The sequence below is a fragment of the Parasphingorhabdus cellanae genome (genome assembly GCF_017498565.1).
Taxonomy (GTDB): domain Bacteria; phylum Pseudomonadota; class Alphaproteobacteria; order Sphingomonadales; family Sphingomonadaceae; genus Parasphingorhabdus; species Parasphingorhabdus cellanae.
The window spans coordinates 2,252,248-2,306,860 of record NZ_CP071794.1 but is presented as its reverse complement, the minus strand read 5'-3'; the positions used below and the strand labels follow the sequence as shown (position 1 = coordinate 2,306,860).

General features: G+C 53.0%; 62 protein-coding genes (2 of these 62 running past the window's edge). 36 read left to right on the top strand and 26 right to left on the bottom strand.

Going from position 1 to position 54,613, the window contains the following annotated elements; genetic code table 11:
• Together J4G78_RS11005 and J4G78_RS11000 are read left to right on the top strand one after the other, a co-directional pair.
• Positions 1–246 carry the 3' end of a glycerophosphodiester phosphodiesterase family protein gene (locus J4G78_RS11005; RefSeq protein WP_207986617.1) on the top strand. It extends 516 nt beyond the left edge of the window, so only the last 246 of its 762 coding nucleotides appear in the window; its start codon lies beyond the left edge, outside the window; its stop codon occupies positions 244–246.
• 14 nt (positions 247–260) lie between these two features.
• Positions 261–1,427, top strand: a complete 1,167-nt coding sequence (locus J4G78_RS11000) for a GNAT family N-acetyltransferase (RefSeq protein WP_207986616.1) — start codon at positions 261–263, stop codon at positions 1,425–1,427.
• 48 nt (positions 1,428–1,475) lie between these two features.
• Here J4G78_RS11000 and J4G78_RS10995 read toward each other — a convergent pair whose 3' ends face one another.
• Both J4G78_RS10995 and panC read right to left on the bottom strand, forming a co-directional pair.
• Positions 1,476–1,772, bottom strand: a complete 297-nt coding sequence (locus J4G78_RS10995; RefSeq protein ID WP_109354674.1) for an SEL1-like repeat protein — start codon at positions 1,770–1,772, stop codon at positions 1,476–1,478.
• Positions 1,773–1,946: 174 nt separating this feature from the next.
• The gene (panC, locus tag J4G78_RS10990; RefSeq protein ID WP_207986615.1) at positions 1,947–2,786 is read right to left on the bottom strand and encodes a pantoate--beta-alanine ligase; all 840 of its coding nucleotides are present in this window, start codon (positions 2,784–2,786) and stop codon (positions 1,947–1,949) included.
• A 143-nt stretch (positions 2,787–2,929) separates the two neighbouring features.
• Here panC and J4G78_RS10985 point away from each other — a divergent pair, with 143 nt between their 5' ends.
• From J4G78_RS10985 to pgmG, 3 genes are all read left to right on the top strand, one after another.
• The gene (locus J4G78_RS10985) at positions 2,930–3,742 is read left to right on the top strand and encodes a division plane positioning ATPase MipZ (RefSeq protein ID WP_207986614.1); all 813 of its coding nucleotides are present in this window, start codon (positions 2,930–2,932) and stop codon (positions 3,740–3,742) included.
• A gap of 3 nt (positions 3,743–3,745) precedes the next feature.
• Complete coding sequence (locus J4G78_RS10980) at positions 3,746–4,180, top strand: J domain-containing protein (RefSeq protein WP_207986613.1); 435 nt, start codon at positions 3,746–3,748, stop codon at positions 4,178–4,180.
• Positions 4,181–4,302: 122 nt separating this feature from the next.
• A complete protein-coding gene (gene pgmG, locus J4G78_RS10975; protein WP_207986612.1) occupies positions 4,303–5,712 on the top strand; it encodes a phosphoglucomutase/phosphomannomutase PgmG in 1,410 nt (469 codons plus the stop codon).
• A 30-nt stretch (positions 5,713–5,742) separates the two neighbouring features.
• On the opposite strand, the gene J4G78_RS10970 is transcribed toward pgmG, so the two are convergent.
• Positions 5,743–6,465, bottom strand: coding sequence for an SDR family oxidoreductase (locus J4G78_RS10970; protein WP_207986611.1), 723 nt, complete (start codon positions 6,463–6,465; stop codon positions 5,743–5,745).
• Between the two features lie 222 nt (positions 6,466–6,687).
• Here J4G78_RS10970 and J4G78_RS10965 point away from each other — a divergent pair, with 222 nt between their 5' ends.
• Entirely contained in the window at positions 6,688–7,095 is a 408-nt protein-coding gene (locus J4G78_RS10965) for a DUF1801 domain-containing protein (protein WP_207986610.1), read from the top strand.
• Here the strand turns inward: J4G78_RS10965 and J4G78_RS10960 are convergent.
• Positions 7,064–8,179: an AI-2E family transporter gene (locus tag J4G78_RS10960; protein WP_207986609.1), complete on the bottom strand. Its 1,116-nt coding sequence runs from the start codon at positions 8,177–8,179 to the stop codon at positions 7,064–7,066. The genes J4G78_RS10965 and J4G78_RS10960 overlap by 32 nt on opposite strands.
• A gap of 215 nt (positions 8,180–8,394) precedes the next feature.
• Between J4G78_RS10960 and J4G78_RS10955 the strand changes: the two genes are divergently transcribed.
• The 5 genes from J4G78_RS10955 (at position 8,395) to J4G78_RS10935 (ending at position 14,673) form a co-directional block, all read left to right on the top strand.
• Complete coding sequence (locus J4G78_RS10955) at positions 8,395–9,342, top strand: MBL fold metallo-hydrolase (RefSeq protein ID WP_207986608.1); 948 nt, start codon at positions 8,395–8,397, stop codon at positions 9,340–9,342.
• 84 nt (positions 9,343–9,426) lie between these two features.
• Entirely contained in the window at positions 9,427–10,098 is a 672-nt protein-coding gene (locus J4G78_RS10950; RefSeq protein ID WP_207986607.1) for a crotonase/enoyl-CoA hydratase family protein, read from the top strand.
• A 58-nt stretch (positions 10,099–10,156) separates the two neighbouring features.
• Positions 10,157–12,592 carry a ligase-associated DNA damage response DEXH box helicase gene (locus J4G78_RS10945; protein WP_207986606.1) on the top strand — a complete coding sequence of 812 codons (2,436 nt, stop codon included), beginning with the start codon at positions 10,157–10,159 and terminating at the stop codon, positions 12,590–12,592.
• Positions 12,593–12,649: 57 nt separating this feature from the next.
• Entirely contained in the window at positions 12,650–13,633 is a 984-nt protein-coding gene (locus tag J4G78_RS10940; RefSeq protein ID WP_207986605.1) for an aspartyl protease family protein, read from the top strand.
• Between the two features lie 65 nt (positions 13,634–13,698).
• Positions 13,699–14,673 carry a retroviral-like aspartic protease family protein gene (locus tag J4G78_RS10935; RefSeq protein ID WP_207986604.1) on the top strand — a complete coding sequence of 325 codons (975 nt, stop codon included), beginning with the start codon at positions 13,699–13,701 and terminating at the stop codon, positions 14,671–14,673.
• Here the strand turns inward: J4G78_RS10935 and J4G78_RS10930 are convergent.
• Positions 14,663–15,316: a glutathione S-transferase gene (locus J4G78_RS10930; RefSeq protein ID WP_207986603.1), complete on the bottom strand. Its 654-nt coding sequence runs from the start codon at positions 15,314–15,316 to the stop codon at positions 14,663–14,665. The two genes, J4G78_RS10935 and J4G78_RS10930, sit on opposite strands and share 11 nt — an antisense overlap.
• Complete coding sequence (trhO, locus tag J4G78_RS10925; RefSeq protein WP_310737203.1) at positions 15,313–16,287, bottom strand: oxygen-dependent tRNA uridine(34) hydroxylase TrhO; 975 nt, start codon at positions 16,285–16,287, stop codon at positions 15,313–15,315. Before trhO ends, J4G78_RS10930 begins: the two co-directional genes overlap by 4 nt.
• Positions 16,288–16,332: 45 nt before the next feature.
• Between trhO and pdeM the strand changes: the two genes are divergently transcribed.
• The 5 genes from pdeM (at position 16,333) to J4G78_RS10900 (ending at position 22,033) form a co-directional block, all read left to right on the top strand.
• Positions 16,333–17,073: a ligase-associated DNA damage response endonuclease PdeM gene (gene pdeM / locus J4G78_RS10920; protein WP_207986602.1), complete on the top strand. Its 741-nt coding sequence runs from the start codon at positions 16,333–16,335 to the stop codon at positions 17,071–17,073.
• 17 nt (positions 17,074–17,090) lie between these two features.
• The gene (locus tag J4G78_RS10915; RefSeq protein WP_207986601.1) at positions 17,091–18,233 is read left to right on the top strand and encodes an 8-amino-7-oxononanoate synthase; all 1,143 of its coding nucleotides are present in this window, start codon (positions 17,091–17,093) and stop codon (positions 18,231–18,233) included.
• Positions 18,230–18,859, top strand: coding sequence for a dethiobiotin synthase (bioD, locus tag J4G78_RS10910; protein WP_207986600.1), 630 nt, complete (start codon positions 18,230–18,232; stop codon positions 18,857–18,859). The genes J4G78_RS10915 and bioD overlap by 4 nt, the downstream gene beginning before the upstream one ends.
• Positions 18,856–20,115, top strand: coding sequence for an adenosylmethionine--8-amino-7-oxononanoate transaminase (locus tag J4G78_RS10905; protein WP_207986599.1), 1,260 nt, complete (start codon positions 18,856–18,858; stop codon positions 20,113–20,115). Before bioD ends, J4G78_RS10905 begins: the two co-directional genes overlap by 4 nt.
• A 61-nt stretch (positions 20,116–20,176) precedes the next feature.
• Positions 20,177–22,033 (top strand): cation:proton antiporter, encoded by a 1,857-nt coding sequence (locus tag J4G78_RS10900; RefSeq protein ID WP_207986598.1) that lies wholly within the window; start codon positions 20,177–20,179, stop codon positions 22,031–22,033.
• Here J4G78_RS10900 and J4G78_RS10895 read toward each other — a convergent pair.
• Positions 22,030–22,701, bottom strand: a complete 672-nt coding sequence (locus J4G78_RS10895) for a YggS family pyridoxal phosphate-dependent enzyme (RefSeq protein ID WP_207986597.1) — start codon at positions 22,699–22,701, stop codon at positions 22,030–22,032. The genes J4G78_RS10900 and J4G78_RS10895 overlap by 4 nt on opposite strands.
• Positions 22,702–22,749: 48 nt before the next feature.
• Between J4G78_RS10895 and J4G78_RS10890 the strand changes: the two genes are divergently transcribed.
• Positions 22,750–23,304 (top strand): thiamine phosphate synthase, encoded by a 555-nt coding sequence (locus tag J4G78_RS10890; RefSeq protein ID WP_207986596.1) that lies wholly within the window; start codon positions 22,750–22,752, stop codon positions 23,302–23,304.
• Between the two features lie 43 nt (positions 23,305–23,347).
• Here J4G78_RS10890 and J4G78_RS10885 read toward each other — a convergent pair whose 3' ends face one another.
• Complete coding sequence (locus J4G78_RS10885; RefSeq protein ID WP_207986595.1) at positions 23,348–24,082, bottom strand: hypothetical protein; 735 nt, start codon at positions 24,080–24,082, stop codon at positions 23,348–23,350.
• A 409-nt stretch (positions 24,083–24,491) separates the two neighbouring features.
• On the opposite strand from J4G78_RS10885, the gene J4G78_RS10880 reads away from it, so the two are divergent.
• The 4 genes from J4G78_RS10880 to holA are packed head-to-tail and all read left to right on the top strand — an operon-like array spanning position 24,492 to position 29,125.
• The gene (locus J4G78_RS10880; RefSeq protein ID WP_243457321.1) at positions 24,492–24,926 is read left to right on the top strand and encodes a DUF3576 domain-containing protein; all 435 of its coding nucleotides are present in this window, start codon (positions 24,492–24,494) and stop codon (positions 24,924–24,926) included.
• A 47-nt stretch (positions 24,927–24,973) separates the two neighbouring features.
• Positions 24,974–27,529 carry a leucine--tRNA ligase gene (gene leuS, locus J4G78_RS10875; protein WP_207986593.1) on the top strand — a complete coding sequence of 852 codons (2,556 nt, stop codon included), beginning with the start codon at positions 24,974–24,976 and terminating at the stop codon, positions 27,527–27,529.
• A complete protein-coding gene (gene lptE / locus J4G78_RS10870; protein WP_207986592.1) occupies positions 27,526–28,041 on the top strand; it encodes an LPS assembly lipoprotein LptE in 516 nt (171 codons plus the stop codon). The genes leuS and lptE overlap by 4 nt, the downstream gene beginning before the upstream one ends.
• 37 nt (positions 28,042–28,078) lie before the next feature.
• Complete coding sequence (gene holA, locus J4G78_RS10865) at positions 28,079–29,125, top strand: DNA polymerase III subunit delta (RefSeq protein ID WP_207986591.1); 1,047 nt, start codon at positions 28,079–28,081, stop codon at positions 29,123–29,125.
• An 18-nt stretch (positions 29,126–29,143) separates the two neighbouring features.
• Here the strand turns inward: holA and J4G78_RS10860 are convergent, their stop codons facing one another.
• The gene (locus J4G78_RS10860; RefSeq protein ID WP_207986590.1) at positions 29,144–29,686 is read right to left on the bottom strand and encodes a DUF4402 domain-containing protein; all 543 of its coding nucleotides are present in this window, start codon (positions 29,684–29,686) and stop codon (positions 29,144–29,146) included.
• A gap of 316 nt (positions 29,687–30,002) precedes the next feature.
• Between J4G78_RS10860 and msrB the strand changes: the two genes are divergently transcribed.
• On the top strand, positions 30,003–30,401 hold the full coding sequence (msrB, locus tag J4G78_RS10855) for a peptide-methionine (R)-S-oxide reductase MsrB (RefSeq protein WP_207986589.1): 399 nt from the start codon (positions 30,003–30,005) through the stop codon (positions 30,399–30,401).
• A 111-nt stretch (positions 30,402–30,512) separates the two neighbouring features.
• Positions 30,513–32,633 carry a transglycosylase domain-containing protein gene (locus J4G78_RS10850; protein ID WP_207986588.1) on the top strand — a complete coding sequence of 707 codons (2,121 nt, stop codon included), beginning with the start codon at positions 30,513–30,515 and terminating at the stop codon, positions 32,631–32,633.
• 24 nt (positions 32,634–32,657) lie between these two features.
• Here J4G78_RS10850 and J4G78_RS10845 read toward each other — a convergent pair whose 3' ends face one another.
• From J4G78_RS10845 to J4G78_RS10835, 3 genes are read right to left on the bottom strand one after another with little or no spacing between them, the layout of a single operon-like run.
• Positions 32,658–33,407 carry a M48 family metallopeptidase gene (locus J4G78_RS10845; protein WP_207986587.1) on the bottom strand — a complete coding sequence of 250 codons (750 nt, stop codon included), beginning with the start codon at positions 33,405–33,407 and terminating at the stop codon, positions 32,658–32,660.
• Positions 33,394–33,831, bottom strand: coding sequence for a YcgN family cysteine cluster protein (locus J4G78_RS10840; RefSeq protein ID WP_375140367.1), 438 nt, complete (start codon positions 33,829–33,831; stop codon positions 33,394–33,396). The genes J4G78_RS10845 and J4G78_RS10840 overlap by 14 nt, the downstream gene beginning before the upstream one ends.
• The gene (locus tag J4G78_RS10835) at positions 33,828–34,430 is read right to left on the bottom strand and encodes an SCO family protein (protein ID WP_243457320.1); all 603 of its coding nucleotides are present in this window, start codon (positions 34,428–34,430) and stop codon (positions 33,828–33,830) included. Before J4G78_RS10835 ends, J4G78_RS10840 begins: the two co-directional genes overlap by 4 nt.
• Before the next feature lie 99 nt (positions 34,431–34,529).
• Between J4G78_RS10835 and J4G78_RS10830 the strand changes: the two genes are divergently transcribed.
• Positions 34,530–35,204: an ankyrin repeat domain-containing protein gene (locus tag J4G78_RS10830; protein WP_375140334.1), complete on the top strand. Its 675-nt coding sequence runs from the start codon at positions 34,530–34,532 to the stop codon at positions 35,202–35,204.
• 20 nt (positions 35,205–35,224) lie between these two features.
• Here the strand turns inward: J4G78_RS10830 and J4G78_RS10825 are convergent, their stop codons facing one another.
• The 11 genes from J4G78_RS10825 to J4G78_RS10775 all read right to left on the bottom strand — a co-directional run bounded on the left by J4G78_RS10825 (position 35,225) and on the right by J4G78_RS10775 (position 42,649).
• On the bottom strand, positions 35,225–35,836 hold the full coding sequence (locus tag J4G78_RS10825) for an MmcB family DNA repair protein (RefSeq protein WP_310737201.1): 612 nt from the start codon (positions 35,834–35,836) through the stop codon (positions 35,225–35,227).
• A 251-nt stretch (positions 35,837–36,087) separates the two neighbouring features.
• On the bottom strand, positions 36,088–36,798 hold the full coding sequence (locus tag J4G78_RS10820; protein WP_207986584.1) for a cell wall hydrolase: 711 nt from the start codon (positions 36,796–36,798) through the stop codon (positions 36,088–36,090).
• A 192-nt stretch (positions 36,799–36,990) separates the two neighbouring features.
• Positions 36,991–37,326, bottom strand: coding sequence for a DUF1491 family protein (locus J4G78_RS10815; protein WP_207986583.1), 336 nt, complete (start codon positions 37,324–37,326; stop codon positions 36,991–36,993).
• Positions 37,323–37,802, bottom strand: a complete 480-nt coding sequence (locus J4G78_RS10810) for a PaaI family thioesterase (protein ID WP_207986582.1) — start codon at positions 37,800–37,802, stop codon at positions 37,323–37,325. The genes J4G78_RS10815 and J4G78_RS10810 overlap by 4 nt, the downstream gene beginning before the upstream one ends.
• 2 nt (positions 37,803–37,804) lie before the next feature.
• Positions 37,805–38,272, bottom strand: a complete 468-nt coding sequence (locus J4G78_RS10805) for a PTS sugar transporter subunit IIA (protein ID WP_207986581.1) — start codon at positions 38,270–38,272, stop codon at positions 37,805–37,807.
• 154 nt (positions 38,273–38,426) lie between these two features.
• Positions 38,427–38,999, bottom strand: coding sequence for a ribosome hibernation-promoting factor, HPF/YfiA family (gene hpf / locus J4G78_RS10800; RefSeq protein ID WP_207986580.1), 573 nt, complete (start codon positions 38,997–38,999; stop codon positions 38,427–38,429).
• A gap of 63 nt (positions 39,000–39,062) precedes the next feature.
• Complete coding sequence (dnaQ, locus tag J4G78_RS10795) at positions 39,063–39,761, bottom strand: DNA polymerase III subunit epsilon (RefSeq protein ID WP_207986579.1); 699 nt, start codon at positions 39,759–39,761, stop codon at positions 39,063–39,065.
• Positions 39,762–39,788: 27 nt separating this feature from the next.
• Positions 39,789–40,388, bottom strand: coding sequence for a dephospho-CoA kinase (gene coaE, locus J4G78_RS10790; RefSeq protein ID WP_207986578.1), 600 nt, complete (start codon positions 40,386–40,388; stop codon positions 39,789–39,791).
• Positions 40,385–41,203: a shikimate dehydrogenase gene (gene aroE / locus J4G78_RS10785; protein WP_207986577.1), complete on the bottom strand. Its 819-nt coding sequence runs from the start codon at positions 41,201–41,203 to the stop codon at positions 40,385–40,387. Before aroE ends, coaE begins: the two co-directional genes overlap by 4 nt.
• Positions 41,200–41,793: a Maf family protein gene (locus J4G78_RS10780; protein ID WP_207990625.1), complete on the bottom strand. Its 594-nt coding sequence runs from the start codon at positions 41,791–41,793 to the stop codon at positions 41,200–41,202. Before J4G78_RS10780 ends, aroE begins: the two co-directional genes overlap by 4 nt.
• Before the next feature lie 16 nt (positions 41,794–41,809).
• Positions 41,810–42,649 (bottom strand): pyruvate, water dikinase regulatory protein, encoded by an 840-nt coding sequence (locus J4G78_RS10775; protein WP_207986576.1) that lies wholly within the window; start codon positions 42,647–42,649, stop codon positions 41,810–41,812.
• Positions 42,650–42,951: 302 nt separating this feature from the next.
• Here J4G78_RS10775 and hemE point away from each other — a divergent pair, with 302 nt between their 5' ends.
• Positions 42,952–43,986: a uroporphyrinogen decarboxylase gene (hemE, locus tag J4G78_RS10770; protein ID WP_207986575.1), complete on the top strand. Its 1,035-nt coding sequence runs from the start codon at positions 42,952–42,954 to the stop codon at positions 43,984–43,986.
• Positions 43,983–44,426: a CopD family protein gene (locus J4G78_RS10765; protein WP_207986574.1), complete on the top strand. Its 444-nt coding sequence runs from the start codon at positions 43,983–43,985 to the stop codon at positions 44,424–44,426. Before hemE ends, J4G78_RS10765 begins: the two co-directional genes overlap by 4 nt.
• A gap of 8 nt (positions 44,427–44,434) precedes the next feature.
• On the opposite strand, the gene J4G78_RS10760 is transcribed toward J4G78_RS10765, so the two are convergent.
• Positions 44,435–44,863 (bottom strand): MotA/TolQ/ExbB proton channel family protein, encoded by a 429-nt coding sequence (locus tag J4G78_RS10760; protein ID WP_207986573.1) that lies wholly within the window; start codon positions 44,861–44,863, stop codon positions 44,435–44,437.
• A gap of 172 nt (positions 44,864–45,035) precedes the next feature.
• On the opposite strand from J4G78_RS10760, the gene rho reads away from it, so the two are divergent.
• From rho to J4G78_RS10740, 4 genes are all read left to right on the top strand, one after another.
• A complete protein-coding gene (gene rho, locus J4G78_RS10755; protein WP_207986572.1) occupies positions 45,036–46,292 on the top strand; it encodes a transcription termination factor Rho in 1,257 nt (418 codons plus the stop codon).
• 53 nt (positions 46,293–46,345) lie between these two features.
• Positions 46,346–46,642: an antibiotic biosynthesis monooxygenase family protein gene (locus tag J4G78_RS10750; RefSeq protein WP_207986571.1), complete on the top strand. Its 297-nt coding sequence runs from the start codon at positions 46,346–46,348 to the stop codon at positions 46,640–46,642.
• Entirely contained in the window at positions 46,639–47,361 is a 723-nt protein-coding gene (locus J4G78_RS10745; RefSeq protein WP_207986570.1) for a TerC family protein, read from the top strand. Before J4G78_RS10750 ends, J4G78_RS10745 begins: the two co-directional genes overlap by 4 nt.
• Before the next feature lie 307 nt (positions 47,362–47,668).
• Positions 47,669–48,187, top strand: coding sequence for a MerR family transcriptional regulator (locus J4G78_RS10740; protein ID WP_207986569.1), 519 nt, complete (start codon positions 47,669–47,671; stop codon positions 48,185–48,187).
• On the opposite strand, the gene J4G78_RS10735 is transcribed toward J4G78_RS10740, so the two are convergent.
• Both J4G78_RS10735 and J4G78_RS10730 read right to left on the bottom strand, forming a co-directional pair.
• A complete protein-coding gene (locus tag J4G78_RS10735) occupies positions 48,188–48,550 on the bottom strand; it encodes a nuclear transport factor 2 family protein (RefSeq protein WP_207986568.1) in 363 nt (120 codons plus the stop codon).
• Between the two features lie 35 nt (positions 48,551–48,585).
• Positions 48,586–49,284, bottom strand: coding sequence for a dienelactone hydrolase family protein (locus J4G78_RS10730; RefSeq protein WP_207986567.1), 699 nt, complete (start codon positions 49,282–49,284; stop codon positions 48,586–48,588).
• A gap of 133 nt (positions 49,285–49,417) precedes the next feature.
• Between J4G78_RS10730 and J4G78_RS10725 the strand changes: the two genes are divergently transcribed.
• From J4G78_RS10725 to J4G78_RS10700, 6 genes are all read left to right on the top strand, one after another.
• Entirely contained in the window at positions 49,418–49,681 is a 264-nt protein-coding gene (locus tag J4G78_RS10725) for a DUF6489 family protein (protein WP_207986566.1), read from the top strand.
• Between the two features lie 18 nt (positions 49,682–49,699).
• Positions 49,700–50,995 (top strand): tRNA uridine-5-carboxymethylaminomethyl(34) synthesis GTPase MnmE, encoded by a 1,296-nt coding sequence (gene mnmE, locus J4G78_RS10720; protein WP_207986565.1) that lies wholly within the window; start codon positions 49,700–49,702, stop codon positions 50,993–50,995.
• 86 nt (positions 50,996–51,081) lie between these two features.
• On the top strand, positions 51,082–52,947 hold the full coding sequence (gene mnmG / locus J4G78_RS10715; protein WP_207986564.1) for a tRNA uridine-5-carboxymethylaminomethyl(34) synthesis enzyme MnmG: 1,866 nt from the start codon (positions 51,082–51,084) through the stop codon (positions 52,945–52,947).
• 7 nt (positions 52,948–52,954) lie between these two features.
• Positions 52,955–53,572: a 16S rRNA (guanine(527)-N(7))-methyltransferase RsmG gene (gene rsmG / locus J4G78_RS10710; protein WP_207986563.1), complete on the top strand. Its 618-nt coding sequence runs from the start codon at positions 52,955–52,957 to the stop codon at positions 53,570–53,572.
• A 42-nt stretch (positions 53,573–53,614) separates the two neighbouring features.
• Positions 53,615–54,397 carry a ParA family protein gene (locus J4G78_RS10705; protein WP_207986562.1) on the top strand — a complete coding sequence of 261 codons (783 nt, stop codon included), beginning with the start codon at positions 53,615–53,617 and terminating at the stop codon, positions 54,395–54,397.
• Positions 54,394–54,613, top strand: partial view of a ParB/RepB/Spo0J family partition protein gene (locus J4G78_RS10700; protein ID WP_375140333.1) — the start only. Its footprint extends 743 nt past the window's final position; only the first 220 of its 963 coding nucleotides appear in the window; it begins with the start codon at positions 54,394–54,396; the stop codon falls past the right edge of the window. Before J4G78_RS10705 ends, J4G78_RS10700 begins: the two co-directional genes overlap by 4 nt.

Genomic DNA, 54,613 nt, shown 5'->3' with positions numbered 1-54,613 from the left:
CGCGGACTGGTGGTGACCGAGGAAGGTAGCAAAAACCTGAAAGGGCGGATCGCGCGGCATCAAAGCCTGTGGACGGCCAAACCGGATTTTCTGGCTTATGACGTGCGGGACTTTCCGTCGTCATTTGCTGCTGCCAACCGCACGAGAGGCCTGCCCGTCGTCACCTGGACCGTCCGCACAGCGCAACAGGAGAAAACGGCAAACCTTCATGCCGACGAACCGGTTTATGAGATACCGCAGACCTGATAATATGATAGCTCATGTCTGATTCCCCTTCACCGCCAACCGGCACATCTCCCGGCATTGTTGCACGCGTAGCCGATGATATCGCCAGCCTGCCTGCAGAAGCATGGGATGCCTGCGCTGGCACGGCCAATCCTTTCATATCCCATGCTTTCCTGTCAGCGATGGAGGAATCGGGCAGCGTGGGCCCTGGAACAGGATGGAAATCACTGCCCATCGTCATCGAGGATGACGCGGGCAAGATAGCGGCCTGCCTGCCCAGCTATCTGAAATCCCACAGTCAGGGTGAATATATTTTCGACCAGCAATGGGCTCATGCCTTTGAAAATGCCGGCGGGCAATATTATCCGAAAATCCAGATTGCTTCCCCTTTCTCGCCTGTGCCGGGACCACGCCTGTTGCTGAAGGACGAAACCATGGCTGTACCGCTGTTGCGCGCTGCCGAACAGTTGGCAGCCAGTAATGGTATCTCATCGGTCCACGCGACTTTTGTAGCTGAAAACCAGCTCGATTTTTTCCGTGAAGCCGGATGGATGATCCGCGCAGACAGCCAGTTCCACTGGCGCAACGATGGTTACACCAATTTTGACGATTTTCTCGCGGCCCTGTCATCCCGCAAGCGCAAGGCAATAAAAAAGGAGCGACGAAAGGCGCAGGAAGCGGTCGAAATCATTCATGTTTCGGGTGATGCCATTACCGATGAGCATTGGGACTATTTCTGGGAATTTTATCAGGACACGGGCGCGCGCAAATGGGGAACCCCCTATCTGACCCGCGCCGCATTTGATCTTCTGCACCGGAAAATAGGTGAAAAGCTGTTGTTGATCCTGGCGCTTCAGGACGGCATCCCGATTGCAGGCGCGCTGAATGTGATTGGCGAAGAGACTCTATACGGCCGCTATTGGGGCTGTAGCCGCGATGTGCCGTTTCTGCATTTTGAAATTTGCTATTATCAGGCAATTGACGCGGCGATCACGCGGGGCCTGAAATATGTGGAAGCGGGTGCGCAGGGCAGCCATAAACTGGCACGTGGCTATCAACCCGTGCCAACCTGGTCCGCTCATTATATTGTTGATCCCGGCTTTCGGTCGGCCATAGCCGATTATCTGGACCGGGAACGGCGGGCGGTTGCCGCCGATATCGAATTTCTGGCCGAAATGGGACCGTTCAAGAAATCCGGTTAATTCCATGCCCCACGCTCAGGGTGAGCGCGGTGTTTATACTCTAGGTAATCAAGCGGCGCGGCGCGAGGTTTCCTGCAACCAGCTGCGGGCTTCGCGCTGTGCTTCGGCAATTTCGCGGGCGGTCATCTCGAGTGAAATCTCTGCGCGGCAGACTTTGCTTTCATCGTGGCCGGATAGCGATGCCAGATTGAACCATTTATGTGCTTCGATCAGATCAACGTCCACACCTTCCGAACCGGTGGAATAGATTACACCGAGATCAAAATATGCATTGCTGCTGCCCCGTGCCGCTTCTGCGAGCCGGCTTTCTATCAAAAAGGCTGCGCTTTTCATGCTATTGCCCATAGTCTTCAAGTCCCTGTTCCTGTTGCGCCTCATTTGGCGACGGATGGACTTTCACAGCAATTTCTTAAAAGAATGGTTAACAAGTCCGGCAAAAACTTGCTGTTTGGACCTCCAAAACGTCAAAAAACCGACATTTTACATGTTTTTGCAAGGTTAACGCATCCCGCACAGGCTTTAGGTTACAGCGATATTGTCGATCAATCGGGTGCTGCCGATATGCGCTGCGGCCAACAAACGGGCTGGTTGATCAAAAATAGCCATATTTTCAAGTGTTTCGGCATTTCTAAGCTCAAAATAATCGACGTTGTGGAAGCCTGATGAAAGCAATTTTACCTTCGCATCACGCAAAATGACCTCAATGTCACCATCCTTTACGATTGCTTCAGCGGCGTCACCCATGGTGGCAGGCAAAGCAACTGCCTGCGCACGCTGTTCCGGCGTCAAATAGGCGTTACGTGACGATAGCGCGAGACCATCCGCATCGCGAACCGTTGGCACGCCGATAATATCATGCGAAAAATCAAGATCACGCGCCATGCGGCGTATGACTGCTAACTGCTGATAGTCCTTTTCGCCAAAAAAGGCGGCATCCGGTCTGATCTGGTTGAACAACTTGGCCACTACCGTCGCCACTCCATCAAAATGACCAGGCCGCGATCCGCCGCATAGGCCAGCGCTGACCCCGCTCACGCTGATATTTGTGGCAAAACCATCGGGGTAGACCTGATCGACAGTTGGCACCCAGAGCAGATCCACACCGGCAGCCTCCAAAAGCGCGGCATCTGCTGATTCTTGCCGCGGGTAGGCGTCCAAGTCCTCGCCCACGCCAAATTGTGTAGGATTGACGAAGATCGAGGCTATAACGGCATCGCATTGCTTCATAGCGGTTTCAACCAGATGCATATGCCCAGCATGAAGCGCACCCATAGTCGGAATCAAACCCAGATTGGATCTGCTTTGCCGCAACTCTCGCAGAGCAATACGAAGCGGGCTGAGCTTTCTTATAATTTGCATGAAGCCTCAAACATCATTAGATTTTACGCCTGACATCTTGCGAACTATGATGCGATGGTCCAACTATCGCAACAGCAATTAGCGGGAATTGCCAGAGTCACGACAAAAGCCGAGATTTCCGTCAACTAGGGGTGCAAAAGCAAGTGACCGATAGCAAAGCGCATCATATCGTTTTCGCCAATGAAAAAGGCGGGACCGGCAAGTCCACCACTGCGGTGCATGTTGCCGTCGCGCTTGCCTATCAAGGGCATAAAGTCGCGGTGATCGACCTCGATCCGCGCCAGCGCACGCTCTACCGCTACCTCGAAAATCGCAAAGCCACGATGGACCGGCTGAGCATAGATGTTCCGCAACCCTATTTCGAAGTGTTTGAGCATGACAATCTGGCTCGCTTGGAGCAGTTAGTTGAACGGATGAGCCACGGCGTTGACTATCTGCTTTATGACACTCCAGGCCGGGACGATAAATTTGCCCGCTTTGTCGCGACCCGCGCCAATACGCTGGTCACGCCAATTAATGACAGCTTTGTCGATTTTGATCTGATCGGACAGGTAGACCCGGAAACCTTCAAAGTCCGCAAACTCAGCTTTTATGCCGAACTTATCTGGGAAGCTCGGAAGGCCCGAGCCAAAGCGGACGGTACGACGATTGATTGGGTAGTGCTTCGCAATAGAACCCAGCATGTCGAGGCGCATAATATGCAGCGGGTTATCTCTGCCTTGACCGAGTTATCACAGCGTGTCGGCTTTCGGGTGATTCCGGGACTGAGCGAGAGGGTTATCTATCGTGAACTATTCCCAGCTGGGCTGACTATGCTCGACAAAAAGCATCTCGGACGGCTTGCTACCAGCCATATCGCCGCGCGTCAGGAGTTGCGCGAGTTGATCAAACATCTTGCCCTACCGCAGCCAGAGGGCGAACGGCCAAACTTTGGCAAACCTCAGCTGGTCGCCTGAACCATGACGTTCATGCTGGTCCTCAGCGCTTTGGTCATCGCTGCACTAGTCCTGTCCGGCCGGGCAAAGACGATGAGCGCCAATGACTGGATGGCTGTGGCAATCGCGCTACTGAGTGTGAATTTGCTGCGCGGAGGCAACTGGATCATGGGCAGTGGGCTTTTAATTGCCGCCGCCGCGTGGCGCGGGTCAAAGCTCTTGGGCGGCATTTCCTTTGGCAAGCCAGAGAAACGCAAGCCTCGCAATTTCAAGCTGGTCCGCGCACGCTCCCTTTTGGGCGTTTCAGACAACGCCGATCAGGCGGCAATCAACAGCGCGTGGCGCGCATGTCTCAGCCGACATCATCCCGACCGCGGCGGCGACGAGCAGACGGCACGCCAAATTAATCGGGCCCGGGATATTTTGCTGGAGGAGTTGGAGACTATCAATCACCGCTAAACCGCCCGCCTGGTGCGACACGAAAACTATACGGGGGCTAGCTTTTGCGATGCGGCCTTTATATTATCAAGCGCTCAATACTTCCCGCCAAAATAGCAACTTTCCCAAAGGAAAAATCATTCATGACCGCACGCACATCCCACCAGTTCGATCCGTCCAGCTTGCGCGAATATGATATTCGCGGGATCATCGGTGAAACGCTGGGTTCAGATGATGCCTATGCAATCGGCCGGGGCTTCGGCACGCTGATTGCGCGGGCAGGCGGCAGCGCCGTGGCCACGGGCTATGATGGGCGAACCAGCTCTCCAATGCTCGAAGACGCTCTGATCGAGGGACTCAATGACGCAGGGGTCAATGCTGTTTCAATCGGCATGGGACCAACGCCCATGCTCTATTATGCGGAATGCGTCTTAGAACGGGTTCAAGGCGGAATCGAGATAACTGGCAGCCATAATCCCGCCAATTATAATGGCTTCAAAATGGTATTTCAGGGGCGACCCTTTTTTGGCGCGGATATCCAGAAGCTCGGCGCGATGGCGACGAGTGGCGATTGGGATACACCAACTGGTGATGCGGTAGGAAGCATCGAACGCATTGATATTATCGATGAATATGTTTCGCGCCTGACCAAGAATTTCACTGGAAGCGCGATGAAAATCGGCTGGGACGCTGGCAATGGAGCGGCTGGGCCGGTTATCGAAAAGCTCACCGCCAACTTGCCCGGCGAGCATCATCTTCTTTACACAGACGTCGATGGCAGTTTTCCCAATCATCATCCCGATCCCACGGAAGAGAAGAATCTGGTCGATCTCAAAGCGCTTGTCGCGGAGAAAAACCTCGATTTCGGCGTAGCTTTTGATGGTGACGGCGACCGCATTGGCGCGATCGATGGCGAAGGACGGGTGATCTGGGGCGATCAGCTGCTGCAGATCTATGCCGAGGACGTATTGAAATCCGAACCCGGTGCCACGATTATTGCCGATGTGAAGGCTTCACAGGCGCTATATGACCGGATCGCAGAACTCGGCGGCGAGCCGCTAATGTGGAAGACCGGACACAGCCTTATTAAATCCAAAATGAAAGAAGTTTCCTCACCACTGGCCGGCGAAATGAGCGGCCATGTCTTTTTCAAGCATGATTATTACGGCTTTGACGATGCGCCCTATGCCGCAATCCGCCTGATCCAAGCCGCGACCAATATCGGCAAGAGCATCACCCAGTTGCGTAGCGATATGGCCGAGATGATCAACACGCCGGAAATGCGGTTCCAGGTTGATGAAAGCCGCAAGTTCAGTGTGATTGACGAGATATTGGAACGGCTTGCCGCCGATGGCGCAGACGTCAACAATACAGATGGCGCGCGCGTGAACACCGAAGATGGCTGGTGGCTGCTTCGCGCATCCAATACGCAAGATGTGTTGGTGGCGCGGGCAGAAGCGAAGTCGGAAGACGGCCTTAAGCGACTAATGGCTCAGATTGACGAGCAATTGGCATTATCCGGTTTGGAGCGCGGAGAAACTGTTGGGCACTAGCAGCTTTGGTCCGCTATAGTATTTCGAAAGTCAAAACCGCAATGTGATACTCCGCGCAAGGGCAGGTGAGATCGACTCGGCTATGCGCAGAGCCTTGGTCATACCGATATTTGCTTCGTCCTGATCATCCTCGATCGCTACAATAATTTGCCGAGCACATTCTTCGGGTGACATTTTCTTTGTCGGGTTGCCATCGTTCATCTGCGTGTCAACAACAGGCGGAAGCGCCTCAATCACGCGAACCTTGGTGTCTTTGAGCTGCTCGCGCAGACCAAGCGTATAAAATCGCAGTGCCGACTTGGTTGCACAGTAAATTGGCGTTCGGGCGGCAGGTGCAATGGCTAGTCCCGAGGTAACATTGACGATTGCTGCTTGCGGCCGAGCGCGTAAACCTGGCATCAGGCCGGTAATCAGTCGGATCGGCGCGTTAAGGTTAGCATAGATGCAATCATCGGCGGCATCGGCAACCGGATTGCCTTCGCGAAAGTCATGGTCGACAAGCTGACCGGCATTGTTGAGCAGGATATCAATGTCTCTGCTCCCCCATTTGGCGAGCAATGCATCTACGCCTGCCGCGTTGGAGAGGTCGGCCTCGATAACGTCAAAGCCCTCCTCACGCATAGTTGACAACCGTTCAGGATTGCGCCCTGTCAGCGTCACCCTCGCGCCCTTCTCCCGCAACTGACGAGCCATTTCGCGTCCGATACCCGCGCTTCCGCCGGTTAGTAAGACGATTTTGTCTGAAATATCCATTATGTGCCCACCAATGCCCTTCCGGCCAATATCAAGAATCTGCTCTAACTTTTGCAGTATTTGATATTGTGAGCAACCATCGAGTCTAAAAACTATAAACAGAAAAAAGACAGGTGACACAATATAGCAATTTTAAGTTTCTGATATTGGCCAAAACCGTCATTATGCGATAACGCCAGACAGCTAACAATATTTCAGAATCGGCCAAAGCAGGATGACGCCATGATCGCCGACATACCTCCACAGACACAGCTGGTTTTCGACAACCTGCCAAAAGCAACGGCTGCGCGGCTAATAAAGCTTAGGGCCCTTATCTTTGACACTGCTGCAGATAATCCTGCGATCGGCCCGCTGGAAGAAACCCTGAAATGGGGAGAGCCAGCTTATCTCACCTCGGCAACAAAATCAGGCACGACCGTCCGTATCAACCGGCACAAGAAATCTGATGGCCAATATGCCATCTATGTGCATTGCCAGACAAATCTGGTGGAACGGTATAAGCAGCTTTATAGTGATGTTCTGACATTTGAAGGCTCGCGCGCCATCGTTTTTGATGTGGATCAGGCCATTCCAACCGAAGCCGTGAAGCACTGCCTCACTATGGCGCTAACTTATCATTTGCGCGCCTGATCGCGGCAATACGTTCGCGCTCCGCCTTGTTCATTTCGGCAAAAATGCGCCAGACCGCAATAAACAGCGCCGCCAGAAGCGGGCCGATGACGATACCGTTGAAACCGAACAATTGAAGACCGCCCAATGTGGAGATCAGCACCACATAATCCGGCATACGCGTTTCGCGGCCGACCAATATCGGGCGGACCAAATTATCGACCATACTGATAATGAATATTCCCGCGAGAATGAGCACAACGCCCTGCCAGATAGAGCCCGTGACAAGCAGATAAATCGCAACCGGAACCCATATGAAGCCTGTACCAATAGCCGGAATAAGAGATAATATCGCCATCGACACGGCCCATAACAACGCTCCACGAATATCCAGTGCCCAGAAAATCAAACCGCCGATGGTCCCCTGAAGCAATGCTACAACGAAGCTGCCTTTGATTGTCGCAATGATCACGACAAAAAACTTGTCGATGAAGATGCGGCTTTTGCTTTCGGAAAGCGGAACAACATTCTCAATCTGCGCAGCCAAAGTGCGCCCGTCCCGCAACAGGAAGAAGGTAAGATAAAGCATCACACCAAGCGCGAGTAAAAAGCGAAAAGCGCCTTGACCGACGTTGAAAGCTTGCGCGATTAAAAATTCAAGACTGCTGCCGATCGCTTCTTCAATCTGAGGCCGGATCGTTGCCGGATCACCATAGCCGAAAGCCGCCAATTGATTTTGCGCCCAAGCCGGCAAGCTATTTTCAATGGCAGACAATGCTCCCCCAAAATCAATTTCCCCGGATTGAATGCTGGCATAGGCGCTGGTCGCTTCTTCCATCAATGCCATGCCAAGCAAGATGGCGGGGACAATGACGAGTAAGATGACCAGGATCAATGTTAAAAAAGCGGCCAGATTAATCCGTGGGAACAGCCAGCCTGATATTTTCTTATATACCGGCTGAAACAAAACCGCGACCACAACGCCCCACATAATCGCGCCGAAAAAAGGTTCGATTAGCAAAGCGAAGGCCAGTGAAATAAACACCACCAATGCCAGCACAAAAAGCCGTTCTATTCCAAATTGCGGGCGGTCTGATTGTTTCATATTTTTCCAGTCGCGGTCGTAAAACAATATTGGCCCGGACACAACAAGGCGGCCGCTCAATATAAAAGCCGATACCTGCTCTGCACTTCAACGCGCGCCGGACACTTAATTTTACACCATATTGCAGTGTGCCTACCTTTACCGCCCTCTGTTCAAAAGCTTGGAAAACTGCCAAAAAGAAATAATCCAGGAAATCTACTAGAACGAGAGGTAAAATGGACATTATATCCTTCCAGAAAGGCCTGTACGAAACCGGTAACGGCATCTTCGCCTATTTACAGCCTGATGGCGGATGGGGCTGGTCCAATGCGGGACTGGTTACTGATGGTGATCAGTCGCTGCTGGTCGACACATTGTTCGATGCTAGCCTGACGCGTGACATGCTGGCTATCATGGCCGATGCGGCGGGCGTGGGCGCAGATGATATCGGCACGATCGTCAACACCCACGCCAATGGCGATCATTGTCACGGCAATGGTCTGTGCCAACATGCCGAAGTGATTGCCTCAGACGCCAGCGCGCGGGAAATGGACGAATTGCCTGCCCCCGCTTTGGCCGCGATCATGGCGCAGGCAAAGGATATGGGGCCGACAGGGCAGTATCTGGTCGACATTTTCGGCAGCTTCGATTTTACCGATGTCGCGGAGAAACATCCGACCAAGACGTTTAGCGGCGAATATAGCGTGAAGGTCGGCGACAAGCAGGTCGATCTGATCGAAGTCGGTCCCGCGCACACCGCTGGCGACGTGCTGGTCCATGTGCCCGATGACAAGACTGTTTTCACCGGCGATATCCTGTTTATCGAAGGCACACCGATCATGTGGGCCGGGCCGGTGTCCAACTGGATCGCGGCTTGCGATCATATCATTGACTTGAAACCTGAAACTATTGTTCCGGGTCATGGCCCGGTCACCGATGAGGCCGGTGTCCGGCGGGTTCAGGATTATCTGCACTATATCGATGGTGAGGCGCGCAGGCGCTATGATGCTGGATTTTCGGTACGCGATGCAGCGCATGACATTAGGCTAGGGGATTTCTCCAGCTGGGGCGATAGCGAACGGATCGCAGTCAATGTGTCTACCCTGTATCGGGAATATGCCGGTGACACGGCACCGCCCGATGTGACACAGTTATTTGGATTGATGGCGGAATTGAAACGATAGGTCGCCATGCATTGCTGCCACAAATAATAATTGCTTTCCGGCCAAATTTAATCGATTGATTAAATTTTGGATGTGGAGGCTCATATGAGCATTACGGTGAAAATAGACGGCGATATTGCCTATCTGACAATGGATGATGGCAAAGCCAATGCGATTAATCCTGATTGGATGACAGACTTTGTCGCAAAGTTTGAAGAAGCGGAAAGCGGCGCTAAAGCAATCGTCATATCTGGTCGTGAAGGCATTTTTAGCGGCGGCTTTGATCTCAAATGGCTGGCAGCAGAAGGGGCGGCGCGCTCTGGCGAACTGCTGGATCAGGCCAGCAACATGCTGCTCAAAGTCTATGGCAGCCAGGTTCCCGTTATCGCTGCATGTAATGGCCATGCCATCGCGATGGGATCGTTTCTGTTATTGGCTTGTGATACCCGCATTGGCGCAAATGGCGCGTTCCGCTTTGGGGCAAATGAGACGATTAACAATATGGACCTGCCGGTCTTTGCCATCGAGCTGCCGAAAGCGCGTCTGGATAGTCGCAAACTGACGCAAGCGCTCATCCAGTCACAGCTTTATGAACCAGCTGGAGCGTTGGACGTCGGATATATCGACATGTTGGTTGACCCCGATAGGGTTTCGAAAACCGCCACAGAACAGGCCGAATTGCTGAGCAAGCTCCCTGGACGGGCCTATGCGGCAAACAAGATGGCTGTACGCAAACATACGCTCGACCTTATTGAAGCAGCGATTGGGACATATTAGATATCTGAGCCGCACGAAAATGATTCGATAATCCGGTCGCCCTGCTTATGATGATGTGATGAGTGGCAAAGCCCTTCCCAAACCTCTCTCCGATTGGTTCGCCGCGCGCGGATGGACTGTGCGGCGGCATCAAATGGAAATGTTGCAAGCGGCCGGGGCAGGGCGGCATGCCTTGCTGACCGCTCCGACAGGTGCAGGCAAAACGTTGGCGGGGTTCTTACCGACGCTCGCTGACCTCATAGAACAGCCTGATTTTGACGGCCTCCACACGCTTTATATTTCTCCGCTCAAAGCCTTGGCGGTCGATGTGCAGCGCAACCTGCTGACGCCGATTGACGAAATGGAGCTGCCGATCAAGGTCGAAACCCGCAGCGGCGATACGCCCGCCAATCGCAAGGCGCGCCAGCGAGTTAAACCGCCGCAGATATTACTGACAACGCCAGAGTCGCTCAACCTGCTGCTCAGTCAGGAAGACAGTTTCACGCTCTTTGCCAAGCTCAAGCATGTGATCATCGACGAGGTGCATGCCTTTGCATCCGGGAAGCGTGGCGATTTGCTTTCGCTGTCTCTCGCACGGCTGCAACAAATAGCACCCGATATGCGCCGCGCCGCCTTATCCGCTACGGTCGCCGATCCTGATGATTTTCGCGCCTGGCTGGCACCCTATGGCGATATCGATACCGTAACCCATGTGCTCGGCGAAGAGGGCGCGCCCGCCGATATTGCGATCATGATCCCCGAAACCCCGGACGGCGACAAGATCCGTGTGCCCTGGGCCGGGCATGCCGGCGTCTATGCCATTCCGCAGGTGATGGAGCAGATCAAGGCCAACCGGATGACGCTGGTTTTCACCAATACGCGCTTTCTCGCGGAGTTTATCTTCCAGAAACTGTGGGAAATTAACGAGGACACTCTGCCGATCGGCGTGCATCATGGCAGCTTGTCGAAAGAGGCACGGCGCAAGGTTGAGAACGCCATGGCAACGGGCAAGATGCGCGCTTTGGTCTGCACGGCTTCGCTCGATCTTGGGGTCGATTGGGGCGACATTGATTGCGTGATCCAGATGGGTGCACCCAAAGGAAGCTCCCGGTTGCTGCAACGCATAGGCCGCGCCAATCACCGGCTCGATGTTTCGTCCAAGGCGCTGCTGGTGCCTGGCAACCGCTTTGAATATCTGGAAGCGCAGGCGGCATTGGATGCGGTTAATGAAGGCAAGCGTGACGGTGAGCCGTTTCGCCCGGGCGGGCTCGATGTGCTGGCGCAACATGTCATGACCTGCGCGTGTGCAGCCCCGTTTCAGGAAGATGATTTGCTTGATGAGCTGCAATCCTCGCTGCCCTATAGCGCGCTCGACAAAGACACGTTTGACCGTGTGCTGGGCTTCACTCGAGACGGCGGCTATGCGCTGAAAGCCTATGACAAGTTCAAACGGCTGCGGCGCGATGGCAAGGGCGTATGGCATCTTGTTCATCCGCGCTTTGCGACTCAGCATCGTCTAAATGCCGGAATTATCGTTGATGCTGCGATGATGAATGTGCGGTTCAAAAATGGCCGCAATCTCGGTAAGGTGGAGGAAAGCTTCGCCGCGATCCTCAGCCCCGGCGACACCTTTTTTTTCGCGGGCATGAGCCTGGAACTGGTCAAGCTGGACGCGTCCGATGTCATTGTCCGCGCCACCAAAAAAGCGGCGATGATCCCCAGCTATATGGGGCTACGTCTGCCTTTGACCACTCATTTGTCAGATCGGGTGCGGGGCTTCTTGACCGACCGGGCAGGGTGGGCGCGCTTCCCAGACGATGTGCGCGAATGGTTGGAAATGCAGGACCATCGCTCGCGTTTGCCAGAACCTGGCGAACTGCTGGTGGAGACATTCCCGCACAAGGGGCTGCATTACATGACGGCCTATAGCTTTGAAGGCTGGAACGCGCACCAATCACTCGGCATGTTGCTAACGCGGCGGATGGAGACGCGGGGACTGAAACCAATCGGCTTTGTCGCCAATGATTATGCGCTCGCCTGCTGGAGCATGGAGCCAGTGACTGACCCCGTGCCGCTGTTCAGTGCGGATATACTGGAGGAGGAATTTTTCGACTGGATCGAAGGGTCCTATCTGCTCAAACGCGCTTTTCGCGAAGTGGCCGTGATCAGCGGTCTCGTCGACCGGCAACACCCCGGCAAACGCAAAACCGGCAAGCAGGTGACCTTTTCAACCGATCTGATTTTCGATGTGCTGCGCAAATATGAACCGGACCATCTATTGATGCAGGCGGCTTGGGCCGATGCGCGAGCACGGATGACCGATGTCGCGCGGCTGGGCGATTTGCTTGACCGGGCAGCCGGTTCCATGGTGCATGTTGAGCTCGACCGCGTGAGCCCGCTCTCCGTTCCGGTGCTGGTGATGATCGGCCGCGAACATGTGGCTCAGGGTGCCACCGATGACGCATTGTTGATTGAGGCGGAAGGCCTGATCGAAGAGGCCATGCGCGGCGACTAGAGTTCCTGCCCTTTAGGCCATTTGTCGCCAGTCGAAAATTAGAGTAACTGTACATTCATGAGTATGTTCTTCTCCATAGGTGCCGCAGCGCCGCTACTTTTCTCGCTGCAAATCGCGGAACCGACTGTGCCTTTGCCGGAAGCATCGGCAGCTATCCCCGAAATTGTTGAGCCTGAAGCGATCTTGGCTGACCGGCTGCCGGATCAATTCATCCAACCCGATGCAGAACAAATTACCATTGCCGAAGACCGGATGGCTCGCATGACCGTGCCAGTTAGCATCGAAAACGGCGGCCCTTTTGACTTCATTATCGATACCGCGGCTCAACGCACGATATTATCCAAAGAAGTGGCTGGCAGTCTGACACTGGAACTGGAAGATGAAGTCAATATCATAGCATTGGCCGGAAGCACAGTGGTGCAGACCGTCTATGTCCCCGAGCTGACATTGGGCACCCGCAGCTATGGCGGCATCGTCGCGCCGACATTTCGGTCGACCAATATCGGAGCTGACGGCGTACTGGGTCTCGACAGCCTGCAAGGCCAACGTATCCTTTTCGATTTTATCGACAACACCATCTCTGTTGAAGACACGGCCAAAAAACGGAAAGCCCGCTCCCGCCGCGAAATTGTCGTCACCGCCAGGCGGCGTTCTGGCCAGTTGATTTTTACCAATGCTGAAATTTCCGGGATCAAAGTCAGCGTTATCATCGATACCGGCGGAGAGCTGTCAATTGGTAACAAGGCGTTGCAGCGTCGCCTGCGGATGAAACGCTCTGCGCTGCAGCAGATTAATCTTGTCGATGTCACCGGCCGCTCCATAGCCGCCGACTATGGTGTTGCCAACGAGCTGCATATCGGCCGCGCGCGCTTTGGGGTTATCCCTATTGCCTTTGCCGACATAGCACCTTTTGCTGCGCTGAAGCTGGAGAAGAAGCCTGCGATGTTCCTCGGCATGGATGCCTTGCGAAAATTTGATCGGATGGCGATCGATTTTGCTAACCGCAAAATCTATTTCCTGCTTCCCAAAGACGCGTCATAAGCTGATTTTGGTTACAGACCCGTTGGTGGTATAGTAAAACGATAAAAATATATCCGGAGAGTAAGATGCCCCTGTTTTCCACAAGCCTGATCCCCGCAATTGTGGCCTCTGCTCTGGCTTTGGCTTATCCGGTCCCCATGGGCCAATCGATCGAGCCCGGCAGCTTGACCAAGCCGGAAAATGAAATTGTCGCGATAGATGAAGACCGGGCCCGGCGGATGACCGTACCCGTCAGCATCGAGGGCCGCGGGCCGTTTTCCTTTGTGATTGATACCGGCGCAGAACGCACGGTCCTGTCGCGAAAAATCGCGACCCGCCTGGCTTTGGATGCGGAAGAACCAGCGCAACTTATGAGTATCGCCGGCAGCAGCATGGTCGATATGGTCTATGTGCCGGAACTCACTCTCGGCAAGAAAAGCTATGACAGCCTGATTGCGCCGGTCCTGCTGGCAAGGCATATTGGCGCGGACGGGATTTTAGGTCTCGACGGCTTACAAGACCAGCGCATATTGTTCGATTTTCTTGCCAATCAGATTGCGATTGAAGACACGGCCGAACCGCGGTCCATGGCATCGAGCCGTGAGATTGTCGTCACCGCCCGGCGCAAATCCGGACAGCTTATCTTTACTGAAGCCACGATTTCCGGCCTGAAAGTAAATGTGATTGTGGATACCGGGGCTCAGGTCTCCATCGCCAATCTCGTCTTGAAAAAGCGATTGATAAAACGTGCCAAAGAACTGGGTGAGGAGAACAGCCTCATTGCCGTGACCGGCCAAACGTTGGGCGTCGAGTTTGGCACGGCTCGCGATTTTCGCATTGGCCGCGCCCAATTTGATAGCTTGCCTGTGGCCTTTGCAGACGCTCCGCCTTTTGAAAGGCTGGGTATGGCCAAGAAACCAGCGCTATTATTGGGTATGGATGTTTTGCGTAAGTTTGATCAGGTCGCCATCGATTTCAAAAAACGGAAAATCCATTTCCTGCTGCCGAAAGATACAAGGCGTCAATTTGAACAGCCCAGAAATACGCGTATTAGATCCTAGTGTCCTGAGTCCCGAATAAGGGTTCCGGATCACCGGTTTTCCACTGCGGGTATTTCTTCATGGCCGTGAGGAACAGGTCCGATTGCAAATGGCCCGCCAGCCATGCCTGCAACGCTGGCAAGGCTTGTGCATCAAACCAAGCGCGATCATTATTGGCAAATTGCCGGACAAAGGGAAAAATCGCATGGTCCGCGAGGCTGGGCTTATCCCTCAGCAATTGACCCTTTTCTGACAATTGCGCATCAAGCTTCTCCAGAAATCTCAAGCCCGCGCTGCGATGAGCCATCGGGTCGACATCCTCGTATCGTGTTGGATATTTATAGCGGTCGAGATTGGTCTTGAACTCGCCATCCGTTTCGGCAATCCACTCACGGCCCGCTTCTTCCTGTTCCAGCCATCCATCCGGATCATGCCCTGCCAGCGCCCAATGCATGATCGCCAGGCTTTCATCGATGACGCTATCATCATGCAGAACCAATACCGGGACGGTCGCCTTGGGTGAGGCCGCAATCATTTCCTCTGGCTTGTCGCGCAACACCACTTCACGCAATCGGACTGGCGTCTCACTGATCAGCAGCGCCATGCGTGCTCGCATCGCATAGGGACAGCGCCGAAAACTGTAGAGGATCGGCGTGTCGCTCATATCGTTCCCAGATGCTCGCGGCCTTCTTGGGCGGCCTTTTCGACCTGCCGTTGGCGTTCGCGATAACGTTCGCGTTGTTCTTCGGTCCGAGAGTCATAGCAATGCGGACAGGCTTCTCCCGGTACATATCTTTCCGAAGCTCGCTCTTCAGCGTTTAAAGGCATCCGGCAGGCATGGCATTGATCGTAGTCGCTCTGCTTCAAACCATGGCCAACGGCGACCCGCTGATCAAACAGAAAGCAATCGCCATTCCACTGGCTGTTTTCTTCCGGCACATTTTCAAGATATTTGAGGATACCGCCTTTCAGGTGATGAACATCGTCAAAGCCCTGCGCCTTCACATAGGCAGTGGCTTTCTCACACCGTATTCCACCCGTGCAGAACATAGCAATTTTAGGCTGTTTGTCGGATTTTTCCTGCAATTGCTTGGCAAAATCATCAAACCAGGTCGGAAAATCCCGAAACGTCTCGGTATCGGGGTTAATCGCGCCTTCGAAACTGCCAATCGCCACTTCATAGGCGTTGCGCGTATCGATCACGACCGTATCGGGATCCGAAATCATGGCATTCCAGTCCAACGGGTCGACATAATCACCCTTAGCCCGTGCGGCATCAATGCCGTTGACACCCATGGTCACGATTTCCTTTTTCAGCCGCACCTTCATCCGCAAGAACGGCATGTCATTAGCGGCCGAATATTTGACCTCTAACCCAGCAAATTGGGGGAGGCTTCTTAGGAAAGAAATAACAGCGTCTATACCGCTCGATTCACCGGCGATCGTGCCGTTAATCCCCTCAGGCGCGAGTAAAATCGTACCTTTCAAACCATTGGCTTCACAGGCAGCCAGTATCTCTGGCTTTAACGCCCCAGGATCATCGACCACCGCAAAATGATAGAGTGCTGCCACTTTGTAAGAAAAATTTGATTCCGTCATGGCGCGCATATAGTCGGCCTCACGGTGAAATTCCAACCCTTCCCGCTTGCATGGACCAACAGATCATCGCATAGCAGAGCGATGGTTCCCCTTTCGTTCGCCAATCACCTATTTCATGTGGTCGCTCCCGCAGCGCTCTATTGGCCAGCGCAAAAGGCTTTGCTGGTGGCCGACCTGCATCTCGAAAAGGCGAGCTTTTATGCGCGCCAGGGACAGATGCTCCCGCCCTACGATAGCCGCGCAACGCTGGACGAACTGGCCGTGCTGATTGCCGCATCCGGCGCGGAAAAAGTCTTTTGCCTCGGTGATAACTATCATGATGATGAAGGCGAAGCCCGGTTAGAAAGTGAGGCGGCCAATCTGTTGTCGCAACTGACCCAAAACGCCCAGTGGATATGGGTCAGTGGTAATCATGACCGCGATGTCAGCGGCTTATGGGGCGGGGACGTAATGGCAGAATGGGTTGGCGACGGACTCGCGCTGCGTCATGAAGCGACGGCAGATACCACGCTTCCCGAAATTTCAGGCCATTTTCATCCCAAATTGCGGGTTCCAGTGCGCGGACGGCACGTGTCGCGGCGCTGTTTTGTCAAAGCGGAGAAACATCTCATCATGCCCGCTTTTGGTGCATTAACAGGCGGGTTAGAAGCCAATCATCCGGCTATTGAAACTGCGGTTATGGGACCTGCGGAAGCGGTCATAGCTGTCAGGGAAAAGCTGGTGCGCTTTGATCTTGGCTTCGCGCCTGCGCAGCCTCAATCACAGCAGGAACCCATGCAAAAAGCGCAACTCGCATTACCGCTGGCCATAGCCAACAACTGACTGCTAACAGCGCGGCGATGTCGCGATTCGAACCGTTTCACCAGCAACTGGACGCGCTTGATCGCGCGGGCCGCAAACGCACCCTGATCGGTCTGCCCGGCAAGGATTTTTCGTCCAACGATTATCTCGGACTCGCACGCAGCCCGTTTCTGAAAACCGCTGCCCATGCGGCGCTCGACAAAGGGATAGCGCATGGCTCTGGTGGATCGCGACTATTGGCTGGCAATCATCCCGAGCATGAGGCGCTAGAGGCCTTTGCCGCTTCCCATTATGGCGCGGAGGCGGCTTTATTTTTCAGCACCGGCTATGCGGCCAATCTCGCTCTCTTCTCTACTTTGCCGCAAACCGATGATTTGGTTCTTTATGACGATCTGATCCACGCGAGCAGCCATGACGGCATGAAACTGGGCCGCGCCGAGACGCAAAGCTTCCGGCACAATGATCTGAACGATCTGCAAAGCCAGATAGCCACCTATCGCCACTCGGGAGGGACAGGAATGGTCTGGATTGCTGTGGAGAGCTTGTACAGCATGGATGGCGATCAAGCGCCGCTTGTCGATATTGCCGATATTGCCAATGCCAATGACGCCGTGTTGATCATTGATGAAGCCCATGCGGTCGGCGTATTTGGCACAGGCGGTGTTGGCTTATCTGGCAGCCTGGAGAATCAGGATAATGCCATCGTCTTGCGTACTTGCGGCAAAGCCATGGGAGTCGAAGGTGGATTGATCACCATGCCGTCGGTCCTGCGCGACTTTTTTATCAACCGCGCCCGGGCCTTTATCTTCTCAACTGCGCCTAGCCCGCTCACCGCGCATCTGGTCCACAAGGCGATAGAATATATTGCGACAAAGCCCTCGCTACAGACGCAGCTGCACAATAATATAGCCGTCGCTGAACACCGGCTCGGCGCTCTCTGTCCAGCGTCGCGAGCAGGCAGCCAGATTTTTCCGGTCATCATAGGTGACGACAGTGCCGCCGTTCAGATAGCCGCCTCTTTGCAGCAAAGGGGCTTTGATGTCCGCGCCATACGGCCGCCGACCGTGCCCGCCGGAACCGCGCGTCTGCGGCTATCCCTCACATTAAACGTCTTGCAAGAGGATATCATCTCGTTAGCCGACGCTTTAACCGAAGCACAAAATAGGGAATATGCCGCTTGAGCCAGAAATTCGTGATTACCGGCACCGATACCGATATTGGCAAAACCGTTTTTGCCGCCGCACTGACTGCAGCGCTTAATGCCTATTATTGGAAACCGGTACAGGCCGGTCTTGATGACGAAACGGATAGCCAAGCAGTCGCAAGATTGGGCGGGATCAGCTATGATAGAATATTGTCGGAAAATTTTCGGTTGAACGCTCCGGCATCACCCCATTTTGCGGCGGCCAAGGACGGTATTAGGATAGCAGCGGATGATTTGAACATCCCGCAAATCGATGGGCCGCTGGTAATCGAAGGCGCAGGCGGCGCGCTGGTGCCGATCAACGATACTCTCCTCTATGCTGATCTATTTGCGCTTTGGGAATGCCCCATCATCATCGTCGCATCGACGAAGCTTGGTACGATCAATCACAGCCTGATGACAATCGAAGCACTGCGCAGCCGGAGCGTTCCGATACATGGCATTGCCTTTATAGGCGAAGAGATTGCCGATAGTCAGGACACCATCTGCCGCATTGGAAATGTGAAACAGCTCGGTCGTCTGCCGATTATTGAAAATCTATCCGCTCCTGTTCTTTCGGCCGTTTTTCACCAGCATTTTGACTTAACGGATTTCGCCCAATGACTGCAAAAATCTGGCATCCATTTACACAGCATGGTCTTGGACAGCCGATCCCCGAGGTCGTCAGGGCCGAAGGAGCAATACTTTACACTGACGACGGTCGCGCGATTATTGATGCCATTTCCAGCTGGTGGGTCCAGACCCACGGCCATTGTCATCCCAAAATTGTCGCCGCGATACAGCAGCAAAGCGCACAGCTCGACCAGATTATCTTCGCGGGATGGACGCATGCACCGGCCCAGCAACTGGCAAAAGGCCTATCCGATTTCCTGCCTGAAACACTCGATCATATCTTCTTTTCCGACAGCGGGTCGACTGCTGTTGAGGTCGCGCTAAAGATGGCGCTCGGTTTCTGGCACAATCAGGGTCAGGATCGGCATCGCATCCTGGTCATGGACCATAGCTATCATGGCGATACCATCGGCGCGATGTCAATCGGCGCGCGCGGCGTGTTCAACCAAGCTTATGCGCCGCTGCTCTTTGATGTGGGTTCGATCCCGTTTCCCGACCAAGGCTGTGGGCAAGCTGCGCTTGATGCATTGACCGCCTTTTGCGCCGACCAGAACAATCCACCAGCCGCGCTGATCGTCGAGCCGCTGATCCTTGGGGCAGGGGGCATGAAGATCTATTCGCCCGAGATACTCGCCGAGATGCATCGTATATGCCAGCAACATGATGTGCTGTTCATCGCCGATGAAGTCATGACAGGTTGGGGCCGCACGGGAACTGTATTTGCCTGTGAGCAAGCAGGCATAACGCCGGATATATTATGCATGGCAAAGGGCCTTACCGGTGGTGTGATACCGCTCGCCATCACGGCGGCAACCGCACCGATATATGACGCGCATTTTTCGGAAGACCGGGCCAAGATGTTTTTTCATTCAAGCAGCTTCACCGCTAACCCAATTGCGTGCGCTGCGGCCAACGCCAATTTACAGATCTGGCAAGACGAGCCGGTGCAGCAGCGGATCGATCACATCATAAAACGACACCATGATTTTGCGCGGCAGCTAGCCAAGCATCAGAATATTTCTGCCATACGGCAATGCGGCACGATTCTGGCCTTTGAGATATACGATACTAACGGCGACTATATGTCGGCGCTCGGCCCCGCTTTGCTAAGCTTTTTCGCCGAGCGCGGTGTTCTGCTGCGCCCGCTTGGCAATAGCATTTACATCATGCCACCTTATTGTATCACTGACAGGCAACTCTCTACTATTTATAGCGTTGTAGAAGAGGCTATCGACCATTTTGCGTGACATTCATTCCTGGGGAATATGATTTTTTGCATAACTCCCAAAGAAACGGCATAGATTACAAATGATTATTGTTGATTCGCTAATGGTGAAAATTGCGTTGATTGGCCTACTGGGCATTGGCGCACAATGGGTCGCTTGGCGCACAGGTCGTCCGGCTATCGCTCTCATGCTTATTGTTGGCATCATTGCTGGCCCGATATTGGGTATCATTGACCCTGAACGGGACTTTGGTGCCCTGCAGGAACCGATCATCAAGCTAGCGGTTGCGGTTATCCTGTTTGAAGGCGGATTGAGTCTCAACTTCCGAGAACTTCGCCAGGCTGGCGGCGCGGTGTTCATGATGATTTTCATTGCCGGACCCATAGCATGGGCGCTGGGCACGGGTGCAGCGCATTATGGTGCTGGATTGTCTTGGGAAATTTCGGCGCTGCTTGGCGGTATCATGATTGTCACTGGGCCAACTGTCATTGGCCCGATGTTGCGGACATTACGCGTGCCATCGCGGGTGCGCAACGTGCTGAAGTGGGAAGGTATAGTCAATGATCCGATTGGCGCACTGCTCGCGGTGGGAATCTATGCGTATATTACTTATGAAGGGCCCAATGCTAATATTGCATCGATCAGCATGGACGTGCTGGCGGCCAGTTTTCTGGCTGGTCTGATCGGCGCGGCTTTGGGCTATGCGATTACCTGGCTATTCCCGCGCGGCCATGTGCCGGAATATCTCAAAGCGCCGTTTTTGCTGATAACCGTGATTGGCGGCTTTGTCATTGCTGATCTGATCATGCATGAAACTGGCTTGATCACGGTCACGGTCATGGGTGTGGTGATGGCCAACCGGCCGATCTACTCCAGCCAGGCACTGCACCGGTTCAAGGAAGATCTGGCGGTTTTGCTGATTTCCGGCGTCTTTATCATTCTGTCCGCTACCCTCGATTGGGAAACGGTCCAACAATTCCAGCCACAGTTTATCGTTTTCCTCATCCTGTTGTTGTTCGTAGTCCGACCCTTATCGGTGTTGATCGGATTGTTATTCAGCTCACTGCCTTGGCGAGAGCGGCTATTCATTGCTTGGATCGCCCCGCGCGGTATCGTCGCGGTCGCCATTACCGGCCTATTTGCCATTCGTCTGGTCGACTATGGTTTACCGGGTGCAGAGGCGCTCGTGCCGCTCAGCTTTGCGGTCGTTATTGCGACAATCTTTGCGCACGGCTTTTCCGCTGGCTGGGTTGCGGACAAGCTCGGTATTAATGAAGGCAAGGGCGAAGGCGTGTTGATCGTCGGTGCTACCAGATGGTCTGTGGCGCTAGGAAAGATATTGAAGTCGTTGGATATCGACGTGCTCATAGCGGACACGAGCCAATTTGCGCTACGTCGCGCCAGACACGAAGATTTAAAAGTTCATCAGGGCGATATATTGGACGAGGCCCATAATGATCATGTCGAACTAGGCGAATTTCAACACATGATTGTGGCGACCGACAATGACAGTCAAAACCAGCTGATCACTGCTGATCTCGGGCCGGAAATGGGATTTGACCAGATTACCCGCTTGTCCAATGACAGCCGCGGCAAAGCGAAGAGCAAAGTCGGCCATGGGCGGATATTGTTTGAATCCGGTGCAGATTTTAACAGCTTACTCGACCGCGAACGCGATGGCTGGCGGTTCAGCAAAACCAAAATTACGGAAGTTTTTTCGGCCGAAGAATATCGCAAAAATCTGGAAACGGACGAGGAACCCCTTGCGCTGTTGAAAGAAGATCGTCGCTTGCTATTTTTCGCCACGGAAACCCGACCTGTTATTGAAGAAGGCGATGTCGTGATCAGTTTTGTAGCGCCGGACACGCCCGAGGAGCGCAAAGCCGATCGCGCCGCCAAAGAGGCCGAGAAAAACGGAGATGCCAAAAGCGACAGCTAGGTGCGAAAGCCGAATAGAGCAGTTCCAACCCGAATATGCGTCGCGCCTAGCTTGATTGCAGTTTCAAAATCACCCGACATCCCCATGCTGAGGCGAGGTAAGCCATGGTCTTTGGCGAGCTTAGCCAAAAGAGCGAAATAAGGCGCTGGGTTGACTGACGATGGCGGCACACACATCAAGCCAGGCACTTCTATTCCAGCGGCATCCGCTGATTCAACCAGATCTGGCAGATCGCTGATTGCACAACCGCCTTTTTGTGATTCCTCGCCGATATTCACCTGAATGAAACAGGGAATGCGTCGCCCCAACTTGTCCATCGCCTTTGCCAAAGCCTTGACCAGAGACGGGCGATCCAGCGAATGGATGGCATCAAAAAGCTGCACCGCATCTTCCGCCTTGTTGGATTGCAATTGACCGACCAGATGCACTTTCACATCATCATATTCATCGCGCAAAGCCGGCCATTTTGCGGCGGCCTCTTGCACCCGGTTTTCACCGAAAAACCGATGGCCAGTATCCAGCAATGGCCGTATCTCATCGGCGGAACGGGTTTTCGATATAGCGATCAAACGCACATCCTGAGCTTCACGCTGCGCCAGCTTGGCCGCTTTGGCGATTTGCTCCTGTATGGCATTCAGCCGCTCATTGGATTCGATCATTTGCGTCATACAATTTTCTCAATTGGCTATTGGCCGCCTATATGGCAGGTGATCCGCATGCACCACCCCTGCTTTTCCGATCTTTATCCGCAAGTCTGGTTGATGACCGATCAGCGTAATGATGCGGCGCTGGAAAAATCGATCGCAAATCTGCCTAGAGGTAGCGGCATTATCTTTCGCCATTATCATCTAGATAAAGATGCACGATATAAGCGGTTTCAGAGCATCAGAAACTGCGCACGGCGGGGTGATCATATCTTGAGCCTCGCGGATGCTCCGGCATTGGCACAGCAATGGGGTGCAGACGGTGTCCACGGACGGCAATGGAAGAGACACAAGACTGGTGACTTGCTTCACAGCGCGCCGGTTCATAATCCCAGAGAAATCATGACAGCAAAACATGGTGGTGCAGACTTGCTGTTTCTTTCTCCGGCTTTTGCAACTCGGTCCCATCCCGATCAAACGCCGATGGGCCACATGCAACTCAAACACCTCATTGCATTATGCGACAAACCGGTAATCTTGCTTGGCGGCATGAACATGAAGCGATTTCAACAGCGGGAACATCTCGGCGCCCACGGTTGGGCGGCAATCGATGCACTAAGTACATAAGGTTTTAGCTTTTTGGAAGTCAGCCTGTTGAAACAGCGTAATATTAGAAGCGGAATTGCGTTCCAACGTAAACAGCTTGGCTGTCCTGCCGCGAATCGGTCAATGGGGCCATGCGATCACGCTCATTTTTCAAACGAACGCCAGCGGTCACATCAAGATTGCGTGTCACCGAATAACTGCCACCCAGATCAAGCGAATAGTCTTTTTCACTCGCTCTCAGAGCACCTGGTGCAGCGCCAAGTGGCGTTTTCGCATCAATAGATAGCCGCGGATTAAACCGGCTCTTCTTACCAGAATCTTTTTCGTCGCTATCCATGCCCGCACCAATTTCAGACAGGTCTGGTAGATTGTCACCCAGCTTCTTAACCGGAATGGCAAAGCTCTTAAGCCCTTTGGCTGTGCCAAGGCTAAAAGATGTCTGTGTGATTTTGGTTGGCGTCAGCACGCCTGCGCCCGGAGCCGCTGAAGCGATATTCTCTCGAATGGAGATTGCTTTGCTGGATGCATCCTGACGAACCACAACAGTAACGGCGCGATCACCGCTTGTGTTTCCGCCAGCAGGTGTAAATTTGAATTGCGTTTTGCCGCCCAAACTATTGCGTTTGAAACTCGCGGCCAACTCAGGATCAGCGCCAGCCGTCGTAAAAGATCCGATAGTGTTTAGCGATACCGCATTGCTTTGACCGGACAATACGCGCGCCAAAGCAGGAGTCATGGCAAGACCAGAAGCCGCGAGTCCCGCGGCTAACCAACCCAAAAGATTGCCATTTTTCTTCATGACGACGGTATTTTCCCCTTTGTTGTTTCAAGGCATATCAAATTTTTACCGATAACACGAGTCAACTTGCTGATTCTGTCCGATTTTTTCGAACTAGACAGTTTCTGTTGCAGATCGGTTACGGTTTCGCATTCGATTGATCGATAATTTAATATATCAAAGCTGAACTAACGATTATCGACTCGCTCGTCCTGACCCTGTCGCGCCTCCACTCGACCAGCTTATTCAACTGCTATTCACGCAGGGCTCCACATGAGCAAAATGTTGCGCTTTGGCTTGCCCCCTGCGGCAAAGCAATTATAGAGAGCGTTGAAATAAGATTTACCGGCATGTGGCGCCCTATAAGAGGTGCGTCAGATTGCCAATGAGGAGCTTGTACATGTCCCGCCTTTCTGTATCCGCCGCGAAAATGCGTCCTTTGGCACTCGGTCTTTCGGCCGCGATATTGGTGTCTGGCCTCTCCGCCTGCGCCAGTAAAGACCGGCCGCAAGCTGATCTGGCGGCATCGCAGATCACCACCATTGGTGTGAACAGCTATTTGTGGCGCGCGACACTCGATAGCCTGTCGTTCATGCCGCTGACCCAGACTGACAGCAATGGCGGCGTGATTCTGACCGACTGGTATGTGAATCCGCAAAACCCTTCGGAGCGGATGAAGTTGAATATTTCAATCCTCGATCAGGATCTGCGCGCGGATGCCCTACGCGTCGCCGCATCCCGGCAAGTTCGCAATGGCGGCACGTGGGTCGATGCACCAGTAAAGGCCGCGACCACGCAAAAGCTGGAACAGATTATTTTGACCAAAGCGCGCGATTTGCGGCGTGGTGCCCTGACCACAAACTAATCCAATGACGAGCCCGCTCAAACGGGCCACATATTTATAGGACCAGCATGACCGATCAGCGTTTCAACCCTTTATCGGCGGACAAACGCTGGCAAGCCCGTTGGGCCGAAACCGGCACCTTCGAGGCCGATGACAATTCTCCCAAGCCGCGCAGCTTTGTGCTGGAAATGTTTCCCTATCCCTCTGGCCGCATTCATATGGGTCATGTCCGCAACTATACGATGGGCGATGTGCTCGCCCGTTTTCGGCGGATGCAAGGCTTTGAAGTGCTCCATCCGATGGGCTGGGACGCCTTTGGCATGCCGGCAGAAAATGCGGCGATAGAAAAGAAGGTCCATCCCGGCGAATGGACTCGCGCCAATATTGCGGGAATGCGCGATCAGATAAAACGGCTGGGTTTTGCACTCGACTGGAGCCGGGAACTCGCCACCTGTGAACCGGATTATTACGGGCAGGAACAGGCCCTGTTCATTGATATGTTCGAAGGCGGTCTGGTTTACCGCAAAGAATCGGCTGTAAACTGGGATCCGGTCGATATGACCGTGCTAGCCAATGAACAGGTGATTGACGGCAAAGGCTGGCGTTCCGGCGCGCCGGTGGAAAAGCGCAAGCTCAGCCAGTGGTTTTTAAAGATTACCGATTTTGCGGAAGAACTGCTCAGCGGTCTTGATGACCTGAAAGGCTGGCCGGAAAAAGTTCGGACGATGCAGGAAAACTGGATCGGCAAGTCTCAGGGCCTGCAATTTCATTTTGCGCTGGCGGAGAAACAGCAGGATATTGAAACGGTTGAAGTTTTCTCCACGCGCCCGGACACGATTTTCGGGGCGAGCTTTATCGCACTGTCGGCCGATCACCCGCTGGCCCAGCAACTGGCGCAAGATGATGAAATGCTTGCGGCCTTTTGCGAGGACTGCAAGAGAACCGGCACGACAGCAGCTGAACTCGAAACGATGGAGAAAAAGGGCTTTGATACCGGCCTGAAAGCGGTCCATCCCATGGATCCGTCCTGGGAATTGCCGGTGTTTGTCGCCAATTTCGTGTTGATGGATTATGGTACCGGCGCTGTTTTCGGTGTGCCGGCGCATGATCAGCGCGACCTCGATTTTGCCCGCAAATATGCACTCCCCGTGACTCGCGTTGTCGCTGCGGGAGGCGACGAAGACGCGCCTATCCATGACGAATCCTACACTGGCCCCGGCAAGCTGGTGAACAGCCGCGTGCTCGACGGCATGGATATCGAAACCGCGCAGCAGACCGTGATCGACAAGGCCGAATCCGAAGGTTGGGGCAAAGCCCAGACGACATGGCGGTTGCGCGACTGGGGCGTTTCGCGCCAGCGCTATTGGGGCACACCGATTCCGATCATCCACTGCGATGACTGCGGAGCGGTGCCGGTTCCGAAAGATCAATTGCCAGTCACGCTGCCCGAGGATGTCAGCTTTGACACTCCCGGCAACCCGCTGGAACGCCATGAAACGTGGAGCCGGGTCGACTGCCCCAAATGCGGCAAAGCGGCGCGGCGGGAAACCGATACGCTGGATACGTTTACCAATTCCAGCTGGTATTTCCTGCGTTTTGCCAGCCAGCCGGATGACCAGCCATTTGACGCCGATACGGTCAAACAATGGATGCCCGTCTCGCAATATATTGGCGGCATTGAACATGCGATTCTGCACTTGCTCTACGCCCGTTTTTGGACTCGCGCGCTGGCGTCGATCGGCAAGCTTGATTTTGCCGAGCCCTTTGAAAGCCTGTTCACCCAAGGCATGGTGACGCACGAAACCTATTTCGAAACGGTTCAGAACGCAGAGACCGGAGCCGATCAAATCGTCTATTACAGCCCGGACGAAATTGACCACCGCGAAGGCGGCGTGTTCAAATCATCCGGCGGAGCACCGATTCAAATCGGCCGCATTGAAAAAATGTCGAAGTCAAAGAAAAACGTCGTCGATCCCGATCCGATCATCGACCAATATGGCGCGGATGCGGTGCGTTTCTTCATGCTGTCCGACAGCCCGCCGGAACGTGACCTGCCTTGGTCGGAAGCCGGAATCGAAGGCAGCTGGCGTTTTGTTCAGCGGCTTTGGCGGCTATTTGTTGGAATCGCGGATGAGCCAGCACCCGCCGGCGAAGACAAGAAACTGAAACGCAAATTGCATCAGACGATTGCCGGTGTTGCCGAAGATGTCGAAGCCTTGTCCTTCAACAAAGCGGTCGCGAAGGTCTTTGAGCTGGTCAATATGATTGAAAAAGCTGCGCCCTCGAAGGATCGTCATGACGCCATAAAATCGCTCGCCCAGATCGTTGCACCAATGGTGCCGCATATCGCCGAAGAGGCATGGGCGCTGTTCGGGGAAAGCGACCTGATCGCCAATGCGCCATGGCCAGAGGTGGATGAAAGCCAACTCGTCGAAGATGAAGTCACCATCGCGATTCAGGTGCGCGGCAAATTGCGCGACACCATTGTCGTGGCGAAGGGCAGCCACAAATCGGCGCTGGAGGAACTTGCACTTGGCTCCGAGAAGGTGCAGCGTACCATTGATGGAGCGGACATAAAGAAGGTGATCGTGGTGCCCGACCGACTGGTCAATATCGTCATATGATGCGGATACGCCAAATTTCTGTGCTGCTGTTAGCGAGCGCGATGCTCGTATCTTGTGGTCTACAGCCGCTCTACTCCGGTGGCTCCAACGGGGTCGTGGCAACGCAGCTGGGCGATGTCGCGGTGGAACCCATTCAGGGTAAAGCGGGCTGGCTGATGCGCAATGCGTTGAATGACCAGCTTTCTACTTTCGAAGGCAGCGAAGCCAAATATCGCCTGATTGTCGAACTGGACGATAAAATTGCCGGTTTTGGTGTGCGCAGCAACGACCGCATCACCCGCGAGCGCCGTACTTTGCGCGCACGTTATCAACTGGTCCGCTTATCCGATAGCAAGGTGGTCCTGGACGCCACGGCCGGCTCTGATGCGGGTATTGATGTGGTATCCTCTGAATATGCAACCGTTGCCGCGGAGGAAACAGCACTAGAAAACCTGTCGACCCGCGTCGCAGACCAGATCGTCAAAAGGCTCTCCCTATTTGCTCGCGAACAGGCCAGCGCCGATGAGAATTGACAGCAGCAACTAATGGTAGCGGCAGGAGAATAACGCCGTGAAAGTCAAAGACAATGAAATCGTGCGCCGCTTTCATGCAGCGCCTGATGCCACAAGGCTTGCCGTCTTGTGCGGCCCCAATGCGACGCGCTGTCAGGCTTTGGCCAACGAACTAGCCGCACCGCTCGCACAATCGGCGGAACGAGTGGACCTTACCATAGCCGATCTGACCGAAAGCGCGGCGCGGCTGAATGACGAAGCCACATCGGCTTCCCTGTTCGGCGACAAAAGATTCATCATGGTGCGTCTGAACAGCGGCGAAGCCGCGCGTGCGGCCGCAGCGATTGAAAATCTGCTGGAAAGCGACACCAAAGGCGATCCGGTGTTCATTGTTGCAGCGGGTATGGCCGACAAAACCGCCTTGGCCAAAAAAATTGCAGCCGCTCCCGATGCCCTGATCGCAACTTGTTACGAAACATCGCAAGGCGACGCCGTCGCCGCGATATCGGGAATGGCGCGCGATGAAGGGGTGCAAATGTCCCGCGATATGGCGGCTGCTATTGCTGCACTAACCAGCAATGATCTGGTACTCGCGAAGCTGGAGGTAGAGAAAATCGCGCTCTACCTGGATGCAGCACCGGACAACCCACAGGCGGCCGAGCTGGATTTGCTTACTCTACTGGGCGCAGAAAATGACGAAGAAGACCTTGGCTTGCTCATCAATGCAGCCATTGGCGGTGACACCAAAAAGCTCACCTTTGAATTGGCGGCTGTTAGCACCACTGGCTTTAGCGAAGTTGGTTTGATCCGCTTGATGCTGCGGCACCTGACCAAACTTGCGGAACTGCGCAGTAAAGCGGATCAGGGATCCAATATCGGAAAATTGGTCAATCACCCCAGCGTGTTCTGGAAAGACCGCGACAATTATGCGCGGCAGCTTAACATCTGGTCTTCCAACCATATTGCGCGATTGATTGAACGAATATTGGCGCTGGAAATTGCTTTAAAGAGCAGCGGTCAGCCAGAACATGTGTTGGTAGAGCAAGAGTTGCTGACCATTGCCCGCAAGGCAGCACAAGCCAGAAAAAGTGCCGGGCTTCGTTAGGCCCTGCGCCGTGTTATCTCACTCATAATTGGCGGTGATGGCAATCCGGCCACGAAACTGGCCGCTCGCGCTACCGGTCACGCGCAGCCTGCCACCAAAAGAAAAGGTGAGCCGTCCATCCCGGTCTAACCGCGCCTGTGCCGGCAGATCGGTATCGAGTTTAACCAAGTCAGCCGTCGAACCGTTCGGAGCATTTAGCGTGATCCTTTCCGGCAATTGTACACGGACGAGTCGTCCCGGCTCACCAGTCAAACGGCCTTCGCCGTGCAGTGATAGTCCGCCAAGATCGGTAATGCCGCCGCTAAACCGGCGCTGGCCTGACTCCGGATCAAGCTCGACTTCGCCGCCAGCCCGATTAAGCAAAGCGAGCCGAGAAAAGTCGAGATTGGTGGTGATTTCGATATTAAGCGGAGTCTCGGTCTCGCCAGAAGAGGCTTTGGAAGGTACACGATCTGGCGCTGCGGCACACAGACGGCATTGTGCCGCCGCCTCGTAAGGCTGAGCCGCTATCCAGGCCAGCAGTAAGGCCGGAAGAACCAGTCCGATTTTCGCATAAATCATCACCACAGCTTCATTTTGCCGCAAAGGCCTCAAAAAATGGTTAATTTTTAATGATCAAGGTCAGAATCGGCAGGTTAGAGCTTTCCTACAAGGATTATTTCATGATAATTTATGGGTCGGCAATTTGGCCGAAGACGTCAAGCTCGCAGGATGTGATGGACTGTGATTTGTGTGAACTTTGAACCGGACATCAAAATTTTCTGCCGCGAAGGCAGTAAGCTGAAATCACGCGGCCCACAGGAAAGAACCCTGTCCACTTTGTAAACTTAACCCTGAACCGCTTGACGCCCACCCCTTTCCGCCCCATTTCAACATCATGGAAAAAATCACCTTAAGCGCCGAGGAATGGCGCGAAAAACTCTCTCCCGAGCAATATCATGTGCTGCGCGAAGCGGGTACAGAACGTGCTTTTACCGGCGAGCTCAACGCAGAAAAACGCGATGGCGAGTTTTTTTGCGCAGGATGCGGCACCAAATTATTTGATGCAGCAAAAAAATTCGATAGCGGGTGTGGGTGGCCGAGTTTTACTGAGCCCACCGAAGCCGAAGCGGTGACCGAAATTGAGGATTTGAGCCATGGCATGCGCCGTATTGAAGTCCGCTGTACCGTTTGCGACGGGCATCTAGGCCATGTTTTCCCGGATGGTCCAGCAGCAAATGGCCTGCGTTATTGCATGAACAGCGCGGCGCTGGAATTCGAACCAAAAGAGACCTGATTGGCGTTTCGCAAACTTAATCTAGCTTTTGCTGTCCACCATCGTTCAGCATGCAGTAAGACGATAACACGCTACAAGCGCACAGAGTAAGCGTATAGTGAATGGGATAATATGGCGCGGGGCAAAAAACGCAGCACACAAACAGGACCGGTTCGCAAATGGCTGGTTCGGATAGTCAAAGTCAGCTTCGTCGCCGGCTTGCTGGGATTTATCGCGCTTGCTGTCGCGGTTACCGTTATCCGGTCCTCTCTACCGGGATATGAAGATCTAAAATCGTCTCCCAACGGACAAATGATCCGCGTGCTTGATGTAAGTGGTCGTGAACTTTTCTCTATGGGCCCCAGCTATGGACAATGGCTGGAATATAAAGAAATTCCGCAGGTCATGATCGACGCTATGGTCGCGGTGGAAGACCGGCGCTATGAAAGCCATCTGGGTGTCGATCCAATCGGTATTGCACGGTCGCTGAAGGTCCGTCTTGAACGCGGCCATTGGGCGCAAGGCGGCTCAACTATTACCCAGCAACTGGCGCGCAACATCTTCCTCAACAATAGCCGCACTTTTGGCCGTAAAGGCCGCGAAATTTTGCTGGCACTGGCCATGGAACGAAAATTTTCCAAAGAACAAATTTTGGAACTCTACCTGAACAAAGTCTATTATGGCGGCGGCGCTTATGGGATTGATGCGGCCTCTCGCCGGTTTTTCGCCCATAGTGCAAGCGAATTGAGCCTTGCCGAAGCGGCAATTATTGCTGGCTTGGTCAAGGCACCATCACGCTATTCCCCAACCGCCGATGCACAGGCGGCAATCGACCGCGCAACGGTCGTATTGCGGGTTATGCAGGATGCGGGGGCGATAACCGCGGCCCAGGCAGCGGAGACAGAGCCAACCGCCGTCGAAATGGCACCCGAACCGCGGCAGAATAGTGTTCGCTATTTTACAGACTGGGCGTTGCCACAGCTGGATTTGCTGATCGATGAAACCGTCGAGCCGATTGAAGTGTGGACCACATTGGATCTTGGCATGCAGCGGGCTGCCACCAACGCTATCCAAACCGGCGTTCCTGCTGGTGCACAAGGCGCATTGGTGGCAATCGACCGTGACGGTGCTGTGCGCGCGCTGGTTGGCGGCACCGACTATGTCACGTCCAACTATAACCGCGCAACCCAGGCCGTACGCCAACCGGGTTCGGCCTGGAAAGTATTTGTCTATATGGCTGCTTTGGAGGCGGGATATACGCCCAATGACATTGTTACGGACCAACCAATCAAGATCGGCAATTGGCAGCCCCGCAATAGTGGTGGAAATTATTCTGGCGATATCTCGATGCGCAGCGCTTTCGCTTACTCCAAGAACACGGTCGCTGCGGCTATCGGCAATGATATCGGTACATCGACAATTGCGAATATGGCGCGGCGGTTCGGCATCAGTACGCCGATTGACACAAACCCGTCGATGGTGCTCGGCACTTCCGACGTTCGGCTGCTGGAAATGACCAAAGCCTTTGCGTCGATTAACGCAAAGGGCATAGCAATCACGCCTTATGCGATTACCAAAGTCAGTACGATGAAAGGCGATGTTCTGTATCAAAGCAAATTTGACGGCAGCCGCGTGCTCGTGGACCCTTGGGTTTCTGCTGGAATTACAGATCTCATGCAGACAGCGGTCAACGCCGGTACTGGCAGAGCGGCTCAGATAGGACGACCAGTGGCAGGCAAGACGGGAACGACCAGCAGCAATAAAGATGGCTGGTTTCTGGGTTTTTCAAGCGGTTTGACCACAGGTGTCTGGATGGGCCGGGATGACGCCAAAGCGGTCCGCGGGTTGCAGGGTGGCCGCGCGCCAGCCTCTGCATTCGCCTCTTTCATGAAAGTTGCTGTTGCCAAGCGGAAAGTTGAAAAATTCGACACAGAACTAGTATTGCCTGACTGGCAGTTAGAGCCCGATGAAGAAGAATTATACGGCGCACCCGAGGATGGAATCTATGTCGACGAAAACGGCATGCCGATAGAATCAGGCCAAGGTTTCGAATATGATTTAGAGGGCGGTCAGGCCGAAGATGATCCACCGCAACTGGATCAAGGATGGATAGATTCGGTTTTGGGCCGGGGCGAACCGGATGAACCTAGACAGCCTCAGCAAAGCGAAAATAGACCACCAAAAGATGACCCTCGACCGCCCGCAAGACCGGATGCGCCGGTCTCTATTCTGCCAAAACCTACGGAAGAATGAATCAACGCCCCCGCGGTTGACAGTTTATATATTGTGAGTCGGCGCGCCGATTAAATGGAGAGCAGATCCGTGCTGCTTAAGCCAACGGTCAGCAGCGCGTCGTTCGCCCTCAAATATCGTATCAAGCAACGTGTAGAATGCCGGACTATGATTCATATGACGCAAATGGGCGACTTCATGTGCAACGACCGAACGGCGCACCATGGGCGGGGCCATGACCAACCGCCAGCTTAGCCGTATAGCCTTGCGCCCGGAACAACTTCCCCAACGCCGCCGCGCATCGCCAATGGAAAGCGCTGGCAATTCAGTCGCAGCCTTATCGCAATAATAGCTGAGATCATCGGCATAAATGGATCGCGCCTGATCTTTCATCCAATCGATGACACGCCCTTCAATGCGTTCTTCTGGACCGCCAACTCTTATTTCATCGTCTATTTTCAATGGCTTTCGGCTGAAATTACTGGACCAACGAACAAAGTGGCTTTCGCCCGTAAAGGCCAGTTCGGTACCGTTAATAATCGGAACCGGAGGCGGAGCATCAGCAAAGCGCCCTGCAAGCCAATTGGATTTTGACTGAGCAAAACGCAAAGCTTGAGCAGTACTGGCATAGCGGGGCATCGTAAGACGGACTTCGCCTTTGACGATATCAGCTGAGACCGCGATCGAACGGGATTGCCGCAATTTGCGAATGCGCAGGGGATAAAATCGCCCGGCCAATTCGATTTCCAGTTCATCCTGATCTGTCGAGACAGAACGGGGGCTAGAGCGGTTCATCGAGAATATGCTGTTCAATCGGCCCAGCTTCCACCTCCGTAATAACCTTTCCGCGAATAGAATTTCCCGTCTCGTGAATGGTCTCGCGGTCACCGGAAATCAGATAATGCCATTCAGGGAGGGGGAGGTCCCGCGCACGCCGCTTATACGCACAACTGTCAGGCAACCAGGAAAATGTATCAAGCTTGCTGCGCGTCAATCGGACACAATCTGGTACATAAAAACGGCGGCGGCGATAATCACTGCACTGCGCGCTCTGCATATCCAGCATCTTGCAAGCAATATTGGTCATATAAATTTGACCATCATCCTCATCTTCCGCTTTCAGCAAACAACATTTTCCGCATCCATCGCACAAAGCCTCCCATTGCGCGCGATCCAGCTTGTCGAGCGGCTGTTCCCAAAAAGGAGCCTTGCTATCTATTTCATCCACCGCTTGATTTCATCGGCAATTTGTTGCGGCGTTCCGTCAAAAGGAAGAAGTGCAATTGGTTCACCTTCCGGTCCAAAAAGATAGCCTTGCCGACTATGGTCGACGAGATATTCGCTAAAGCCCGGGCTTTCGCGTTTATTATAAATGATCAGATATTTCTTGGCGACGGCTGCAATAGCGTCAACGCTGCCTGTCAGTCCGATTAGGCGCGGATGGAAATTATCTACATATTGCTTGAGTTGTTCAGGGCCGTCGCGTTCGGGATCGATGGTGATAAAAATCGGCTGCACCTTATCCGCGAGCGCCGGATCCGCCTTTTCGGCCAATGTGAGACCATTCATCAGGTTGGCAAGATCAACCGGACAAACATCGGGACAATAGCTATAACCGAAATATATGATGCGATACTGGCCCTTAAAATCGTCATCGGACGTTAGCCCGCCATCCTGATTGGTCAGCGTAAAGCTTCCGCCAATTTTGGCGCCAGCCAGCGGCGCTTCTGTTTTAGCATTTTCCGAAGAAGCCGGGTTGCAGCCCGTCGCCAGCGACACTAGAAGAAAGGCTGAGAAAACGGATAGAAATTTGTTCATCATGCGGCCAGACATGGTCTGCTACGGAATAATATTCAACCAATAATTGACGCAATCTATTGCCGGAAGACAATTCGAGCGTCAAATCTGGATAGGGCAATGTTTATGTTTTGGGGCAACAGTAAAATATCACCGGCAAAAGATGCCAACGTGGAAAAGAGCAGTATCAAGAACTTTTTTGTTGGTCTCATGGTCATGTGCTCCTTGGCTATTCCTCACGCGGCCACTGCACAATTTTCCAGCAGCTATAATTTCCTGAAAGCGGTTAAAGACCGTGATGGAACCGAGGCCACGAAATTTTTGAACCAACCGGGAACCGTGATTGTCAACACCAGGGATGTATCCACTGGCGAGACGGCACTACACATCGTAATGGCACGCCGTGATGCTACTTGGGCAGGCTTTTTGTTGCAAAAGGGCGCTAACCCTAATCTCCGGGACAAGCAGGGAACAACCCCGCTAATGCTGGCCACGCAATTGCGTTTCGTTGAAGGCGCAAAAATCCTTCTGGCCAAAAATGCCGATGTCAATCAGACCAACAATCAAGGCGAAACGGCTTTGATCCGCGCGGTGCAGCTACGAGATTCAGAAATGACGCGGCTGTTGCTGAAGAACGGCGCTGACCCGGATCGCCCTGACACCTTGGCCGGACTTTCTGCCCGTGACTACGCCACACGTGATCGTCGTGCTGCCTCTATATTAAACGAGATTGAAAAAGCGGATGCGGAGAAAAAACCGGAGAGCGAAGGACGGTTTTTCGGACCAGAGGGTTAGGCTGCTAACCAACTTTCCATTCAATAAAATTCCCGTGCTTGCGGATCGATCCAGCCGTTAACCGCAGAAAGCCGCTGCATTGATCGCCGCGCCAGCCTCATCGTTTCGGCCTTTCTGCGTGCTGGCGATAATGCATTGGTAGCAGCTGACCGGACCATTTCTGCGTCATAGGCATCTGCGATAATCAAACCCGCCCTTTCCGGCAGGAAATCGGGACGCTCCAGCGGTGAGGCATCCAGTTCACCAGGGACAGCCCAATAGAACCGGTCACAAAAATCGAGATATTCAGTCCATTTATCGTCACCCAACAAATCCGCTCGCGCGACTTTTATCTCCACGATCACAATCTGGCCTTTGGCATCGACGCCCATCAAGTCTGCGCGCCTTCTGTTCGGTAAACTGACCTCGGATAACACCATGATATCGTGCCTGGAAAAAAGCCTGGCGACGCCGCGAGCAACGGCAGCTGCCCCGCTTAAAACATCGGTCTTCTCCGTCATCTGTCCGGGATTAGGGGCCAAAGCAGCAGCGGGGGAAGGCGAATCATTAGGTTCCATCATCATGAAGGAAGAGTAGAACATAAAAAGAACAAAAGAAAGGCGCTTATCTTTTTCGGACAGTATCAAACCCATTGTCGCTTGATGCCTGGCAGCTTTTCAAGGTCGATATTGGCGATGTTGCCTTGGAAACACTTTAGTTTCTTCCAAAGTTCACACAAATCACAGTCCATCGCTGGCTGGAACTGAACATTTTCGGCCATGCTGAAGAGGCGCTGTCTGTAGCCCCAGTTCAAAAAAGCGCTTGTTCGATTTAGTCCGTCATTCACCACCAAAAATAAAGGCCCCCAATTGGGAGCCTTTATGAAATCTCTTTGATGACCAAATCACCGATAGAATATATGATTATCAATCGTTGCCATGCGCTTCAGCCGCCAACCAGGCGATACGTAGCGCGCATGGAAAAACAAAGCGCCTTCAACAGGGCTCTTCCAGCCGTCATTCATCGCGATTTTGGCAATCGCTACAGCATTGCGCCAATGCCGGTGGCCTTTGTTAATCCGCGGCATTTTACCGCCTCGGATGAAAGAAAATTGCTTGCGCTGATAAACAACGCCACAAAGACTATCCGGAAAGCGTGAAGATGCGGCCCGCGCCATGACCACACGTGCTACGGCAAGCTGGCCGGCGAGCGTTTCACCTTTGGATTCAAAGTACACGGTTCCAGCGAGGCACTGCATTTCTTCGCTCAGCGCGCCGTCTACAGATTGCTGTTTTACGAGCTGACGCAGCGAACTGGCGCCATCATTCGTGAAATCAACCGTCTCGACTGCAGCCCGCTCTTCGTTAGCTTCACGATCAGCGTCAATGACATCCTGCGGGATTTCGGAAACAACTTCCTGCTGTTCGCCAAAAATTACCGTTTCGAAACCGGGTGTATTCTCATCGGAATCCAGCATGTCCGGATCGATTACGATTTCCATCTCGGGTGTATCATCATTCGCTTCTAATGCGAATGATGCATCGGTTACTGCGAGAGCGGCGACCGCAGAGAATGCAAGCGAAACCACGCTCGCAGTTTTAAAAATTTTACTCATAAACCTGTTATTTTATGCGGCGAGTCCAGTGCTAGCCAAACCAGCATAAATAAGCGTAAAAACCAACCAACAGCTTATCCCTGTTCCCTCCGTCTGCGTGTTTATTCCATGTCCAGTTGGACAATCCCTTGGAACAACCTTCGCTTCAAAGTTGGTCGCGAAATAGGGTGCAGTGCAACAAAGTCAATCAAATCAGGTCATTTGAGCGATGAGTCGTTCCGCATCCGGGATGTCCAGTTCAATTAACCATAAATCGGGATCAAAACCAGTTCTGCGTTCTAAATAATCATCCAAAACTTGTTCTTTTTCAATGTCTTGCGGCCAAATCACTTGCCAAATTGCTGGACCGTCGAGACTCGGCATTTTCTCCAGAAGGCGCGGATCTTTACCCTTTTCGATGCATATTATCAGGATCGCGCCAGAAATCCGGTCGCCCTTTCGAATCACCGCCCCAAAGCCGCCTTCCTGATTCACTTTCCGGATCAAAGACTGCACAATCATCTCCGCAGACAGCCGCGGTTCGATCATATATCCCGCTTGTAACCAGGAAGAGAAGCGAGCGGAATGTGAGAACGCATAAATGTTCCAGTCCCGCGGGCAATTTCTTCGCCCTCTTCGTCAATAAGCCGCGAATCCGCGACGAAAACCCGTCTTTTTCCGCTCACCCAGCGCCCCTCGGCCGTCACGGTGCTCGACTTTAGCGGACGGGTGAACAGCACATTGAAGGCCGTAGTCAGCAGAAATCGGTCAGAAACCAAGCTGTTGGCGGCATAAAAGGCCGCATCGTCAAGCATTTTAAAATAACTCGTGCCATGCACAGCACCCGCTGCGTGATAGTGCCGCTCATCAACCGCAAAGGTGATGCGTGCAAAACCGCGATCGGTGATCTCAAGATCCGATTCAAACAATGCGTTGATGGGCGCTTCTTTGTAGAGCCGCTCCAGGGCACGAAAATGTTCGTGCGATCCGTCTGGTGCCTGCTCTGGATCAGTCTCCGAAGCCATGCTCAAGCTGCTTGCTGGTCCTGTTGTCCAGTTAGCAAGACATAGAGCGCATCTTCTGAATTGGCGCCGCGCAGCTTCGAAACGACAGACTCATTGCGTAAGAAGCGGGATATCTCGGCAAGAGCCTTGAGATGATCGGCACTGCCTTGTTCCGGCGATAATAGTCCAAAGACCAGATCAACGTCCTGGCCATCATGGGCATCAAAAGCGACAGGATGCGCAAGACGAATGAAGAGCCCAACACTATGATCGAGCTGCTTGATCCGGGCGTGGGGTATGGCGACCGAACCACCAAATCCGGTGGAGCCCAGAGACTCTCGATCATTTAACCGATCAAGCACCATCTGAGCATCAAGGTCGTAGCTACCTGCTGCTTTTTCGGCCAGGGTTGTGAAAATCTCTTGTTTGGACATGGCGGTAGAACTCGCCAATATAGCGGCGGCATCGATATGAACTGACAAATATTTCATTCTATCCTCATGGGCCGAAAGGCCCGAACTGTTACTACGCGGAACATCATGGCGGGCAAATTGCCTTCACGAGATGCAGCTAATCAAAAATATGTTCCGCCAAAAATACGCCAAGAATTTGGCTATTTGGGAGATTTAAAGGCGAAACGTGGCGCTATTTCTGCGGTTCGACCCAGCCAATAGTGCCGTCTGTTCGGCGATAAACCATATTATGCGATCCAGTTCCAGCATTTTTGAACAATAGCGCGCTGGTATTACGCAAATCCATCATCATCACGGCGTCGGAAACGCTTGCCTCTGGAATATCCGTGCTCGTTTCAGCAATGATAGCCGGTGCTTCGGAATTGGATTCCGCCTCAACCTCTTCATCCCCAACGTCGAACACGCGGTAAGCTGCCTCTTCCTGTTTGGCGGCATATTGCGCTTGCACATGATGGTCGTTGAGGCGGCGCATGTAGCGGCGCAGTTGCTTTTCAATCTTGTCTGCCGCCTGCTCAAACGCCTGATGGGCATCGCCAGCCCGCGCCTCTGATTTCAGCATCAGGCCGGTCATAATGTGGGAAACAATATCGCATTGAAAATGATTATGGGGCGCTTTGCCAAAAGTCGCATGGCTGGAAAGGGCCTTGGGAAAATATTTTGCAGCTATCGCATTCATTCGATCGTCAACATGGCTTTGGAGAGCGTCGCCGGTGTCCACCTGATGTCCTGAAACACGAATTTCCATATTTTTTCTCCATTATGGTTGCGCAATCTTATTATTATTCGGCAGGAAAAGATATTTAAACCGTCAAGTTTTGGCCCAAAGCGGGTCTTCTATCCCTTCCATGAAAGCGGCGTGATGCGCCAGCTCTTCCGCGCTGGCGCTATGTGGCCGCGGTGCAATAAATTGGCGGCGCAGCGCCGCTTCTTTTCGTGACGGTTGCCGCTTATCGGATCCAGAATCTACTTTATCGTCCGCTAGACTCAGGCCGATCTGACGGCCGCCGGTCAATTCTATATAAAGTTGGGTTAGCAATTCTGCATCAAGCAGAGCCCCGTGTTTGACGCGGTGGCTACGGTCAATACCATAGCGGCTACATAGCGCGTCAAGGGACAATTTGGCGCCGGGATGCTTCACTTTGGCAATGGCTAGTGTATCGACCATACGAAATTGCGAAATCGGATTTTTGCCGCACAAAACCAGTTCGGCATTGAGGAAGTTAAAATCAAATTGTGCATTGTGCGCGACCAGATTGGCCTCGCCGAGAAATTCCAACAATTCGTCTGCGCCAGCGGAAAATAGTTTTTTGTCAGACAGAAAAATATCGGAAAGCCCATGCACTTCCTCTGCCGCTTTCGGCATGGGACGCTGCGGATTATAATAGCAATGGAAACTGTTGCCGGTTTCGACTCGGTCGATCATTTCAATACAGCCGATCTCAACCATCCGGTCGCCGCTTTGAGGGTCAAATCCGGTGGTTTCAGTGTCGAAAATTATCTCTCGCATAAATATAATATCGGACTCAATTTCCGGTTACGCAAGGGAAGCTTTTAATTTTTCTATTGTATTTTGCACCTGCTGCCGCGTTTTATCCAACGGCTGCGATGTATTGATGATAAAATCAGCCCGCTTGCGCTTTTCTTCATCCGGCATTTGCAGGGCCTTGATTGTCTCAAACTTCTCCGCCGTCATGCCGGAACGGTTTAACACACGGTCGCGTTGATCCTCTGCCGTCGCAGACACCACAATGACATAGTCGACTGCTTTTTTACCAGTTTTTTCAAACAGAAGCGGGATATCAAAGAGAATCATCGGTGCATCCCGATTCGCTTGCATAAATTCGGACCGCATCGCGCCAACGGCCGGATGAATAATGGCTTCAAGCTTTTTCAGCGCCTCCGCATTGCCGAGCACGGCGGCACCAAGCTTTTGCCGATCCACACCCTTTTCGTTCGTGGTGCCAGGAAACAGAGCTTCAATATCCTCTACCAGCGCGCCGCCAGGTCCCTGCAAAATGTGAACCGCAGCATCGGCGTCAAAAACCGGCACGCCTTCATCGGCAAACATTTGGGCTACGGTTGATTTGCCCATGCCGATTGATCCGGTCAGGCCAATGATCATCGGTCCAGTCATGCCAGAAGCAGCTTTCTAAGTTCTTCGTCATGTTCCAGTGGTGGTGCCTGACCGAAGAAAATTTCAAAGGCCACTGCGGCTTGTCCAATCAACATGGATAATCCATCCACCGTGTCGAGACCCCGTGCTTTAGCGGCTTTGAGCAGCTTCGTTTTAATTGGTGTATAGACAAGGTCATAGACAATCGCGTCATCAGGCAGTCCGCCCAAATCGATTGTTAACTCATCCTGTCCTGTCATACCGAGTGCGCTGGAATTGATCAGCAGCCGGGCAGCGGGCAAGACAGAACCATGTTCCAAAGCCTGTCCTTTGAGCCCAAAGCGCGCTAACAAAGCCGACGCCTTCAAGACATTGCGATTAATCATCGTGACAGATCCTACATCAATGCGGGACAAGGCGAATAATACCGCTTGGGCCGCACCACCGGCACCAATGACAACCACATCCTGACCGGTCAGCGGCACCTCCGCTATCGGCGCGTAAAAACCCCCGGCATCCGTATTTGTACCAAAAAGATCGCCGCTTTCGGTCCGTGCGATAGTGTTCATTGCTCCGATAGACGCCCGAATTTCTCCCGGATCAGAAACATGATCCATCACCGCCAGTTTATGAGGGAGTGTCACATTGCAGCCCTGCCAATTGAGGTCATCACGGCGACTGGCGATATAATCCCCCAGCTCATCGGGTTTCACGTGGAACATCCGATAATCGGCATTAATAGCCAATTTCTCAAGCCAGAATTTATGGATGATTGGCGACTTGCTATGGGCAATCGGATCTCCAATTACTTCGGCATAAGGGAGTTTATTGGTCATGATGGTATCACCCCTCTGACCCTTAAATAGTCTAGTAAGTGGAGAAGCGGCAGACCCATGATCGTAAATTGACTCCCTCTAATGTCGGAAAAAAGCTGCGCCCCGCGCCCTTCAATCTCGTAGCATCCCACACAATGGCGGATATTATCCCATTCTGCATCGACATAGCTATCGATAAACGCGCCGCTCAAACTGCGCATCGTCAAGGTTGCGATATCAATATGCCGCCAGACGGGCGACCCCTGATCCGCGATCACCGCAGCGCTGAATAATTTATGCTTTTTGCCGGACAAGAGCCGCAAATGGGCTTTTGCATCATTTGGACTAGACGGCTTGTCGAGCATTGCGCCATCTTCCAAAGCGAGAACCTGATCACCGCCCAATACCAGCGCCACCCCGATACGCCGAGACAGTCGCACCGCCTTCGCTTCAGCCAAAGCGTCAGCCAGATTTCGCGCGGTTACACCATCGGCCCGCAAGCCGTCTTTCAACGCGTCTTCATCGACATTGGGTGCCAGCGCTTCGATCGTCACCCCAGCCGCTTCCAGCATGGCCCGGCGCGCTTTGCTCTGGGAGGCTAAAATCAGCATAGGGTCCGGCAAAGCGTCACTCATCAATGGCACTCTTTTCCTTCAACTCTGTATGGCGTTCATTGTAAAAATTGATGATGGCCGCAGCGGACTCCTCAATCGAGCGCCGGGTCACATCGATCGTCGGCCAGGCATTGTCAGCAAACATCCGCCGCGCATATTGGATTTCTGCCTTCACCTTTTCCTCATCGACATAGTCGGTTTCGGGTGCCTGATTAAGCGATAGTAATCGGTTACGCCGCACCTGAACTAACCGGCTTGCCCCGGCGACCAAACCGACAACCAACGGATTTTTTAACCGGTAAAGAGCCTCAGGCGGCGGTGATTCCGGAACGATTGGGATATTGGCGGTCTTGTAGCCGCGATTGGCGAGATAGATGGATGTTGGTGTTTTGGATGTTCGTGATACGCCGGCCAGGACTATATCCGCCTCCTCCCAATTCTCCCAGCCAATACCGTCATCATGGGCAATGGTGAATTGGATCGCCTCGACCCGGGCAAAATAGGCCGCATCCAATATATGTTGCCGGCCCGGACGTGCTTTCGCCTCTTGGCCGAGCATATTGGACAAAGCATCGGTAACTGTGTCGAGCGCCGGAACAACAGGAAGTCCCAAATGACGGCATTCCCGCTCCAGCCGCGCTCTGATATCACTGTTGACCAACGTAAAGATCACCAGACCGGGATTATCCGCCACCTCGACCAATATCCGGTTCAAATGCGTTTCGGAGCGCACCATCGGCCAGAAATGCTTGATGATTTCGACCCCATCAAATTGCGCCAACGCCGCTTTAGCGATATTCTCCAGCGTCTCACCAGTGGAGTCGGACAGCATGTGAAGATGTAAACGATTCATGCCCGCAACCCTGTGATTTCATTGTGGATAAAGCAAGGGATGAATGCGGGATTTTTGGGTCTGCTATTTCGATCCCCATCATCCCGATTTCTATCCACAGCCGGTCAAGTTTCACAATTTTCATCCACAGATTGTGGATAATGGGGATCAAATTTGGGAATCGGTAAATTTTTCGTTAACAGCCATCTGTCAATCTGTTTGTAATCGCGGTAGACCCGCTTTACCTCTGCTATCCACGTTCTATCATCATCAACAAGATTCTTTAAATATACTATATTATTATATTGGGTGACCCTTATCTTATGCCTGACGCGACCGACTCCCAGAAAATCCTGCTCGAAACTTTGCACGGCAGAAAAACGTCTCAGACTCCGGTCTGGCTTATGCGCCAAGCCGGGCGTTATTTACCGGAATATCGCGAATTACGCGCACAAAAAGGCGGATTTCTGGAGCTTTGCTATGATGCAAAGGCGGCGGCGGAAGTTACGATTCAACCAATTAAGCGCTTTGATTTTGACGGGGCGATCCTGTTTTCCGACATTTTGATCGTGCCCCATGGCATGGGTCAGAAACTGTGGTTTGAGGTGGGGGAAGGACCCCGGCTGTCACCAAGGTTAGTCGATGCGGCTTTGTCCTCTCTAGAGGCTGCTCCAGAGCATTTTGAAGCTATTTACAATACAGTTCGACAAGTCGCTGCGCAGCTGGATGACAAAACGACCTTCATGGGCTTTGCCGGCAGCCCCTGGACCATCGCGACCTATATGATCCATGGGCAAGGCAGCAAGGATCAGGCGGTCACGCGGCGCTATGCCTATAAGGACGAAGCGGCTTTTTCAGAATTGATCAATGCGATTATCGAAAACACCGTGACCTATCTGCTCGGTCAGATTGACGCGGGCGTGGATGCGATACAACTATTCGATAGCTGGGCGGGGACGTTATCGCCCGCGCAATTTGAAAAATGGGTAATTGCGCCCAATGCAGAAATTATAGCGCGGATAAAGGCGGTGCACCCTGATTTGCCGGTTATCGGTTTCCCCAAAGGAGCAGGTGCAAAGCTGGTCGCTTATGCCCAAGAAACAGGCGCTGATGCCATTGGTCTGGACGAGACGGTCGATCCGGTCTGGGCGCATAAAAATCTGCCAGCGGATCTCCCGCTGCAAGGCAATCTCGACCCACTCGCCCTTATCGCTGGCGGCGACGCGCTGGAAAAATCGGCGCGTCATATCTTGCAAGTGTTTGAAGATCGGCCGCATATTTTCAATCTCGGCCACGGGATTTTGCCGGACACACCCATTGAACATGTGGAAAAGCTGCTTACACTTGTCCGGCAATGAATGAATATCTTTCCATGCTCTATCTCTGGTTAAAATCCGCCCATCTTATATTCGTCATATTCTGGATGGCCGGTCTGTTCATGATGCCGCGGTTCTTCGTCTATCATCAGGAAAGCGCGGTCGGATCAGAAGAAGACGGCAAATGGATTGAGCGCGAGGGAAAATTGCGCAAGATCATTCTCAACCCTGCGATGATCATTGTCTGGGTTTTGGGTCTGTTTCTCGCTTACGATATCGGCGCGTTCAGCCAAGGCTGGTTCCATGCCAAATTGCTCGCGGTTTTGCTGCTCTCTGGCTATCATGGCTGGATGATGGGCTATGTCAAAAAGCTGGCGCGCGGTGAGCGGACGATGACCGACAAAAAATTGCGACTGGTCAATGAAGTGCCTGGCATTGCAGCGGCGATCATTGTAATTTTGGTGATCGTAAAACCGTTCTAGAAATTAAACTATTTGTTCATGGCTGCTACACCTTTCCATCGGCCGATAAATTCAAGACCATATCCAAGGAAAGCAATTGCAATTCCGATTATAAGAAAAATCAACGCTTCTCCAATAGGTCCTATTGATCCCTCAAAGTTATAAACTTCAAACATCGCCATCTTGATGAGTGTACGATAAACACCAATCAAGGAACCAATTAATCCTATCAAGAGTGAGCATATTGATGCAGTCTTTAGATAACTCGTCCAGAGAGCATATCTTTCAGGTTTCAACTTAATGCTCTTGCTGTTGGTTGTCATGTTCTTGGCAAAAATCACTAGCATTGAGACAAAAATGGCCATCAGAATAGCCAAGACAAACCAAATCATCACATCTGGTTCTGGAGGATGATCAAATGCAAATTTGTTCTCTGGGGCTATTTTAGCTGCTACCATGGTCTTTTCCGAAACGCTGTAATTTACGAAACTACATTTGACAGGGTCGTCCAGCAAGCGTAATTGACTGCTAAAGCCCGTCCGGGCTACCTTTCATGTGAAAATTTGACGGCGCATATGCTGCACACATGCAAAAACAAAATAACTTCCTAATATTTTTGGATAAACCTCCATGCATTTAAAAGAACTAAAAGAAAAATCGCCCGCTGGTCTCGTCTCCATGGCGGAAGAACTGGGCGTTGAAAGCGCATCTACCTTGCGCAAACAGGATCTGATGTTCGCGATTCTGAAAGAACTCGCGGATCAGGACGAACTGATCATGGGCCTCGGCACAATTGAAGTGCTGCCCGACGGTTTCGGCTTTTTGCGCTCGCCTGAAGCCAATTATCTCGCCGGCCCTGACGATATTTATGTCTCACCGAACCAGGTCCGTAAATTCGGCCTGCGCACCGGCGATACGGTCGAAGGCGAAATTCGGGCGCCGCGGGACGGCGAACGCTATTTCGCGTTGACGAAACTGACCGCGATCAACTTTGACGAGCCCGATGCGGTCCGTCACCGGGTTAATTTTGACAATCTCACCCCGCTTTACCCGGATGAGAAGCTGACCCTCGACAGTCTCGACCCGACGGTCAAAGACAAGTCAGCCCGCGTCATCGATATTATTTCGCCGCAAGGCAAAGGCCAGCGTGCCCTAATCGTGGCACCGCCGCGGACAGGTAAAACCGTTCTGCTGCAAAATATCGCCAAGGCGATTACCGACAACCATCCGGAAGTTTATCTGCTCGTTCTGCTGATCGATGAACGGCCGGAAGAGGTGACCGATATGCAGCGCTCAGTGAAGGGCGAAGTGATCAGTTCCACCTTTGACGAACCGGCGACACGCCACGTGCAAGTTGCTGAAATGGTTATTGAAAAAGCCAAACGCTTGGTCGAGCACAAGCATGATGTTGTCATTCTTCTCGACTCTATCACGCGTCTGGGCCGCGCCTATAATACGGTCGTGCCAAGCTCCGGCAAGGTGCTGACCGGTGGTGTGGATGCCAATGCTTTGCAACGTCCGAAACGGTTTTTCGGTGCCGCGCGTAATATTGAGGAAGGCGGTTCGCTTTCCATCATCGCAACCGCGCTGATTGATACCGGTAGCCGGATGGACGAGGTTATCTTTGAAGAATTTAAAGGCACCGGTAACTCCGAAATCGTGCTGGATCGCAAAGTTGCCGACAAACGGATCTTCCCGGCGCTGGATGTTGGCAAATCCGGTACACGTAAGGAAGAATTGCTGGTCGAGGATGACAAGCTCAAGAAAATGTGGGTGCTGCGCCGTATCCTCATGCAAATGGGTACGATCGACGCGATGGAATTCCTACTCGACAAGATGAAGGACAGCAAAGCCAACGACGATTTCTTCGACAGCATGAATCAATAGGAAGATTCAAACGGTGCGCTCCCTCTGAGCGCGGCTGGGAGCAGAGGCCAGTTATGATTATGGAACAGGCTTTGCTGCAGGTCAAAGTGGGGCAGTCCGATCAGTTTGTCGCAGCGATGCAAAAGGCAAAGCCGCTTATTGCAGCTCAGCCCGGCTTTCAGTCGATAGAAGTTCGTCCGTTGGTAGACGGTCCTAACCAATATCTGTTGTTGGTCGGATGGGATTCGGTCGAATCCCATCGCGACGGCTTTCGCAAGTCTCCGGAATATCCCCAATGGCGCGCCTTGCTTCATGACTTTTATGACCCTATGCCGACCGTAACTTATTTTGGACCTTCGATTTTTTCATGATTGATCTTCTTTTTATACTGACCGCTGCATTGCCCGACGGACTCGGTTCTCCTGCCGATATTTGGGCAGCGATTGTCCATGATTTTTCGAATATCGGATCGCCGGAAGCACTCGCGGCCTTTGGCCAGGTGGTCTTGATCGATCTGGTTTTCGCGGCCGATAATGCGATTGTGGTCGGCGCGCTGGCCGGTGGTCTGCCGCCAGATCAGCGCCGCAAGGTGATTATCATCGGTATCAGCGCAGCCTTGATCATGCGGATCATTTTTGCGCTCGCGGTAAGCATGCTGCTTTCGATCGTGGGACTGATTTTTGCTGGTGGTTTGCTGCTTTTGTGGGTGGCATGGAATTTCTGGCGTGAAATTTTCCATGAAGGGGAGTCTCCCGGTTCTCCAGAAATTGCCGGTGACGAACATAGCGGCGTGAAATCTACCAAGACATTCTGGGGAGCCGTCTGGGCGGTTACAGCAGCCGATATCTCGATGAGCCTCGACAATGTTCTCGGCGTTGCTGGGGCCGCGCGCGAGCATCCCGGCATATTGGTTGTCGGATTGCTGTTATCGGTCGCGCTAATGGGTCTCGCGGCCAATGTGATTGCCAAATATATCGAGCGGTATAAGTGGATAGCTTATATCGGTCTGGCGGTGATCGTCTGGGTCGCTGGGCGCATGATTTATGACGGTATCGTCGATCCTAAACTAGGGATGATGACGCTGTTTTAAGGCAGATGGGGAGCAGATTAAGGCCACCCTACATCGATAAATTGGAGGTGGGTTAGAGGAATCCAATTGCTCATTTGACCTATAACGGCACCGCGTTGAGGTGCCGACCAAACTTCTCCGATTTCTGTATCAGTCTCACTGTCAAATAGCTGACCGTGCCAATCGTTAAGATTTGTAAACCAAATTTTACCAACAACCATAGCTAAAACCACCTTATATAGTATTTATGCTCCTTCTTTCCGACTATATGTTGAGTTCCTATGATGTTCTACTTTTGAATTACTGAGTTTTGTGCAATACTCAGTAAATGGATAAGTATTACGCAGCAGAAATAAGTAGGATTGCTGGTTTTTCAAAACCGCATATGCTTGGATACTTGGAACGAACTGAAATTTTCATTCGAGAAAATTGGGAAGACCGACGACACGGCAAGGTCAAAAAGTATACATTCAGAGATTTGATTGTACTACGGGCAATTAAGAAAATGTTGGATATCGGAATTCGCCCTTTAAGGGTGAAAGAGGTCCTTCAGAACTTATGTAAAGAGGAAGAATTGCCTAATAACAGGGCCGCAGCGGAGTTGTTCGCGAAGACCGGCAACTCTTTATTTCTGATATCTGAAGAATCGGTCATTTTTGTCAACAATGACCAGCAGATGATAGATTTAACCAAAAGCCGCCAATTAGCTTTTTCATTTATGGTTGGTGTATCAGATCTTATTCTGGAACTAGCTCCTGTCGTCGAGATGTACGAACCGCAACGTACAGGTAATTGGACTCATGACGAAAAAATACTAGAAGAAGTATGTAATACAATTGGCATGTAGCTAGGCCTTCATCTTCTCCAGCATCTTACCCATTTCATCCCAGACCTTGTTGATCGCCTGTAATGGGCGGACCATGACCTTGAAATCCTGAATTTTGCCGTCGTCATTCCAGCTGATGATATCGACACCATTGACCTGAATATCATCCAATTGCAGCTCAAATTCCAGCATCGCCATATTGGCGCCATCGTCGATAATCTCTCGCATATACCGGAAACTATCATTCCCCAGGACATTATCCGCCGCCAGCAGATAGGCCATAACGATGGGCTTTCCGGCCTGCGGCGTATGCACGACGGGGGAGTGGAATACCGCATTGTCGGCGAGTTGCGCGCTTAGCGCGGCTTCGCTTTTGTCGGCCATGCGGGCGTGCCAGGCTTTTAAATTGTCCCGGGTGCTCACGCCAAATGCGCCTTGAAAAAGGCGGCCGTGCGTTCGTCTGCCAGATTTGCCGCCTTTTCATCGCGCCGGGTCCCAAATTCAGCGGCAAATCCGTGATCCAGCCCCTCATAATCGTGCAGCGTCACCTTCGGGTGGTCGTCCAGCCCTTCATGCATTGCTGCCTGTGCATCAGCCGGTACAAAGCCATCGGAGGTGGGGATATGCAGCATGACATCATGCGCGATCGCGTTTTTCTCGCCCAAAAGGCCATCGATACCCACGCCATAATAGCCAACAGAGGCATCAATATCCGTACGCGCCGCCGTCATAAAGGCGAGCCGCCCGCCCAGACAATAACCGACGCAGCCGACTTTTCCGCCATTGACGCTTTCACGGGCAAAATGAATCGCCGCTTCAATGTCTCTGATGCCCTGATCCTGATCAAATTTGCCCATGAGATCGAGCGCGACCTGAAATTCTTCCTGAATATCAGCATCAAGATCAGTGCCTTCGTTGATCCGCCAGAACAGATCTGGCGCAACGGCGAGATATCCGGCCTTGGCCCAATGATCGCATTTCGCCTTGATGCCCGGATTCACACCAAAAATTTCCTGAATCACGATGATTGCCGCTTTGGCCTCACCGTCTGGCTTGGCGACATAGCATGGAAATTCTGCTTCTCCGCTCAGCGTTTTAATCGGTTTCATTTCATCCATTTTCTTGCGCTCCTTTGATCATGACTTGATTATTGGTGCACATTATCCCCATATCCTGTTGTGGCAAGGTGGAACATCATCTGTTGCGGTGAGGGGGAACTTCGCTTCAACAACATTATAAGAGGAAGCCAATATGAAAGTAACCGTAGAGCTGGATTGCACACCCGAAGAAGCGCGCCGCATGATGGGTCTGCCGGATGTCGCAAAACTCAACGAAACTTATGTGAAAGAATTGTCTAAATTCCTCCAGGGCGCCAGTTCGGTAGAGCAGTTGCAGAATTTCACCAAGATTATCGCCCCCATGGGTGAGGCCGGTATAAAGATGTTCTCTTCCTTCGTGAGCGGGGCGATGGGTGCCGGTAACGGAAAATCTTCCTCGACCAAGAAAAAAGATTAGATATCAAATAGTTAAATAATGTCCGCGGCTGACACTATCTTTGCATTGTCCAGTGGGCAACCACCGGCGGCCATCGGTGTCATCCGGATTAGCGGTCCACAAGCATCGGGTGTTTTGCGCGTTCTGAGTGGCTCCGTGCCGCATGAAAGACGTGCCAGTCTGGCAAAACTGACCGACCCGGCCAGTGGCGAACTGCTTGATACGGCTCTTATATTATGGTTCCCGGGACCAGGTAGCGCGAGTGGTGAAGATCTGGCCGAAATTCATTGCCACGGCGGCCGGGCTGTCATTCGCGCGCTGGAAACCGCACTTGAAAATATGGACGGACTGCGTCGAGCGGAACCCGGGGAATTTACCCGCCGGGCTTTTACGCATGGGCGTATGGATTTAGCGGAAGCTGAGGGATTGTCCGATCTGCTTTTCGCGGAGACCGAGCTACAACGCCGTTCCGCGGTTCAGGCGGCAGGCGGAGCGCTTTCGCGAAAGGTGGAGGATTGGCAAAACACCATCTTGCGCCTTTCCGCCATGGTCGAGGCAGAGCTCGATTTTTCCGACGAAGACGATGTGACGCCCGCGCAATTGTCTGTAGTCCAATCGGCAGCCGCTAAACTGGCGACTGAAATGAAAAACATGCTGGATCGCCCGCGCGCAGAAAAGTTGCGCGAAGGGGTTCGGGTTGTTTTGGGCGGTCCGCCCAATAGCGGCAAATCAACTTTGCTCAATGCGCTTGTCGAAAGAGAAGCGGCGATCGTCTCTCCGATTGCGGGAACGACGCGCGATGTGATTGAGGTGCCGATTGCGATCAAGGGCATACCCTTTTTGTTTATCGACACCGCCGGTGTTCGCGATGAAGGGGCGGAAGAAATAGAGCGGATAGGGATTGATCGCGCGCGCCAGCAATTTGATACAGCGGATCTGATATTGTGGCTCGGTCCGGAAGGGGAGGGTCCGAAGGCACCCAATCTGGTCGAGATTGCATCGCGCCAGGATCATGCCGAATATCAACCAAAGTCTTCCGGCGTTCTTTCTGTATCTCCGGTAGCCGGTGCCGGGATGGATGCGCTGGTGACGTTGCTGGTGGATCGCGCGAAAGATATTGTCCCGCGTGGTGACGAGGTCAGCGTCAACAAACGTCAGGCCGATCATCTGGCGGAAGCGCAGGTGAGTCTCCATCAGATATCCGAAGTGCAAGACTATTTGATTATCGCCGAGCAATTGCGATTGGCCCGCGCGGCGCTCGATGTGCTGACAGGACGGGCGAGCACCGAAGACATGCTCGATACCCTGTTCGGGGAATTCTGCATCGGGAAATAGACTGTTTCACGTGGAACATATTTCAATCTTGTTCCAACGGGCGAGATCATTTTGACCTGAAACCCGCCTTACGCTATGGGCACAGCATGAATCGTGATTTTGATCTTATTGTCGTCGGTGGCGGACATGCAGGCTGTGAAGCTGCCGCTGTGGCTGCGCGCATGGGCGTGCGCACGGCATTGGTCAGTTTCACCAAAGACAGCATCGGCGCGATGTCCTGCAATCCGGCCATTGGCGGCCTGGGCAAGGGGCATTTGGTTCGAGAGGTTGACGCGTTTGACGGCTTGATCGGAAGAGCCGCCGATGCAGCCGCCATCCATTACCGCATGCTCAATCTGTCCAAGGGCGCCGCTGTGCAAGGCCCGAGAGTCCAGGCAGATCGTAAGCTTTATAAAGCCGCCATCCATCATATGCTGGATGCGCAGAACAATCTGTCCATTGTCGAAGGCGAGGTTGCGTCGCTGATCTTTGATGGGCAGACGGTCAGCGGAATTTGCTTGGCAGATGAAAGCAAGATCACCGCGTCCGCTGTCATATTGGCGACTGGAACTTTTCTAAACGGAAAACTGTTCCGCGGCGAAGAAACTGTTGCGGGTGGACGGACAGGGGAGGCCAGTGCGGTGTCTCTGGGTCAGCAGATTCGCGACGCCGACCTCCCGATAGCGCGCCTGAAAACCGGAACGCCGCCGCGCATCGATGGCCGGACGATAGATTGGGCCGCACTCCCCGAACAGCCTTCCGACGATGATGACTGGACCATGTCACCGCTTTCAACGCGGCGAGACGTGCCACAGATTTTCTGTGCCGTCAGCCGGACCAGCGCAGCGACCCATGATATTATTCGTGACAATCTCGACCGCTCGCCTTTGTTCAGTGGCGCGATCGATGCGCAGGGGCCGCGCTATTGCCCATCAATAGAAGACAAGATTCACCGCTTCGCTGATCGGGATTCCCATCAGGTATTTCTAGAGCCGGAAGGGCTCGACACCAATCTGGTTTATCCCAACGGTATCAGCACCTCTCTGCCTGCCGATGTGCAGGAGGCCTTTGTCCGGACCATGGACGGCCTGTCCAAAGCCGAAATCATCGTGCCGGGCTATGCGGTAGAATATGACCATATTGATCCGCGGGCTTTGGATCGGTCGTTAAAGGTCCGTGATCTGGACGGCCTTTATTGTGCCGGTCAGATAAACGGTACAACCGGATATGAAGAAGCCGCGGCACAGGGCCTGATCGCCGGCATTGGCGCGGCCTGTGCGATTCAGGGAAAGGCTGCTCCGGAGCTGGATCGCGGCACCAGCTATATGGCGGTGATGATTGACGATCTGGTGCTGCAGGGCGTGACCGAGCCTTATCGGATGCTAACGGCGCGTGCGGAATATCGCCTGCGCCTGCGGGCCGACAATGCGACCACCCGGCTTAGTCCGGTGGCAGCGTCCATTGGCTGCTTGGGCGGAGAAAGACAGCGTTGGTTTGATGCACGGGAAGTCCAGCGCCATGCGCTTATGGAAGAGTTGCAGACCGTCCATAGCTGTGAGGTTATTGCGGATCAGGACATTGAGGTTCGCCGCGATGGTACCAAACAATCTCTGTTCGACTGGCTGCGTTTCCCCAACATTTCCATAGCGGCGCTGGAAGAGCTGGGCATATCTGTTGCAGATGTGGACTCTGTGTTGCTGGCCGAAGTTGAGGAAGATGCCCGTTATGCGCCTTATCTGCAGCGGCAGGAATCGGAACTTAAAGACCTGCGAGCGAATGAACAGATACGCTTGGGTGATGATCTTGATTATGCCGCAATCGCCGGACTGTCGAATGAGATGGTCGAGCGCTTGAAGAGCGCACGTCCAGAAACACTGGCTGCCGCTTCACGGGTTCGCGGGATTACACCAGCGGCATTGGCCGCAATCCTCGTTCATGCCCGTCGCCGAGAAGCCAAGACCCTGGCGGCATGATCGGACTATGACGGAGCAAGAGGCGCAGGACTGGCTGCGCGCAAATTTTGATGTTTCACGTGAAACATGGGAGCGGCTCGAGCAATTTCTAGCGCTTCTGGCTGAAGAGATGCAGCACCAGAATCTGATATCCAAATCGAGCGCCGACCATGTTTGGGATCGGCATGTTGTAGATAGCGCGCAACTGTTGCTCCATGCACCGAAGGACGGAAGCGACAAAATTTGGATGGACCTGGGGACCGGGGCAGGCTTCCCAGGGATCATCACTGCCATATTGGGCGACTATAAAGTGCAGATGGTTGAATCGCGGGCCCGCCGCATAGCCTTTCTGGAATCTGTCGTAACAAAGCTGGGACTTACCGAAAAAGCGTTGGTTTTTGGCGACCGATTGGAGAATGTCGAAAGCCATCCTGTGGATGTTATAAGCGCCAGGGCTTTTGCGCCGTTGCAAAAACTGTTGTCACTTTCTCACCGGTTTTCCACAGAAAATACGGTTTGGCTCTTACCAAAAGGCAAAAATGCGGTAAGGGAGTTAAAAGGCCTATCGCCAAAACGGCAAAAAATGTTCCACGTGGAACAAAGTTTGACCGACCCGGAAGCGGGAATATTGGTGGGAATAGGCTGAAAACGTTTATTTATATCAGCTTAGCGAAGGGTTCTGCGTAAAATGGTCCGGATAGCGATAGCAAATCAAAAAGGCGGCGTCGGTAAAACGACCACAGCCATTAATATGGCGACCGCTCTTGCTGCGAGTGGTTGGAAAGTCTTGCTGATCGACCTTGATCCGCAAGGCAACGCATCCACAGGCCTTGGTTTGAACCAGGCAGAACGCACGCATAGCAGCTATGACCTCCTGGTTTCAGATACACCGTTGGCAGATTGCGTCATCAGTACGCGCGTACCGGGCCTTGATATCGTGCCGGCTGTTGTTGACTTATCTGGCGCCGAAGTAGAGCTGGTAGAGTTTGAAGAACGCACACATCGGTTGAAAAAGGCCTTGGATGCCGGGGATGACGGTCAGTGGGATATTTGTCTGATCGATTGTCCGCCATCATTAGGTCTGTTGACACTTAATGCTATGGTCGCGGTGGAATCGCTTTTGGTGCCCCTGCAATGCGAATTTTTTGCATTGGAAGGCCTCAGTCAGTTGTTGCAGACAGTGGAGCGCATAAGAGCCCGTTTCAACCGCGCTTTGTCGGTAATGGGTGTTGTCCTCACTATGTATGATCGCCGCAACAAACTGACCGAGCAAGTGTCTGATGATGTCCGAGCCTGTCTTGGCAATGTCGTATTCGATACCGTAATCCCTAGAAACGTGCGGCTTTCCGAGGCTCCGAGCCATGGTTTGCCCGCTCTTATTTATGATCATCGGTGCAGTGGTTCGGAAGCCTATATTAATTTGGCACGGGAATTAATCTCTCGTCTGCCAGAACGGAAGGTAGCTGCATGATGGCGAAAGAAGAGGAAGCTCCATTGCCGAAAAAGGCTGCAATCAAAAAAGCTACCGGACTGGGCAGGGGGCTAAATTCGCTTTTTGGCGAGATTCAGCGCGAAGAGCCGCTGATTCAGGCACCAGAAACCGAAATCGATGATGATAGCCCAGAAACGCGCACCGATGGGCTGCGCTCTATAGCGATTTCCGATATCCGTCCAAATCCTGATCAGC

What these genes read in the sequence shown, in the direction of transcription:
- J4G78_RS11000 (WP_207986616.1), top strand. Translation starts at nt 261, where the DNA reads ATGTCTGATTCCCCTTCACCGCCAACCGGCACATCTCCCGGCATTGTT.
- J4G78_RS10995 (WP_109354674.1), bottom strand. Translation starts at nt 1,772, where the DNA reads ATGGGCAATAGCATGAAAAGCGCAGCCTTTTTGATAGAAAGCCGGCTC.
- panC (WP_207986615.1), bottom strand. Translation starts at nt 2,786, where the DNA reads ATGCAAATTATAAGAAAGCTCAGCCCGCTTCGTATTGCTCTGCGAGAG.
- J4G78_RS10980 (WP_207986613.1), top strand. Translation starts at nt 3,746, where the DNA reads ATGACGTTCATGCTGGTCCTCAGCGCTTTGGTCATCGCTGCACTAGTC.
- pgmG (WP_207986612.1), top strand. Translation starts at nt 4,303, where the DNA reads ATGACCGCACGCACATCCCACCAGTTCGATCCGTCCAGCTTGCGCGAA.
- J4G78_RS10970 (WP_207986611.1), bottom strand. Translation starts at nt 6,465, where the DNA reads ATGGATATTTCAGACAAAATCGTCTTACTAACCGGCGGAAGCGCGGGT.
- J4G78_RS10965 (WP_207986610.1), top strand. Translation starts at nt 6,688, where the DNA reads ATGATCGCCGACATACCTCCACAGACACAGCTGGTTTTCGACAACCTG.
- J4G78_RS10960 (WP_207986609.1), bottom strand. Translation starts at nt 8,179, where the DNA reads ATGAAACAATCAGACCGCCCGCAATTTGGAATAGAACGGCTTTTTGTG.
- J4G78_RS10955 (WP_207986608.1), top strand. Translation starts at nt 8,395, where the DNA reads ATGGACATTATATCCTTCCAGAAAGGCCTGTACGAAACCGGTAACGGC.
- J4G78_RS10950 (WP_207986607.1), top strand. Translation starts at nt 9,427, where the DNA reads ATGAGCATTACGGTGAAAATAGACGGCGATATTGCCTATCTGACAATG.
- J4G78_RS10945 (WP_207986606.1), top strand. Translation starts at nt 10,157, where the DNA reads ATGAGTGGCAAAGCCCTTCCCAAACCTCTCTCCGATTGGTTCGCCGCG.
- J4G78_RS10940 (WP_207986605.1), top strand. Translation starts at nt 12,650, where the DNA reads ATGAGTATGTTCTTCTCCATAGGTGCCGCAGCGCCGCTACTTTTCTCG.
- J4G78_RS10935 (WP_207986604.1), top strand. Translation starts at nt 13,699, where the DNA reads ATGCCCCTGTTTTCCACAAGCCTGATCCCCGCAATTGTGGCCTCTGCT.
- J4G78_RS10930 (WP_207986603.1), bottom strand. Translation starts at nt 15,316, where the DNA reads ATGAGCGACACGCCGATCCTCTACAGTTTTCGGCGCTGTCCCTATGCG.
- pdeM (WP_207986602.1), top strand. Translation starts at nt 16,333, where the DNA reads ATGGTTCCCCTTTCGTTCGCCAATCACCTATTTCATGTGGTCGCTCCC.
- J4G78_RS10915 (WP_207986601.1), top strand. Translation starts at nt 17,091, where the DNA reads ATGTCGCGATTCGAACCGTTTCACCAGCAACTGGACGCGCTTGATCGC.
- J4G78_RS10905 (WP_207986599.1), top strand. Translation starts at nt 18,856, where the DNA reads ATGACTGCAAAAATCTGGCATCCATTTACACAGCATGGTCTTGGACAG.
- J4G78_RS10900 (WP_207986598.1), top strand. Translation starts at nt 20,177, where the DNA reads ATGATTATTGTTGATTCGCTAATGGTGAAAATTGCGTTGATTGGCCTA.
- J4G78_RS10895 (WP_207986597.1), bottom strand. Translation starts at nt 22,701, where the DNA reads ATGACGCAAATGATCGAATCCAATGAGCGGCTGAATGCCATACAGGAG.
- J4G78_RS10890 (WP_207986596.1), top strand. Translation starts at nt 22,750, where the DNA reads ATGCACCACCCCTGCTTTTCCGATCTTTATCCGCAAGTCTGGTTGATG.
- J4G78_RS10885 (WP_207986595.1), bottom strand. Translation starts at nt 24,082, where the DNA reads ATGAAGAAAAATGGCAATCTTTTGGGTTGGTTAGCCGCGGGACTCGCG.
- J4G78_RS10880 (WP_243457321.1), top strand. Translation starts at nt 24,492, where the DNA reads ATGCGTCCTTTGGCACTCGGTCTTTCGGCCGCGATATTGGTGTCTGGC.
- leuS (WP_207986593.1), top strand. Translation starts at nt 24,974, where the DNA reads ATGACCGATCAGCGTTTCAACCCTTTATCGGCGGACAAACGCTGGCAA.
- lptE (WP_207986592.1), top strand. Translation starts at nt 27,526, where the DNA reads ATGATGCGGATACGCCAAATTTCTGTGCTGCTGTTAGCGAGCGCGATG.
- J4G78_RS10860 (WP_207986590.1), bottom strand. Translation starts at nt 29,686, where the DNA reads ATGATTTATGCGAAAATCGGACTGGTTCTTCCGGCCTTACTGCTGGCC.
- msrB (WP_207986589.1), top strand. Translation starts at nt 30,003, where the DNA reads ATGGAAAAAATCACCTTAAGCGCCGAGGAATGGCGCGAAAAACTCTCT.
- J4G78_RS10850 (WP_207986588.1), top strand. Translation starts at nt 30,513, where the DNA reads ATGGCGCGGGGCAAAAAACGCAGCACACAAACAGGACCGGTTCGCAAA.
- J4G78_RS10845 (WP_207986587.1), bottom strand. Translation starts at nt 33,407, where the DNA reads ATGAACCGCTCTAGCCCCCGTTCTGTCTCGACAGATCAGGATGAACTG.
- J4G78_RS10835 (WP_243457320.1), bottom strand. Translation starts at nt 34,430, where the DNA reads ATGAACAAATTTCTATCCGTTTTCTCAGCCTTTCTTCTAGTGTCGCTG.
- J4G78_RS10830 (WP_375140334.1), top strand. Translation starts at nt 34,530, where the DNA reads ATGTTTATGTTTTGGGGCAACAGTAAAATATCACCGGCAAAAGATGCC.
- J4G78_RS10825 (WP_310737201.1), bottom strand. Translation starts at nt 35,836, where the DNA reads ATGGGTTTGATACTGTCCGAAAAAGATAAGCGCCTTTCTTTTGTTCTT.
- J4G78_RS10820 (WP_207986584.1), bottom strand. Translation starts at nt 36,798, where the DNA reads ATGAGTAAAATTTTTAAAACTGCGAGCGTGGTTTCGCTTGCATTCTCT.
- J4G78_RS10815 (WP_207986583.1), bottom strand. Translation starts at nt 37,326, where the DNA reads ATGATCGAACCGCGGCTGTCTGCGGAGATGATTGTGCAGTCTTTGATC.
- J4G78_RS10810 (WP_207986582.1), bottom strand. Translation starts at nt 37,802, where the DNA reads ATGGCTTCGGAGACTGATCCAGAGCAGGCACCAGACGGATCGCACGAA.
- J4G78_RS10805 (WP_207986581.1), bottom strand. Translation starts at nt 38,272, where the DNA reads ATGAAATATTTGTCAGTTCATATCGATGCCGCCGCTATATTGGCGAGT.
- hpf (WP_207986580.1), bottom strand. Translation starts at nt 38,999, where the DNA reads ATGGAAATTCGTGTTTCAGGACATCAGGTGGACACCGGCGACGCTCTC.
- dnaQ (WP_207986579.1), bottom strand. Translation starts at nt 39,761, where the DNA reads ATGCGAGAGATAATTTTCGACACTGAAACCACCGGATTTGACCCTCAA.
- coaE (WP_207986578.1), bottom strand. Translation starts at nt 40,388, where the DNA reads ATGACTGGACCGATGATCATTGGCCTGACCGGATCAATCGGCATGGGC.
- aroE (WP_207986577.1), bottom strand. Translation starts at nt 41,203, where the DNA reads ATGACCAATAAACTCCCTTATGCCGAAGTAATTGGAGATCCGATTGCC.
- J4G78_RS10780 (WP_207990625.1), bottom strand. Translation starts at nt 41,793, where the DNA reads ATGCTGATTTTAGCCTCCCAGAGCAAAGCGCGCCGGGCCATGCTGGAA.
- J4G78_RS10775 (WP_207986576.1), bottom strand. Translation starts at nt 42,649, where the DNA reads ATGAATCGTTTACATCTTCACATGCTGTCCGACTCCACTGGTGAGACG.
- hemE (WP_207986575.1), top strand. Translation starts at nt 42,952, where the DNA reads ATGCCTGACGCGACCGACTCCCAGAAAATCCTGCTCGAAACTTTGCAC.
- J4G78_RS10765 (WP_207986574.1), top strand. Translation starts at nt 43,983, where the DNA reads ATGAATGAATATCTTTCCATGCTCTATCTCTGGTTAAAATCCGCCCAT.
- J4G78_RS10760 (WP_207986573.1), bottom strand. Translation starts at nt 44,863, where the DNA reads ATGGTAGCAGCTAAAATAGCCCCAGAGAACAAATTTGCATTTGATCAT.
- rho (WP_207986572.1), top strand. Translation starts at nt 45,036, where the DNA reads ATGCATTTAAAAGAACTAAAAGAAAAATCGCCCGCTGGTCTCGTCTCC.
- J4G78_RS10750 (WP_207986571.1), top strand. Translation starts at nt 46,346, where the DNA reads ATGATTATGGAACAGGCTTTGCTGCAGGTCAAAGTGGGGCAGTCCGAT.
- J4G78_RS10745 (WP_207986570.1), top strand. Translation starts at nt 46,639, where the DNA reads ATGATTGATCTTCTTTTTATACTGACCGCTGCATTGCCCGACGGACTC.
- J4G78_RS10740 (WP_207986569.1), top strand. Translation starts at nt 47,669, where the DNA reads ATGGATAAGTATTACGCAGCAGAAATAAGTAGGATTGCTGGTTTTTCA.
- J4G78_RS10735 (WP_207986568.1), bottom strand. Translation starts at nt 48,550, where the DNA reads ATGGCCGACAAAAGCGAAGCCGCGCTAAGCGCGCAACTCGCCGACAAT.
- J4G78_RS10730 (WP_207986567.1), bottom strand. Translation starts at nt 49,284, where the DNA reads ATGGATGAAATGAAACCGATTAAAACGCTGAGCGGAGAAGCAGAATTT.
- J4G78_RS10725 (WP_207986566.1), top strand. Translation starts at nt 49,418, where the DNA reads ATGAAAGTAACCGTAGAGCTGGATTGCACACCCGAAGAAGCGCGCCGC.
- mnmE (WP_207986565.1), top strand. Translation starts at nt 49,700, where the DNA reads ATGTCCGCGGCTGACACTATCTTTGCATTGTCCAGTGGGCAACCACCG.
- mnmG (WP_207986564.1), top strand. Translation starts at nt 51,082, where the DNA reads ATGAATCGTGATTTTGATCTTATTGTCGTCGGTGGCGGACATGCAGGC.
- rsmG (WP_207986563.1), top strand. Translation starts at nt 52,955, where the DNA reads ATGACGGAGCAAGAGGCGCAGGACTGGCTGCGCGCAAATTTTGATGTT.
- J4G78_RS10705 (WP_207986562.1), top strand. Translation starts at nt 53,615, where the DNA reads ATGGTCCGGATAGCGATAGCAAATCAAAAAGGCGGCGTCGGTAAAACG.